Source organism: Allomuricauda sp. CAU 1633 (genome assembly GCF_017313225.1).
Classification (GTDB): domain Bacteria; phylum Bacteroidota; class Bacteroidia; order Flavobacteriales; family Flavobacteriaceae; genus Flagellimonas.
The window spans coordinates 115,344-173,014 of sequence record NZ_JAFLNE010000005.1; the positions used below are offsets into that span (position 1 = coordinate 115,344).

At 41.6% G+C, this 57,671-nt stretch carries 47 protein-coding genes (2 of these 47 cut by a window edge); 19 read left to right on the forward strand and 28 right to left on the reverse strand.

The window, feature by feature from the left end:
* Window positions 1-455, reverse strand: partial view of an MlaD family protein gene (locus J0X14_RS14820; RefSeq protein ID WP_207098591.1) — the beginning only. It extends 517 nt beyond the left edge of the window; 455 of the gene's 972 nt are visible here — the first part of the coding sequence; its start codon is at window positions 453-455; its stop codon lies off the left edge, out of view.
* 65 nt (window positions 456-520) lie between these two features.
* Complete coding sequence (locus J0X14_RS14825) at window positions 521-1,741, reverse strand: N-acetylmuramoyl-L-alanine amidase (protein ID WP_207098592.1); 1,221 nt, start codon at window positions 1,739-1,741, stop codon at window positions 521-523.
* Window positions 1,742-1,872: 131 nt separating this feature from the next.
* Here J0X14_RS14825 and J0X14_RS14830 point away from each other — a divergent pair, with 131 nt between their 5' ends.
* Complete coding sequence (locus J0X14_RS14830; protein WP_207098593.1) at window positions 1,873-4,569, forward strand: putative LPS assembly protein LptD; 2,697 nt, start codon at window positions 1,873-1,875, stop codon at window positions 4,567-4,569.
* A 39-nt stretch (window positions 4,570-4,608) separates the two neighbouring features.
* Window positions 4,609-4,989 carry a RidA family protein gene (locus J0X14_RS14835; RefSeq protein ID WP_207098594.1) on the forward strand — a complete coding sequence of 127 codons (381 nt, stop codon included), beginning with the start codon at window positions 4,609-4,611 and terminating at the stop codon, window positions 4,987-4,989.
* Here J0X14_RS14835 and J0X14_RS14840 read toward each other — a convergent pair.
* The 4 genes from J0X14_RS14840 to J0X14_RS14855 all read right to left on the reverse strand — a co-directional run bounded on the left by J0X14_RS14840 (window position 4,982) and on the right by J0X14_RS14855 (window position 12,454).
* On the reverse strand, window positions 4,982-5,833 hold the full coding sequence (locus J0X14_RS14840) for an N-acetylglucosamine kinase (RefSeq protein WP_207098595.1): 852 nt from the start codon (window positions 5,831-5,833) through the stop codon (window positions 4,982-4,984). The genes J0X14_RS14835 and J0X14_RS14840 overlap by 8 nt on opposite strands.
* Before the next feature lie 74 nt (window positions 5,834-5,907).
* Window positions 5,908-6,909: a type I glyceraldehyde-3-phosphate dehydrogenase gene (gap, locus tag J0X14_RS14845; RefSeq protein WP_207098596.1), complete on the reverse strand. Its 1,002-nt coding sequence runs from the start codon at window positions 6,907-6,909 to the stop codon at window positions 5,908-5,910.
* Between the two features lie 22 nt (window positions 6,910-6,931).
* The gene (gene pfkA / locus J0X14_RS14850) at window positions 6,932-7,918 is read right to left on the reverse strand and encodes a 6-phosphofructokinase (RefSeq protein WP_207098597.1); all 987 of its coding nucleotides are present in this window, start codon (window positions 7,916-7,918) and stop codon (window positions 6,932-6,934) included.
* A gap of 135 nt (window positions 7,919-8,053) precedes the next feature.
* Window positions 8,054-12,454 carry a translocation/assembly module TamB domain-containing protein gene (locus J0X14_RS14855; protein WP_207098661.1) on the reverse strand — a complete coding sequence of 1,467 codons (4,401 nt, stop codon included), beginning with the start codon at window positions 12,452-12,454 and terminating at the stop codon, window positions 8,054-8,056.
* Window positions 12,455-12,583: 129 nt separating this feature from the next.
* Here J0X14_RS14855 and tsaD point away from each other — a divergent pair, with 129 nt between their 5' ends.
* From tsaD to J0X14_RS14870, 3 genes are read left to right on the forward strand one after another with little or no spacing between them, the layout of a single operon-like run.
* Window positions 12,584-13,615: a tRNA (adenosine(37)-N6)-threonylcarbamoyltransferase complex transferase subunit TsaD gene (gene tsaD, locus J0X14_RS14860; RefSeq protein WP_207098598.1), complete on the forward strand. Its 1,032-nt coding sequence runs from the start codon at window positions 12,584-12,586 to the stop codon at window positions 13,613-13,615.
* Window positions 13,616-13,646: 31 nt separating this feature from the next.
* Window positions 13,647-13,973 carry a TfoX/Sxy family protein gene (locus tag J0X14_RS14865; protein ID WP_207098599.1) on the forward strand — a complete coding sequence of 109 codons (327 nt, stop codon included), beginning with the start codon at window positions 13,647-13,649 and terminating at the stop codon, window positions 13,971-13,973.
* Window positions 13,974-13,975: 2 nt separating this feature from the next.
* Window positions 13,976-14,680: a 16S rRNA (uracil(1498)-N(3))-methyltransferase gene (locus J0X14_RS14870; RefSeq protein ID WP_207098600.1), complete on the forward strand. Its 705-nt coding sequence runs from the start codon at window positions 13,976-13,978 to the stop codon at window positions 14,678-14,680.
* On the opposite strand, the gene J0X14_RS14875 is transcribed toward J0X14_RS14870, so the two are convergent.
* On the reverse strand, window positions 14,677-15,453 hold the full coding sequence (locus tag J0X14_RS14875; RefSeq protein WP_207098601.1) for a DUF1223 domain-containing protein: 777 nt from the start codon (window positions 15,451-15,453) through the stop codon (window positions 14,677-14,679). The genes J0X14_RS14870 and J0X14_RS14875 overlap by 4 nt on opposite strands.
* An 81-nt stretch (window positions 15,454-15,534) precedes the next feature.
* Between J0X14_RS14875 and J0X14_RS14880 the strand changes: the two genes are divergently transcribed.
* The 3 genes from J0X14_RS14880 (at window position 15,535) to J0X14_RS14890 (ending at window position 18,437) form a co-directional block, all read left to right on the forward strand.
* Entirely contained in the window at window positions 15,535-16,143 is a 609-nt protein-coding gene (locus J0X14_RS14880) for a DUF4159 domain-containing protein (RefSeq protein WP_242528048.1), read from the forward strand.
* Between the two features lie 4 nt (window positions 16,144-16,147).
* The gene (locus J0X14_RS14885; protein ID WP_207098662.1) at window positions 16,148-17,248 is read left to right on the forward strand and encodes an AI-2E family transporter; all 1,101 of its coding nucleotides are present in this window, start codon (window positions 16,148-16,150) and stop codon (window positions 17,246-17,248) included.
* Between the two features lie 73 nt (window positions 17,249-17,321).
* A complete protein-coding gene (locus tag J0X14_RS14890; RefSeq protein WP_317194454.1) occupies window positions 17,322-18,437 on the forward strand; it encodes a THUMP-like domain-containing protein in 1,116 nt (371 codons plus the stop codon).
* Window position 18,438: 1 nt separating this feature from the next.
* On the opposite strand, the gene J0X14_RS14895 is transcribed toward J0X14_RS14890, so the two are convergent.
* From J0X14_RS14895 to J0X14_RS14920, 6 genes are all read right to left on the reverse strand, one after another.
* The gene (locus J0X14_RS14895) at window positions 18,439-19,377 is read right to left on the reverse strand and encodes an alpha/beta hydrolase (RefSeq protein ID WP_317194455.1); all 939 of its coding nucleotides are present in this window, start codon (window positions 19,375-19,377) and stop codon (window positions 18,439-18,441) included.
* Between the two features lie 15 nt (window positions 19,378-19,392).
* Complete coding sequence (locus J0X14_RS14900) at window positions 19,393-20,100, reverse strand: M15 family metallopeptidase (RefSeq protein ID WP_207098604.1); 708 nt, start codon at window positions 20,098-20,100, stop codon at window positions 19,393-19,395.
* A gap of 5 nt (window positions 20,101-20,105) precedes the next feature.
* Window positions 20,106-20,834, reverse strand: coding sequence for a dienelactone hydrolase family protein (locus J0X14_RS14905; RefSeq protein WP_207098605.1), 729 nt, complete (start codon window positions 20,832-20,834; stop codon window positions 20,106-20,108).
* An 8-nt stretch (window positions 20,835-20,842) separates the two neighbouring features.
* Window positions 20,843-21,364, reverse strand: coding sequence for a 5' nucleotidase, NT5C type (locus tag J0X14_RS14910; protein ID WP_207098606.1), 522 nt, complete (start codon window positions 21,362-21,364; stop codon window positions 20,843-20,845).
* Between the two features lie 87 nt (window positions 21,365-21,451).
* A complete protein-coding gene (locus tag J0X14_RS14915; RefSeq protein WP_207098607.1) occupies window positions 21,452-21,670 on the reverse strand; it encodes a hypothetical protein in 219 nt (72 codons plus the stop codon).
* 11 nt (window positions 21,671-21,681) lie between these two features.
* Window positions 21,682-22,182, reverse strand: a complete 501-nt coding sequence (locus J0X14_RS14920; protein ID WP_207098608.1) for a DinB family protein — start codon at window positions 22,180-22,182, stop codon at window positions 21,682-21,684.
* Window positions 22,183-22,446: 264 nt separating this feature from the next.
* On the opposite strand from J0X14_RS14920, the gene J0X14_RS14925 reads away from it, so the two are divergent.
* The 6 genes from J0X14_RS14925 (at window position 22,447) to J0X14_RS14950 (ending at window position 30,100) form a co-directional block, all read left to right on the forward strand.
* On the forward strand, window positions 22,447-23,409 hold the full coding sequence (locus J0X14_RS14925) for a helix-turn-helix transcriptional regulator (protein ID WP_207098664.1): 963 nt from the start codon (window positions 22,447-22,449) through the stop codon (window positions 23,407-23,409).
* 193 nt (window positions 23,410-23,602) lie between these two features.
* Complete coding sequence (locus J0X14_RS14930; protein WP_207098609.1) at window positions 23,603-24,481, forward strand: aminotransferase class IV; 879 nt, start codon at window positions 23,603-23,605, stop codon at window positions 24,479-24,481.
* Entirely contained in the window at window positions 24,481-26,064 is a 1,584-nt protein-coding gene (locus J0X14_RS14935; RefSeq protein ID WP_207098610.1) for an N-acyl-D-amino-acid deacylase family protein, read from the forward strand. Before J0X14_RS14930 ends, J0X14_RS14935 begins: the two co-directional genes overlap by 1 nt.
* Before the next feature lie 11 nt (window positions 26,065-26,075).
* Window positions 26,076-27,374 (forward strand): M20/M25/M40 family metallo-hydrolase, encoded by a 1,299-nt coding sequence (locus tag J0X14_RS14940; RefSeq protein WP_207098611.1) that lies wholly within the window; start codon window positions 26,076-26,078, stop codon window positions 27,372-27,374.
* Window positions 27,375-27,378: 4 nt separating this feature from the next.
* On the forward strand, window positions 27,379-29,016 hold the full coding sequence (locus J0X14_RS14945; protein ID WP_207098612.1) for a serine hydrolase domain-containing protein: 1,638 nt from the start codon (window positions 27,379-27,381) through the stop codon (window positions 29,014-29,016).
* Between the two features lies 1 nt (window position 29,017).
* The gene (locus J0X14_RS14950; protein WP_207098613.1) at window positions 29,018-30,100 is read left to right on the forward strand and encodes a serine hydrolase domain-containing protein; all 1,083 of its coding nucleotides are present in this window, start codon (window positions 29,018-29,020) and stop codon (window positions 30,098-30,100) included.
* Window positions 30,101-30,141: 41 nt separating this feature from the next.
* Here the strand turns inward: J0X14_RS14950 and J0X14_RS14955 are convergent, their stop codons facing one another.
* The 5 genes from J0X14_RS14955 to J0X14_RS14975 form a co-directional block, all read right to left on the reverse strand.
* On the reverse strand, window positions 30,142-31,953 hold the full coding sequence (locus J0X14_RS14955; protein WP_207098614.1) for a sodium:solute symporter family protein: 1,812 nt from the start codon (window positions 31,951-31,953) through the stop codon (window positions 30,142-30,144).
* Between the two features lie 201 nt (window positions 31,954-32,154).
* On the reverse strand, window positions 32,155-33,843 hold the full coding sequence (locus J0X14_RS14960) for a SusD/RagB family nutrient-binding outer membrane lipoprotein (RefSeq protein WP_207098615.1): 1,689 nt from the start codon (window positions 33,841-33,843) through the stop codon (window positions 32,155-32,157).
* Window positions 33,844-33,855: 12 nt separating this feature from the next.
* Window positions 33,856-36,975, reverse strand: coding sequence for a SusC/RagA family TonB-linked outer membrane protein (locus tag J0X14_RS14965; protein ID WP_207098616.1), 3,120 nt, complete (start codon window positions 36,973-36,975; stop codon window positions 33,856-33,858).
* A 274-nt stretch (window positions 36,976-37,249) separates the two neighbouring features.
* The gene (locus tag J0X14_RS14970) at window positions 37,250-37,690 is read right to left on the reverse strand and encodes a hypothetical protein (RefSeq protein ID WP_207098617.1); all 441 of its coding nucleotides are present in this window, start codon (window positions 37,688-37,690) and stop codon (window positions 37,250-37,252) included.
* A gap of 9 nt (window positions 37,691-37,699) precedes the next feature.
* Window positions 37,700-38,761 (reverse strand): carbohydrate-binding family 9-like protein, encoded by a 1,062-nt coding sequence (locus J0X14_RS14975; protein ID WP_317194456.1) that lies wholly within the window; start codon window positions 38,759-38,761, stop codon window positions 37,700-37,702.
* 200 nt (window positions 38,762-38,961) lie between these two features.
* Between J0X14_RS14975 and J0X14_RS14980 the strand changes: the two genes are divergently transcribed.
* Window positions 38,962-40,044 (forward strand): sensor histidine kinase, encoded by a 1,083-nt coding sequence (locus J0X14_RS14980; RefSeq protein WP_207098619.1) that lies wholly within the window; start codon window positions 38,962-38,964, stop codon window positions 40,042-40,044.
* Window positions 40,041-40,769 (forward strand): LytR/AlgR family response regulator transcription factor, encoded by a 729-nt coding sequence (locus J0X14_RS14985; protein ID WP_207098620.1) that lies wholly within the window; start codon window positions 40,041-40,043, stop codon window positions 40,767-40,769. The genes J0X14_RS14980 and J0X14_RS14985 overlap by 4 nt, the downstream gene beginning before the upstream one ends.
* A 45-nt stretch (window positions 40,770-40,814) precedes the next feature.
* On the opposite strand, the gene J0X14_RS14990 is transcribed toward J0X14_RS14985, so the two are convergent.
* From J0X14_RS14990 to J0X14_RS15000, 3 genes are all read right to left on the reverse strand, one after another.
* Window positions 40,815-41,528, reverse strand: a complete 714-nt coding sequence (locus J0X14_RS14990; protein WP_207098621.1) for a gluconate 2-dehydrogenase subunit 3 family protein — start codon at window positions 41,526-41,528, stop codon at window positions 40,815-40,817.
* A 3-nt stretch (window positions 41,529-41,531) separates the two neighbouring features.
* Complete coding sequence (locus J0X14_RS14995) at window positions 41,532-43,250, reverse strand: GMC family oxidoreductase (RefSeq protein WP_207098622.1); 1,719 nt, start codon at window positions 43,248-43,250, stop codon at window positions 41,532-41,534.
* 416 nt (window positions 43,251-43,666) lie between these two features.
* Window positions 43,667-45,856 (reverse strand): PAS domain S-box protein, encoded by a 2,190-nt coding sequence (locus J0X14_RS15000; RefSeq protein WP_207098623.1) that lies wholly within the window; start codon window positions 45,854-45,856, stop codon window positions 43,667-43,669.
* 284 nt (window positions 45,857-46,140) lie between these two features.
* Here J0X14_RS15000 and J0X14_RS15005 point away from each other — a divergent pair, with 284 nt between their 5' ends.
* Window positions 46,141-48,012 (forward strand): fasciclin domain-containing protein, encoded by a 1,872-nt coding sequence (locus J0X14_RS15005; RefSeq protein ID WP_207098624.1) that lies wholly within the window; start codon window positions 46,141-46,143, stop codon window positions 48,010-48,012.
* Window positions 48,013-48,102: 90 nt separating this feature from the next.
* Here the strand turns inward: J0X14_RS15005 and J0X14_RS15010 are convergent, their stop codons facing one another.
* The 5 genes from J0X14_RS15010 to J0X14_RS15030 form a co-directional block, all read right to left on the reverse strand.
* A complete protein-coding gene (locus J0X14_RS15010; protein WP_207098625.1) occupies window positions 48,103-48,726 on the reverse strand; it encodes a flavin reductase family protein in 624 nt (207 codons plus the stop codon).
* Window positions 48,727-48,841: 115 nt separating this feature from the next.
* The gene (locus tag J0X14_RS15015; protein WP_207098626.1) at window positions 48,842-50,236 is read right to left on the reverse strand and encodes a TolC family protein; all 1,395 of its coding nucleotides are present in this window, start codon (window positions 50,234-50,236) and stop codon (window positions 48,842-48,844) included.
* Window position 50,237: 1 nt separating this feature from the next.
* Window positions 50,238-51,590, reverse strand: coding sequence for an HlyD family secretion protein (locus tag J0X14_RS15020; RefSeq protein WP_207098627.1), 1,353 nt, complete (start codon window positions 51,588-51,590; stop codon window positions 50,238-50,240).
* Window positions 51,591-51,593: 3 nt separating this feature from the next.
* On the reverse strand, window positions 51,594-53,261 hold the full coding sequence (locus J0X14_RS15025; protein ID WP_207098628.1) for a peptidase domain-containing ABC transporter: 1,668 nt from the start codon (window positions 53,259-53,261) through the stop codon (window positions 51,594-51,596).
* Complete coding sequence (locus J0X14_RS15030; protein WP_207098629.1) at window positions 53,254-53,940, reverse strand: TetR/AcrR family transcriptional regulator; 687 nt, start codon at window positions 53,938-53,940, stop codon at window positions 53,254-53,256. The genes J0X14_RS15025 and J0X14_RS15030 overlap by 8 nt, the downstream gene beginning before the upstream one ends.
* A gap of 314 nt (window positions 53,941-54,254) precedes the next feature.
* On the opposite strand from J0X14_RS15030, the gene J0X14_RS15035 reads away from it, so the two are divergent.
* Entirely contained in the window at window positions 54,255-55,313 is a 1,059-nt protein-coding gene (locus J0X14_RS15035) for a sensor histidine kinase (RefSeq protein WP_207098630.1), read from the forward strand.
* Window positions 55,314-55,326: 13 nt separating this feature from the next.
* Here J0X14_RS15035 and J0X14_RS15040 read toward each other — a convergent pair whose 3' ends face one another.
* Entirely contained in the window at window positions 55,327-56,091 is a 765-nt protein-coding gene (locus J0X14_RS15040) for an exodeoxyribonuclease III (protein WP_207098631.1), read from the reverse strand.
* A gap of 205 nt (window positions 56,092-56,296) precedes the next feature.
* Here J0X14_RS15040 and J0X14_RS15045 point away from each other — a divergent pair, with 205 nt between their 5' ends.
* Complete coding sequence (locus tag J0X14_RS15045; protein ID WP_207098632.1) at window positions 56,297-57,508, forward strand: MFS transporter; 1,212 nt, start codon at window positions 56,297-56,299, stop codon at window positions 57,506-57,508.
* A gap of 6 nt (window positions 57,509-57,514) precedes the next feature.
* Here the strand turns inward: J0X14_RS15045 and J0X14_RS15050 are convergent, their stop codons facing one another.
* Window positions 57,515-57,671, reverse strand: partial view of an ornithine cyclodeaminase family protein gene (locus tag J0X14_RS15050; RefSeq protein WP_207098633.1) — the final stretch only. 809 nt of this gene lie beyond the right edge of the window; only the last 157 of its 966 coding nucleotides appear in the window; its start codon lies off the right edge, out of view — the gene reads right to left on this strand; its stop codon occupies window positions 57,515-57,517.

Consider the following 57,671-nt stretch of genomic DNA (forward strand, 5'->3'; position numbering starts at 1 on the left):
GCTCCTTCCACTTTCATTTGCAAAGGAGTTAATTTTTGTTGCACCAATTCTGTAATCCCCGGTTTTATATTTGATTGAAGTGTGTCTCCAGATTTTGCATTGGGAGCTCCATCAAAAACAGGGACAATCTGAATACCTTTCCCGCCTATAATTCCTGTATCAAAAAGCTCTGCGGTGCTATTTTGGGAAAAATCAAATTCGTTGCTCACCGAAAAGGTCACCAACAGCTTTCCAGAACTGTCCTTAAATCCAATACTGGTAACATTGCCCACATTATACCCATTTATAGATACTTGCGTACCGGGTTGCAAACCGCCTACATTATCATAAACGGCATAAAACATTTTATTGTTTTCAAAAAGTGGGGAGGATTTTAAATAGCTCAGCCCAAAAACAAAGGCAAAAATTCCTACGAGTACAATAACCCCGGTCTTAACTTCCCTGGATAGCTTCAAAGGATTCGGTTTATGGTTTAAACAAAATTAGGAATATTTTTGACAAGGCTGTCAAAGATGTTCATCTAGTTGGTTGCTTGTGATATAGGCACTCGCTTACCATCTTTATAGGCCACTATATATGAGGTGGTGTAGCCTTTAGCGTCTGCATTGGCCTTTAATCTTTTGGCATCCTCCAACGTACTGGCATTGCCATACATATATCTGTAGAGGTTTTTGTAGGGCTCCCTGGACAATACATCCAATCCATTAAAATTTGCTCCTGTAAGGGGTATGCTCTTTGCGCTAGCCAAAAGCTGTACTTTAAAAACCACTCCTGTGTTGGTGGATACAACAGGCGGTGCCTTAGTTTCTTCTTTTGGTGTGGATGGAACGATTGTTTCTTCCTTTTTGGGAGTTTCCTCCTCCTTTTTTGGGGGTTCCGCTACACTTTCAGTTTCCTCTGGGATATTCACAGCAACTTCGGTGTCTTCTATTTCAGTGGAAATGGTGCTGATATCAACTCCAGTGTTAATCTCAGACTTGTATGCTAAAACAGCATCGGCAATGGCTTTGCCCATCTCTCGTTGACCATTTTTTGAGTTTAGATAGCTTCCTTCATTTTTGTTGGTCAAAAAACCGGTTTCCACCAATACACTGGGCATAAAGGTCTGGTGCAGTACAATAAAACCTGCTTGTTTAACCTTCCGGTCTTTTCTTTTCAACTTTACGGTGAAGTTATCCTGCAGTTTTTTGCCCAACAGAATACTTTGATCCAAGAATTCTTCTTGCATAATAGTCAAACCAATAATGGATTCTGGAGAATTGATGTCGTATTCTGCGTACCGCTGTGCATAATCGTCCTCTAAATAAATTACAGAGTTCTCCTTTTTGGCCACCTCAAAATTACGCTGATTGGCATGCAGCCCCAGTACAAAAGTCTCTGCGCCATTGGCATCGGAATTGTGGGCATTGCAATGCACGGACACAAAAAGGTCCGCATTGGCTTGATTGGCAATTTCCCCTCTTTTAAAGAGGTCAACAAAGGTGTCATCATCCCGGGTATAAAGGACTTTAATTGTGGGGTCCTTTTCCAATTCTTTACCGGCTTCGAGCACAACGTTTAATGCAATATCCTTCTCCAAATACCCATTTCCAATGTTACCGGGATCATGCCCGCCATGGCCGGCATCAAGAACAACAATGAACTTGTCATTGGGTGTTTTTTGTAAATTGGTAATGTTAAATGAAATCAGTGGTGGGGTTATGAATAATAAAACGAAAAATGTAATCCAACTTTTATTCATAAGAACTGTTTATTTATGGTCTCCCAATATTGGTTAAAAATATCGTAATCCCCAATAAGCGGAACAAAAAATATATGTAAGTTTGGGCACAAAAACTGAGCCAACCCAGCACAAAAATAGGATTTATCACGTTGCAATCAAACAAACATCTTTTAGTTTTCCTATTTGTTCTTCTTTGCGGTAAACTTACCTTAACAGCTCAGGAAGACCGTATTACCCCTTTGCCCATAAAAGCTGCACAGGATAGCATCACGGCTCCTTTACTGACTGCCGACATGCTCAACAAATCCAATTCTGTGGATTCTGTGGAGGTGGATTCCGTCTCCGGAAACCAGCCGCTGCTATTGGATAAAATCAATTATAAGGCCAAAGATTACGTTCGGTTGAGCCAAAAAGAAAATAAAATTTATTTGTACGATGAGGCCGAAATCTATTATCAAGATACCGAGCTCAAAGCAGGTGTTATTATAATGGATTATGTAAAAAATGAGGTGTATGCTGGGCGTATTAAGGATGAAAAGGGTGTTTATACCCAACTCCCCTACTTTAAGCAAGGTGAAAACGAGGTTCGGCCAGATTCCATTCGTTTTAATTTTGACACCCAAAAAGCCCTTATCTGGAACTCCCGGACTGAACAACAAGCAGGTGCGGGAGCATTGGGAAGCGATGCGATGAACGTCTATGCCAAAATCACAAAAAAAGAAAACGATTCTGTTTATTTTTTGAATGAAGGAAAATTGACCACCTCAAAAGACACTGTAGACCCAGATTATTACATCAGGGTACGCAAGGCCAAGTTTGTTCCCAAAAAGAAAATCATTGCTGGTTTTAGCAATATGTACATTGTGGATGTCCCTACACCCATTGCCCTGCCATTTGCCTATTTTCCATTGACCCAAGGACGTGTGGCAGGTCTGCTTTTCCCAACCTTTGGTAACGATCCGCAACGGGGCTATTTTTTACAAAATGGGGGATATTATCTACCCATAAGCGATTATGTAGATCTAAGTGTCACAGGTGATTATTATACCAATGGCAGTTATGGTTTCCAGGGGCAGACCATTTACACCAAACGATATAGGTTTAGAGGGAATGTCAATGTCAGCTACGAAAATCTTATCCGTAGCCAAAGAGGTTTTGATGATTATAGTCGAACGAGCAATTATAATATTCGAATATCACACACCCAAGATCCCAAGGCAAGTCCGTATTCGCGTTTTTCCGCTTCGGTGAACTTAGGAAGTAGTCAGTACTATACGAACTCCCTTAATCAGGTAAACCGGAACAATTCCCAGACCAATACGTTTGCCTCATCCATAAGTTATTCCAAAACGTTTCCTGAATACCCATCGGTGAACGCCAGTTTAACTTTGAGCCACACCCAAAACTCCAGGACGCAAACCATAAACATGTCGCTGCCTACCCTACAGGCCAGTATGGAACGTATTTTCCCTTTTGCTAAAAGGGATGGGATAAAAAAAGGAATTTTGCAAAATGTCAATTTTCAGTATGATGTAAACGCCCAAAACAGCATTACCACCACAGAAGAGGACTTTTTTACCAGCAAAATGTTCGAGGATGCCCGTATTGGTGCCCGGCACCGGATTCCCATTGGCACCAACTTTAAAGTGGCAAAATACCTCAGTGTGAGCTTAAACGGTAGCTATGAGGATGTTTGGACCTTGGAAACCCTACGCCGCAGATATGATACCGATTTGGAAGAGGTTGTTACCGATACCATTCCAGGTTTTGACAGGTTTAACCGATATAACTTAGGAGCAAGTCTGGGAACGGTTGTCTATGGTACCTTTAATTTTGGTGAGGATAAAAAAATTCAGGCCATACGCCATGTCATGCGGCCTTCCATTGGGTATAGTTACACCCCTTCCTTTGAGCAATTTTATGAAACGTACACCGATGAGGATGGTGAAGAGGTACAGTACACGCCTTTTGAAACAAGCATCTATGGTCGCCCATCCTTGACTCGGGGAAGCTCCCTTAGTTTTTCCTTACAGAACACACTCGAAGCGAAAGTGAGAGACAAGGATTCCACGGCAACGGAACCAAAAAAGGTGAGCATATTAAGCAACCTTACCTTCTCCACAAGCTATAATTTTGAAGCGGATTCCCTCAAACTAAGCCCCATCAATATGAGTGGGGCCACAGAGATCATTAAAAATGTTCCCATAAACTTTTCCGCCACTTTTGACCCCTATGCCATAGACAACAACGGTAGGCGCATCAATACGCTCAATGTAAAAAATGGAGGTAGTTTGTTACGACTTACTTCTGCTCGATTGAACACAGGATTCTCTATCAATAGCGATATGTTCAAAAAAGGGGGGGGCAAAAAGCAACAGGAAGGGCAGACAGGGCAAGACCCCGATTATGGTGCCAACCCTTTTGAACTGAAAGGTGCTGAAGATGGTCGGTCCAATTTTCAGCAAGAAAAGCAAGGCGGTGGTGAACAAGAAAACCCCATTTACGGCACCCAAGTTCCTTGGGATATGCGTTTAACCTATGTGGCTACATATAGCAATAGGAACCGGGAAAAAGAAATCACCAACCACTCCTTGATGTTTACCGGAAACGTTCAACTTTCTCCCAAATGGGAAATTGGCTTTAATTCGGGATATGACTTTAAAAACAAGGGATTTGCAGATACCCGATTCAACTTTAAGCGCGATTTAAGCAGTTTTAGGCTCAGTTTTGATTGGACGCCCTTCGGACGTTTTGAACGATGGTACTTTTTTATTGGGATAAAGAGTTCCATACTTAGTGACCTTAAATGGGAAAATAGAAGCCAACCATTTAGTGGTCGTCGATAATTTTGAATAATTTCATACCCTCAAGTTAAAAAGAAGACCATGAAAAAAATAGTCAATACCCCAAATGCTCCAGACCCCATCGGCCCATATAACCAAGCGGTACTCATTAAGGACACTTTATATATTTCTGGCCAAATTGCACTAGATCCATCAACAGGAGAGCTGGTAAAAGGCGATGTAAAAACGGAGACAAAGCAATCCTTGGAAAACCTAAAAGCTATTTTGGAAGCCGCCGATATGACGTTTGAAAATGTGGTAAAGACCTCCATTTTTATCAAGGATATGAATCAATTTTCCCGAATTAATGAGGTATACGGTACTTATTTTGACGCAGAGACTGCTCCAGCACGAGAAACAGTAGAAGTTGCGAACCTTCCGAAGTTCGTCAATGTTGAAATCTCAATGATTGCCGTTAAATAGTTTCTTTGTGGAATTCAACGAGTCCTTCAATGGGTCTTCTGCGAATCACACCCAAAATCAAATCATTTCTTTCCAAACAAGCCGTAAGTTCGTCTTGTAAAAAATGGGCTATACTACCCACAAAGCTAATTGGGACTTTTGTGGCCAACTCAAATTGCATGATGTAGTTGTTCACAAATTGCTGGAATCCTTTTTCAATGACACCTTTGCAGTAGGGGTGTTCCTTATTTTCAATGATAAAGCGGGCAAATGTGGCCAAATAGGTGTTCGGATTGGGTTGCTTGTACAGGTTTTCCTTTATCACATCCGCGTCCAGATTGTATTCCTTGGCGAACTTTATGCCCAAATCTTGTGGCATCTTATGGAAATAATAATCCCGTAACAATTTTCTTCCGAAGAAATTACCACTACCATCATCCATTAAAATATACCCCAAGGAGGTCACCTTTTGAAACAATTGATGGCCATCGTAATAGCTACAGTTGGACCCCGTTCCCAAAATACAAACAATACCCTGACGACCAATCTTGGTTGTGGAGTAGATGGCAGCATAGGTGTCTTCACGAACCTCGGCCTTGGCATTTGGGAAAAAATCCTTAAAGATTTCTTTCAAGAAATTCTTCATTCTATCGGTACCGCATCCGGCACCATAGAAATACAACTGACGTACATCTGCTTTGTTTTTGGAAAGCTCAAAATTGTTGGCCAAACGATCCTCGATTACCTCACGGGTAAGAACCTCTGGACTAAGTCCCAAGGTTTGGGTAAGGAACAATTGGTTTCCTTTATCGTCTAGGGCAATCCAATCGGATTTGGTTGCGCCACTATCCACGATTAATATCATACGTCAGTGTTTAGTTAGTGAATCCTGAAAGGAGCTGAGCCCCTTTCAGGAATATAGTGTGGTAAGATAATAAATTATAGGCTGGCAGCGTGTTCTGCCAAGTCGACCAATTTGTTGGAATATCCGGTCTCATTGTCGTACCATGAAACCACTTTGAAAAACTTGGAATTTAGCTCAATTCCAGCATCAGCATCAAAGATGGAGGTTCTTACATCTCCAACAAAATCTTGGGAAACCACCAATTCATCGGTATACCCCAAAATACCTGCCAATTCGCCTTCAGAAGCTTTCTTCATAGCTGCCTTAATTCCTTCGTAAGAGGTTTCTTTTTGAAGTTTAACGGTCAAATCCACTACAGAAACATCAGCAGTAGGAACTCGAAAGGCCATCCCTGTCAATTTTCCTTCCAAGGAAGGAATAACCTTGGTCACCGCTTTAGCAGCACCCGTAGCAGCAGGAATGATGTTTAGTAAGGCACTTCTACCCCCTCTGTAATCTTTTCTAGAGGGACCATCCACGGTTAATTGGGTGGCTGTGGTAGCGTGAACGGTTGTCATCAAACCTTCTTCAATACCGAACTCATCGTTCAATACCTTGGCCAAAGGCGCAAGACAATTTGTGGTACAAGAGGCATTGGAAATAATGGTATCCGATGCTTTTACATCTTTATGGTTCACTCCCATAACAAACATCGGAGCATCTTTGGATGGCGCAGAGATAACTACTTTCTTGGCACCACCGTCAATATGATACTGAGCAGTTTCCAAGGTGGTGAAGATACCGGTACATTCAGCAACGATATCAGCGCCCACTGCATCCCATTTCAAGTTTTTAGGGTCACGCTCGGCAGTAATTCTGATGGTTTTTCCGTTTACGACCAAGTTACCGTCTTTCACTTCAATGGTTCCATCGAACTTTCCATGTACAGAGTCATACTCCAACAAATAAGCAAGATGTTCAACATCCAACAAGTCGTTGATTGCAACAACATCCACATTGTCTCTTTTTACGGTTGCGCGAAATACCAACCTTCCAATTCTACCGAATCCGTTGATTCCTATTTTTAAATTTGACATGTTCTCTTTTTTAGTTTTTACATTAAGTTGTCATTATATCGGAAACTCTAATGAGTTCTTCGTCAATTTCTGTGTGTGCCTTGATGGCCTCTGCTATGGGTGTCAATACCAATTTGGTATCACGGATTCCCACCATATAGTTCGATTTACCTTCGAGCAAGCTCTCAACGGCCTTCACGCCCATTCTACTGGCCAAAACCCTGTCAAAACAGCTTGGATTACCTCCACGTTGCATGTGTCCCAAAACGGATACCCTAACGTCGTATATGGGTAGGTGCTCTTCAACATATTCTTTTAACTCGAACACATTTTTACCGGTTTTATCCCCTTCGGCCACAATAACAATACTGGATGATTTTCCAGATTTTTTACTGCGCTTTAAGGAATCCAACAAACGTTCAAGCCCTAAATTCTGTTCTGGTATCAATATTTCCTCCGCACCAGCACCAACTCCTGCGTTCAATGCAATATGGCCAACATCGCGACCCATAACTTCCACAAAAAACAAACGATTGTGTGAGCTCGCGGTATCACGAATCTTATCAATGGCATCCACCACCGTATTAATGGCAGTATCAAAACCTATGGTATATGAGGAACCTAAAATATCGTTGTCAATGGTACCAGGAATTCCCATGATCGGAAAATCATATTCTTCATTGAAGATCATGGCACCTGCAAAACTTCCATTACCCCCAATGACCACAAAGGCATCAATACCTTCTTTCCTCAATTGGTCGTAAGCTTTCTTCCTTCCTTCCTTTGTTCGAAATTCTTGGCAACGTGCAGATTTGAGGATCGTTCCCCCTTTATTGATGATGTTATTTACACTACGGGCATCCAAAGTCTTAAAATCGCCTTCAATCATCCCTTGATACCCCCTGTAAATCCCTACGCATTCAATTTTCAGATATGCGCATGTACGAACAACAGAGCGAATTGCCGCATTCATCCCCGGAGAGTCTCCACCGGAGGTAAAAACTCCTATTTTCTTTATTTCTGAGGCCATTCAAAATTTTAAAGGGTCAAAACTAGGAAACTTTATTTAAAATACGAATGCCTTGATAATTTATTTGTTTTCCCAGAAATCCTCAAACGTTTTCGTAAGAATTTTAATGAAAACAGTGAAAAAATTCATCTGCTTCTAAGGCCGTTTTAAAGGTGATTCCTTTTTGGGCAAAAAAAGTATCAAACTATCTTGCCCCATGGTTTCCACAGGTTGTTCAAATTCCTCCTCTTCCGGAGAATCTGCTACTTTCTCTTTTTTATTGAAAACTTTTTGCATCAACTCCTTAAAGCTATTGAAATCTACCTGATACGAGAGACCCACACCTTGAGTGTAGCCTTGCCGTTCGGCCAAAAATTGTTGAATCTGATTTTCCCTATTGAAAATCTTGGCGCTAAGGGTTCCCTGCTCGTTCAGCAATACTTGGACCTCAACATCACCGGCCACCACAGTCTCCGAAACGCCCCCAACCGGAACTCCTACCCTACCATTCACAAGAATGCGGTCCGATATCTGCGTGGAAACCGTAACCCCTATCCGGTTCTCGGTTTGGATATCGGCATTCGGATCTAAAAGACCTTGTTCGTACGACAATCCCAAATTGAACTTGTCATTGCTTCCTCCCAAAATTTGATTGAGCAATCCCGATGCCGTTTGAATGAGATTTCCCGTAACGGCTTGTTGGTTGATACCGGTCTGGGGATTTACAAAGGTTCCTTGTGCCAATAGGAAAAATGCATTACGCTCTTTTACAGTAGGGTCCTGAAGTCTGTACTCCAATTCGGATTGCACCACAGAGTTGGTCCCAGGAAAATCAATATCAAAATTGATGTTTGGACTTTCCAATTCCCCATCCAACCGAACCACCACTTCTGTGGGGATTCTTCCCGTGTATCCGGGATTGTCCAGCAAGGGTGCCGGATTTGCATTTAAGGAGTACACCGCTTCCAAATTTAACTGTGCTGCCAAAGGATCCCGCTCCCAGAGAATAGTCCCTCCAGGCCGCACTTTGAATTTTTTATCGATTACACCACCATACTTAAAATTGTATTCTCCGGTTACCGCAACAAATTCGCCATACATATTGAATTTTCCGTTGGTATTGATTTCTATCAACAAAATCCCCTCCCCTGTTCCTTTAAGGGAACTTCCCGAGCTCCTATCCACTACAATTTCCACCTCGGCCTCTGGGGTCACGGCAAGGTCAAATGCCATCTCCAGACCTTGATAGTCCTGTAAAACCCGTTCTTCTGTAAAGGATTCAGATTCTCCTTTTTCAATAAAATTGATAAAGGAATAGTCCCCCACGCTGGTAACATCGCTCAAAGGAATTTTTAGGGATGTGCCTCTGGCCGTGGTGGCATCCACCGAAATGGTAAGTGCATCAGTAGAGCCATAAATGCTACCCGTTCCATTGATAAAGCCTGTTCCGTAATAGAGCGACTCCTCATCAAATTCTGTGTTCAAGATCATAAACCGATTGTTCTTAGTGTCCACATCGAGCCCCAAATACCAATCCTCGAAGCCTGTATGGCTAATGGTGCCGTCCAAGGTTGCCGTAGTACCTTCCGCAACATCTGAAAGGCCCACATTTTCAAAATAAAAGGTTTGATCAAATAGACGGACACGGGAGTATTGCGCAAAATTATAATCCACATTGAGGTATGGAATCCCAATGCCTGCATCCACCAGACTCAACGAACCATTAATGGATGGATTATTGACACTACCCGTGATCTTGGCACTTCCAATAATGCTCCCCCTTATATTGGATATGACATCTTCTCCCAGAGGTGCAAAGGGTTCTAAGCTAAAGTCCGTAAAATTTGCCGACAGATCTAGTTCTTGCTTGTTGTTGATATTGGTGACCTTTCCATTAATACTCATCTTCTCCTTTCCATTATCATTGAGCCATGTGCTCACTCCAAACTGGGTAAGGTCATTGTTTCCAAATATACCTACTTCCAAATCTCCGAGCCGAATATCATTGACACTAAAGTTGCTAATGTTTAGGCTGGAGGTGGGCAGATATTTACCGTCTTTTTGAAGAATATTCAGGAAGCCATCCACAGCGCCATTCAATTTTAGGCTATCTATGGCAGGGGTAATCTTGCTCAGGGAAACAATTTTAAACTGAAGATCCAAATCCTTGTAGGTGGAATCAGCAAATTCTCCCCTTAGGCGAATCTGCTCCCTATTGTTATTGTCCATCACCACATCCTCTATGCGGATACTGTCCAACGTTCTGTTGATGATAACTTTGTTCTGGCTGTTACCATCCTTGTTCAACACCCAGGTGTTCCCTTTAAAACTAACATCGGATTTCTTAAGTCCAATAACGGATTTATTGTTTTCATTGAAGGTATGATAGAAATTGAGGTTGTAACTGTCGTTGTACTCGCTTCCTCCCTTGAACTCTGTTCTAAAAAATAGGGTGTCCTTTAAGGTGGTGTTTATCAAGCTAAAATCCTTGACATCATAATAATTTGTGGACAAGTCCTCAACAGACACGAAGGTGTTAAAAAGAGGGTTCTTGTTGTCGATTTTTAATTCGATGTTATCAAATTTGTTCCCAAAGGCCTCAATGCTGGGCGATTTAAAAGTGAGCTTAAAATCTCCTTCATCCGAAACAATGTTTCCCCTTATAAACGTATTGGGGTCAAAGGCCACATCTGGGAAAAAGACGTCCACAATCTTATTGTAAATCTTAAAATTAAAATCCAAATGTTGCCCTTCCGAAATTTCATACGGCCTATAATTGGTATAGATACTACCGATGGAGTTTTGTACCAATTTTCCAATTTCATTGACTTTGAACTTTCCTCTTACATAACCCGTAATGATATCGGGTGAATTGATTTCCACTGTTCTTATGGTGTCTTGATCAAAAGAGGAATACACGGAAAAATCTTCAAAGTAGTATGTAGAATTTTGGTTTTGATAGGTAGTGTTTGAAAAACGCATCTGCCCTGCCATATCGTCCAACGTACGACCTTCAATGTCCATATTCACATGGCCCTTGAAAATGGAAATACTATCATCAATGAAATTCAACTCCTTCAAATCGGCATAGTCCACCGCTGCAATAAAATTGAACTTGTTCTCCCTTCCACCAAAGTCCGCCAATCCTTTAAAGTCAAAACGAAAGTTTTCATCATTGCAGAGCAAGGAACCATCAAACAACTGGTCTTTTAGTATCCCTGATATTTTTATATTGTTGTATTCGTAATCATTGAACTGGATTTTATAGACCTCTCCAATAACCTCGGTATTTAAGTTTTCGGCTGCAAAGCCTTTGCCCTCCACGTTCACATCCATGGAAGTAAGGCCCAGCTCATCATCATTCGTGAATTCCCCTAGGTCAAAATCGATAAGTGAGATAAATCCAATATAAGAAGCATCATTCTTGGTTTGGATGTTGGTCATCTGAACATCTAAATAACTACTTCCCACTGCGGTATTGAGATTGGCTTTTACATCGAGTGAAGTCTCGGTCACCTCTGCATCACCTCGAACCGTAAATTGTCCCAATTTCTGCACGGTTTCCGGTATGTTCCTACCTAAAATATTGGGTAAAAGCGCTCGCAATTGGTAATAGCTGGTAGTCAGGTTATCAATATCGCCACGAATAACAAATGGAGCCTGGTCTGTAAACATGTTGTCCAGCTCAAAATCGCCGCGCAAGCCCGTATTGTCTGTATATAGAAATAGGTTGTCTACTTCTAATTTATTGAGCACTCCTCCAAAATCTCCAGTGAGGGTAACCGTTCGGTCCTGCCCAAATTCATCGTAAAATGCATTCACCTCATTTAGGGCCACAGTAGATTCCGTGAAATTGGCATCAATTTGTACGCGATCTACAAATTCCGCAAAATCCTCACGATTGTAATTGAAGACTAGATTTCCCTTGAGCTCCGATTGCTCGGTATCAATGAGCAGGGAATCAAACCGCATTTGTTCTTTGGTATAAGTAAAATCAGTGGCCAGTTTTTTAACTCGAAGCCCACGTTTGGCCTCTAGGGAAAGATCCTCAATTTTCAAAGTGACCTGGGGTCCCAAGATTTGAAAGTCATTGGCCAATATTTTTAAATCTGTAAAATTCAAGACTTCCGCAGATTCAAGGTTTTCATCGCTGAGCATAAATCTTCCGTCATTGATTTCTATCTCATCAGAAGACATAAAAAAGGGTGGGGTTCCGGGTGCTCTGGGCTGACCATCGTCCAACTTGGCCACAAAAACATCCAAATTGGTATCGGATTCCCCTTCGTAAGTCTTTAGACTAAAATAAAGACCATCAATCTCAATATCACCAAACTCCATTTTGCCATTGGCCATATTTCTGAGGTGCAACACCGAAGTGGTCAATTTGTCAATATAGGCCAAGGTATCTTTTTTGTAATCTTGAACATAGATGCCCTTGATCCCTGCATTGAGATTGAAAAGAGAAAGGCTTACCCGGTCTATCTGGATATTGGTCCCAAACTCGTTGTTGATGGTTTCCATGGCATATTTTGCCATTTTGGTCTGTACTGCAGGCATGGACAAAATCAAAGAGCCCAATACCATGATCAGCAAAATAGCCAATAGGAAACGAAGCAGTATTTTCCGAAGTTTTTTGATAGGGGTTTTATGTTTTACCTTTGATGTCCAAATTTTGTTCCAAAGCCAGTGACAAATTCAAAAAATTACATTCTTGCCATTGAATCATCGTGTGATGATACGTCCGCCGCAATTCTCTGCAATACAAAAGTACTGAGCAATGTGGTGGCCACACAAGAAATCCACAAGCAATATGGAGGTGTTGTCCCAGAGTTGGCATCGCGGGCCCATCAACAAAATATTGTCCCCGTGGTACACCAAGCCTTGGCCAAGGCAAATATCGACAAAAAACAGCTATCTGCCATAGCCTTCACACGCGGCCCGGGACTCATGGGTTCCCTGCTCGTGGGCACCTCATTTGCCAAATCCTTGGCGCTCGGCCTAAACATTCCATTGATCGAAGTAAACCATATGGAAGCCCATATTTTGGCTCACTTTATTGACGATGAAAAACAGACTGCTCCCAAATTCCCGTTTTTAGCCATGACCATAAGTGGTGGACATACCCAAATTGTGAAGGTCACCGATTATTTTACCATGGAGGTTTTGGGTGAAACCTTGGATGATGCCGTAGGCGAAGCCTTTGACAAAAGTGCCAAGTTAATGGGGCTACCCTATCCCGGAGGACCACTGGTGGACAAATATGCACAGCAAGGGAACCCACTGGCCTTTGATTTTCCAAAACCCAAGGTGGATGGCCTCAACTTCAGTTTTAGTGGTTTAAAGACCAGCATTCTGTATTTTCTGCAAAGGGAAACCCAAAAGAATCCCGAGTTTGTTTCGGAAAACATCAATGATATCTGTGCCTCTGTACAATATACCATTTTGGAAATCTTGATGGAAAAACTGAAGATCGCTGTTGAACAAACGGGAATAACCCAGGTAGCCATTGGCGGTGGGGTTGCGGCCAACTCGGGTATTAGAAAGAGGCTAAAAGAAGCTGAGGAAACCCTTGGTTGGAAAACCTATATACCCAAATTTGAATATTGCACGGACAACGCCGCCATGATCGGTATTGTGGGGTATCTTAAATTTATGAAGGGAAATTTTTCAAACCAGAGTGTAGCTGCTAAGGCGCGTTACGCGATTGGGAGCAATTAATTCCCTAACTTATCATTCTAGATTTTGAAGTTTGGCCTATAACGAAGAAATAGCGAAAAGAATTCAGCAAGCACTCCTGTTAATCCCAGAAGATTTCACCGAAAAGAAAATGTTTGGGGGCATAGCCTTCCTATACCACGGTAAAATGACCGTTGGTGTGGTAAAGGATGAATTAATGGTGCGCGTGATGGGAAATAAAATGGAATCTGTTTTACAACAAGAGTATGCTCGACCCATGGACTTTACCGGCAAACCCATGAAGGAATTTGTCTTTGTTTCACCCCAGGGTTTTAGAAGCGAAGAACAATTACAGCGCTGGATAGAACTGGGCCTGGAACACGCAAAAACTAAATTATAACTATGCAGCTCTTTTATAACCCATCCCTTGATCACAGTGCCACACAATTCGTCTTTTCGCCGGAGGAAAGTAAACATATTGTTCGGGTATTGCGTAAAAAAGAGGGAGACATACTGCACATCACCAACGGAAAGGGATATACGTTTGAGGCAGAAATCATGGTTGCGGACCAAAAAAAATGCAAAGCCCGAATTGTTTCCTCACAAAAATCCATTCCCAAAAGATACAAGTTGCATCTTGCCGTAGCCCCTACCAAAATGAACGACCGGTACGAGTGGTTCCTAGAAAAGGCCACAGAAATTGGGGTGGATGAAATCACTCCGGTTATTTGTGACAACTCAGAACGGAAGACCTTAAAACTGGAGCGTATGGAACGGGTGTTGCAATCGGCCATGAAACAATCCCTACAAACCGTTTTGCCAAAACTCAATCCGGTAACACAGCTGAAGACTTTTCTGGAACAAGAACACACGGGATTAAAATTTATCGGTCATTGCGATGATGGCGAAAAAATGGAACTAAAAAGAAGGGTAATTGCTGATATGGATAGTACCATTCTTATTGGTCCTGAAGGCGACTTCTCCAAAGAAGAAATTGATTTGGCCAAGGAAAAAGGTTTCATTCCCATTTCACTGGGAAATACCCGTTTACGAACAGAAACTGCTGCCGTGGTAGCCTGTACTACCGTAGCCATTATCAATAGCTAGTTGCTTACCGGGGTTTTTGCAGCCGCGGTGATATCCAAATTTTCAGATTCCATCAATAAGACCAAGGTTAAATCATCAGTTGGAGTTACCAAAGCTGGAATTGTAATAGAAGAACTTCCCGTTTGACTTTCCAAGTCAATATAACTTTCATTGACCACAATATTACTGTTGTGCAAGGTCCTATTCCTGTTCTCCCCTCTCTTTACTTCGGTAGTGCGCTCATCAATTACCAAGACGGCCCGAAGAAGTTTATGGTCTAAATCTCCTGTTGTGGAATATTCAAAATTGATTTTGTCACCAGAGGATTGAACGCCTTCAACAGTAATCTCATTAGTAGTCTTTTTTGCAGCGTACCCCCTTATTTTTGCATAGGCCGTTGTCCGATCAGACCCTACAAAATGTTCCTGGCCATTAACCACAATTTCTGGAGTGTAGTTGTTCGGATACCCAAACTTCCTATTATATGAACTCTGCTTTTTTGTATGTCTTGCTTTGGCAAAAGGGTCTCTCCAACCAATATAATCCCAATAATCCACATGGTACGATAAGGCAAAAACCGTTTCTGGAAACTCCTTTTGCACCTTTTCCAAGAGTTGATCCGCAGGAGGGCAACTGGAACATCCCTGAGAGGTAAAAAGTTCCAATACCACAAAAGAACTTTCAGAACCACTATCAATAATGGCCATTTGATCATTCTCAACTTTAACGGTGTATAGCGCCATAAGTGACATCGCAAAAAAGGCAAATGAGAGAAATATGATCTTTTTAAACATGAATACTGTACTTTTGATTAGTTGGTTAATCGGTTTTTCATGAGACAACTTACCCTATTCTGTTGCTTTTTAACTTTTTTTATGATGAGCAAGGTACCCGCACAGGAAATCGCCATCCTTAAATATGGCGGTGGAGGTGATTGGTATTCCAATCCAACAGCTTTACCTAATCTCATTCAATTTTGCAATGCCAATTTGGGCACCAGAATTACTGCCGAGCCAGAAACCGTGGAAACGGGAAGTGTTACCATTTTTAAGTACCCATTTCTGCACATGACAGGGCATGGCAATGTCTTTTTTACCGATGAAGAAGCGCAAAATCTCAGAACTTATTTACTATCCGGTGGGTTTTTACATATTGATGACAATTACGGCATGGCTCCTTATCTAGAAAGGGAATTAAAAAAAGTATTTCCTAAAAAGCAATTGGAGGAATTGGGAGCTGACCATCCTATTTTTAATCAGAAGTTTAAATTTCCCGATGGACTTCCCAAAATCCATGAGCATGATGGCAAAAGACCTCAGGCCATGGGTATTTTTGATAAAGGTCGATTGATTTTGTTATTTACTTTTGAATCTGACCTTGGTGATGGTTGGGAAGATCCCTCGGTACATAACGATCCTGAAGATGTGCACATAAGAGCACTGCAAATGGGTGCCAATATTGTGGAATACGCCTTTAAAAGTTAATATGATGAGCTCAAAAACGATAGCCAATGGAATTTTAAGGGCGGTGGCCATATTGGTCGGTGTGGTGCTGTTGGCCTATTTTCTGTACAAAATACAATCAGTTCTAGCCTACTTGGCCATCGCGGCGGTCATTGCTTTGTTGGGCAGACCAATTGTTTTGTTCCTAAGACGAAAATTAAAGTTCCCCAATACTTTGGCCGTGGTGTCTACAATGCTGTTTATGTTGGCCATTTTTTTGGGAATATTGGCACTGTTCATTCCCTTGATAACGGAACAAAGCAAGAACCTATCCCTTTTGGATATTGAAGCGTTAAAAGGCGACATTAACACCTTATACATCCAAATCTTGGAATATTTTGGAGCCACTTCAGGAAATGTGGAAGACTTGATCAAGGAATCCCATCTTGAAGAAAGTATGCTCAAAGACCTAAACTTTGGTTTTATCCCCAACTTCCTCAATTCATTTGTCAATACCCTGAGTAATTTTAGCATCGGTTTTTTCTCGGTACTTTTCATCTCGTTTTTCTTTTTGAAAGACAGCACACTTTTCCAAAACGGGATACTCACTTTTGTGCCCGACAACAAGGAAAGTAATCTGGTAAAATCCATCGACAAAATAAACGGATTGCTCTCTAGATATTTTGCAGGAATCTTGTTGCAGTTATTTATTCTTTTCGTAATCTACACCATTTCACTTTTGATTGTTGGGGTGGAAAATGCCATCGTAATAGCGTTCCTTTGTGCCCTTTTCAACATCATTCCATACATAGGGCCAATCATTGGAGGAGTCATCATGATCACCCTCACCATGACCAGCTATTTGGGTGCCGATTTTAGCACCGTAATTTTACCAAAAGCCTTCTATGTTTTCATCGGTTTGGTGATAGGCCAGCTCATTGATAATTTCTTTTCGCAGCCTTTTATTTTTTCGACAAGTGTAAAATCCCACCCATTGGAAATCTTCTTGGTCATCATCATTGCCGGATTGCTTTTTGGAGTGGTAGGAATGGTCGTGGCCGTACCCGGATATACCGCCATAAAGGTAATTTTAAAAGAGTTTTTGGCTGAATATTCCTTTGTGAAAAAGTTGACCAAAAACTTATAGTATTAATTTGAATAAATTACTATTAAATACTGGTGTACAAGATTTTATAAAAAATAATTGGAATGCTGACACTGTGTCAGTTCTACTTAAAAAACCGCTTTTTGAAGGTGTTTCCCAGAAAGAGTTGGTTGAACAGTTGGAAGCCAAAAAAAAATGCAAGGACAAGCTCCCTACTTGGTTCAATACACCCAACATTTATTATCCCAATAAGCTCAATATTGAGCAAACCAGTTCCGAGGAAACCGCGCGCTACAAAGCTGATCTCGTAGACGGAAAAACACTCCTGGACCTTACTGGAGGGTTGGGGGTGGACAGCTACTTTTTTTCCAAAAAAATTGACACTGTTTTTCATTGTGAAATCAATGAAGAACTGAGTGAAATTGCCCAATATAATTTTGAAGTTTTAGACCAAAAAAATATTGTTTGCATCCCGGAAGAAGGGATTGGTTTTTTGCAAAAGACCGATGAAAAATTGGATTGGATTTTTGTGGATCCATCTCGACGAAATAACAAAATTGGAAAGGTGTTTTTGTTCAAAGATTGCCTTCCCGATCTTCCCGAACATCTCCCCCTCTTATTCAAAAAAGCCAAAAACATTTTAGTAAAAGCCTCTCCGCTTTTAGACATAAAACAGGGAATTGAAGAGCTTAATTTCGTAAAAGAGATTCATGTGGTCGCTATCAACAATGAAGTAAAGGAAGTTCTTTTTGTTTTGGAAAAAGATTATCAGAATTCCGTTGTGATTAAAACTATCAATAAAACCCAGAATCAGGAAATGGTATTTAGTTTTAACCTAGAAGATGAAAAGGATGTTGCAATTGAATTTGATGAACCAAAAACCTATCTCTATGAACCGAATGCAGCCATTCTAAAATCGGGAGGATTTAAGTCCGTGGCAGCCTTATATGGTTTAAAAAAATTACATCAACATTCGCACTTGTACACCTCTGATAGGGATTTAGATTTTCCGGGAAGACGGTTTTCTATACTAAAGGCTCTGACCTACTCCAAAAGCACTTTAAAACAATTCGCACATAAAAAGGCCAATATCACCACCAGGAATTTCCCAATGCCCGTTTCGGAACTCCGAAAAAAACACAACATAAAGGATGGCGGTGACACCTACCTTTTTTTTACCAAAACGGCCAAGGAAGCCTTGATGGTTTTGGAATGCAAAAAAATGGAGTGAATTACTCCAAAGTATCCAACCAATCGTACAAAAGGGTAATCCAATTTTTTAGACGCTCATCTTTTAAGGCCAAAGAAAATCCATGTCCCCCTTTAGGATAAATATGCATGGTAGTAGGTATTTCCTCATTTTTAAGTGCGCTGAACATTAAAATGCTATTTTCAACAGGGACGCCGCCATCATCTTGGGCATGAAGCAAAAAAGTTGGTGGGGTGTCCTTGGTGACATTCTTGTTGGCAGAAAATTGGCTTTCCAAATCATCCGAAGGGTTTTCACCCAATAAGGCTCCTCTTGACCCTGAATGGGTAGTCTTTTTATCCATGGAAATTACAGGGTAAATCAAGGCCATAAAATCGGGGCGAGCACTTAAGTCATCAGCTTCATCCTGTTTTTCATAAACTCCATCGGTATAATGGGTACCGAGTGTTGAGGCCAAGTGACCTCCTGCCGAAAAGCCCATAATGCCAATTTTTCCTTCAACAATATTCCATTCAGCAGCTTTACTTCTTACCAAGCGCACGGCTCGTTGGGCATCTTGTAGCGGAACCACTTCCTTTTCTTTGGTAATAGATTTGGAAAGGGGCAAACGATATTTTACCACAATTCCAGCCACCCCTCTGGAATTTAAGGCCTTTGCTACGTCAACCCCTTCCCAATTATAGGCCAACCCATGGTATCCCCCTCCAGGAAAAATCACAAGAGCTTGACCCGTAGCTATTTTCTTGGTAGGCAAATATACCTCGATGGTAGGATTTTGAACATTGGTTATCCAACGAACACCATCCTCCCTTACTACCGCACTTTCCCGCTCATTTGTTGCTGCAGCTTGATTTGGAACTTTGTTGGGCCACAAGGGCATAATGGTGTCTTGTGCGGATAGACTCATGGTCAATAAACCAAAGAGGATTACAAGAGTTGTTTTGTGTTTCGGATGTTTCACTTTATTTGCTTTTAGTTAATCGTTACAATCCCATCTAAAGTTGGCTACCTTATCATTTGAGGCCGCCGATAAATTATAGTGCCACCACTCGGTCCGGATGGACCAAAACCCGTGGGCTTCCATAGTTTCCTTCAACAATTTACGGTTGTCCAAAATTTCTTGTGGAAGGTCTAAATTATCATGGTAAGCCTTCTTTCCGAAGAAATCAAAATCAGTGCCCATGTCCAGTTCATTACCATCCATATCCACCAAGGTGATATCTACTGCGCCCCCTTTATTGTGGATTGAACCTTTTACGGGATCAGCCACATATTGGGGGTTGGGCACTATCTCCCACATTTTGTACTGTACTGAATTGGGACGATAACAGTCAAAAAACTTGATTTTGGCTCCCTTATCCATAAAATCCTTGTTGGCCTCAATCAGTGCCTTGGCTGTTTTTACCCTCGTGTAGCATTCGGCACAATCGTAGACCTTAGCCTTTAAAAAATTGTTTTCCGTGGCATAGCGCATATCGTATGCAAAATCATCACTGAAATCTGCCAAACGAACAAAGGTAGTATCGGCTAGCCCATCAAAAGATTTTAACTTCTTTTCAGGCTCAATAACGGTATCTACAACCTTTACAACCGTTGGTTCTTTTACTTCAATTTTCTTTTTGTCCAGCTTTTCCCGACAATTAAAAAAGAGCAGCGTTATCAAAATAAACACCAAATATCTCATTGCTATCAGTTTATACGTTTTTGTTTGGCCATCCATGTGTATAGGGAATCGGTGGTATAGGCGTTGTCCCATGCATTGTGTCCAACATTTTCGTATCGGGTATAAATGACATCATAGTTCATTTCTTTGAGCTTCTCCACCATTTTATCCGATTCCTCTACACTAATGGTTTCATCTTTATCCCCATGAAAAACCCAAATGGGCATATTCTTGTCAATCCAATGTGCATAAGGCACTGGCGCCATCCCACAAACCACTGCCATAGCAGCGAATTTGGTTGGATATTGGGTGGCCATTTCCCAAGCGGCACTTCCACCTCTACTTAGTCCAGTTAAATAGATTCTTTTTTTGTCCACTCGGTTAGTATCAACGATGGAATCCAACAATTGATTAACTGCCTGGGTGTTCCACCATTTTTTTTGATGTGGATTCTGCGGGGCTAAAATCAGAAAAGGAAATTGTTTGCCTTCTGCCAACAATTTTGGCGGGCCATTTTTCTTTACATGAAGCAGTTCACGTCCAGATTCACCTCCTCCATGCAAAAAAAGTAATAAACCGAAGTCTTCATCTGGTTTTTCAAAATACTCCTCAGGATAATATAAATAATAGCGAAGGTTTTCTTTGGTCACGGTCTGGGCTTCATCTTCCACCAATTGGGATTGGGCGGAGCAAGCTTCAAGAAACAACAGGACGCCCAAAAGAACAATCTTGGAAATGACTTGGCGAATTAGCATGCCCCAAGTTACAAAAGTTTATCGGCGATTTCCTTCCAATTGTTGGCGCGTTCAAAATCTGTGGTGTTAGTGTTGTGCGGAGAGGTAAATAGAATACTTCGCCCCTCAAAATTTTTGAGGTTTTTGCTACGATCATCAATCAGCACATCGCCTTTTAAAATGAATTTGTCACCACATAGAATTCGTTTCTTCCATGGAATAAATGGGAAGAATTCATCCAACCAGTCTGATTTTTCCTTGAGGGAATTGGGAAATTCCATGGCCGCAGAAGCAATATAGACCTCGTATTTTTTGCTCAATTCAAAAAGTACTTCCTGACTATCAGGAATCACCTTAAGGTCTCTAAAATATCCTATTCGCCAATTGTGTCCCCTAACGGACTCTTGGTGCTCCTTGGGTACACATTGCCAAGCTTCCTTTCCATAGCAATCCTCCAAAGTGAGTTGGGCGTTGAACTCTTTATTATATATATCAAGGTGTGCCCCATACGCATCGGCCATCACCTCATCCATATCCACAAAAATGGTCATTTTACTAGTTTTTGTGAAGTACGGAAAAACGTAGCAAAAGGTCAAAAAAAGTTATTCAACCCATTGCATACCATCAACCCTGAACCCTCATTGGAGCTCCTCACAATTAAATCCACTTTTTTGCAAAAGCGATGCGATAATCGGCGCACTCAGGCTTTGGGTTTCCACCCGGAGGATGTTGTCGCAATCCTCCAGGTCGAAATTCCAGTACCCGTTTTGGTTCACCAATCGGTTTAGCAAAGGCTGAAGTTTTTTCACCTCATCTTTACCCGTAACCGATGTTTTAAATACCAATACGTTTTTCATTTCAAAATAAATTAGCTTCGATCGTAAAAAAATGGAGGCTCAATGCTTAAAGAACGTAGATACACATACCCTTGTGCACGGTGGTGAATCTCATTGTCGATGAAATAAAAAACCTGTGAGTGCAAAGTGCCTTCATACTGCCCAAACAATTTTAAGACCTCTTGAAATTTTTCGGCTGGGATTTTTGCCCAAAGTACATTGATCTCCTCCGAGGCCTCATCCCACCATTGCAACAGTTTTGCCTTACTGTTACCATGATCAAAATGTTCCTGAAGTTCAGTGGTTTCCCCGGTAACAACTTCTTTAAGACCCGGTACCGCTATGCCCAGAAGTTCCATGACCATATCGGCAAATGGACGCATTCCTCCAATGGAGTGGGTAAAGAATTCTTTTTCTGGGAATGCCTCTATGACCCGACGGGTTACCCTTCGATGTCCTTGCCAATGCTCCAAAAGTTGGGAAGGTGTAATCACTTGTGCTGTGCTGTTTTGTTGTTCTACTGTGTTTTCCATGGTTCATTGTTTTTATTTATTGATTCTGGAACCAAAGGTAAATGGGGGTTGTGACAACCCCGTGTCAGTAGAAAAAAGTGAAGGTTAAATTTTTTATTGTTGACAAAAGGCTGTCAGTGCTCACCCGTAATTTTGAAGCCTAAAACCATCTCGCATATCCCCCAAAGCTGGATTTTGTGATGGTAAAAAACGGAAATAATGAACAAAAATAGACCTGTCTACCTTGGATTGAAATCCTATCTTTGGGAGATAGGCCGCTCAATTATGGGAATGGATACCGCTAAACGTTTTGATAGGATTGTGGCTATTTTGATTCAACTACAATCCAAACGCATTGTAAAAGCACAGGAACTGGCTGATCGTTTCGATGTAAGTCTCAGAACCATCTATCGTGATATACGCACCTTGGAAGCCTCTGGGGTTCCCATTGTGAGTGAAGCAGGTGTCGGTTATTCCATAATGGAGGGGTATCGACTCCCCCCTGTTATGTTTACCCGTGAAGAAGCTGGAAGTTTTGTGGCGGCAGAAAAATTAATGCAAAAATTCACAGATAAATCGTTGGGAACCTATTATGAATCTGCCATGTTTAAGCTGAAATCGGTTCTGCGCGGCAAGGAGAAGGATTGGGTGGAAGCCTTGGAATCCCAAGTATCCATTTTTCCTGGACAAGAGCTATTTAATGCTCATATTCCCAATGCACTTGAAATTCTTTTTGAAAGTATCGCCGAAAAGACACAAGTCTTTCTAAAATATGAATCGCTCCGAGAAGACGACCCATCAGAACGGAATATTGAACCCGTTGGGGTTTTTCATGAGAACAACTTTTGGTACATTCTCGGTTACTGTCATCTTAGAAAGGATTACAGGCACTTTAGAACAGATAGGATACTTCAAATTAAACGCACTTCGCAAAATTTTGTCCTTCAGCATGGCACCATTGATGAACACCGGAGCAAGTACGATGAAGTTCAAAAAACAAAAGTGACTATCTTGGTAAACAAAACGGTGGCCAAATACATCCAAGGCAGTAAAAAGCACTACGGGTTTGTATCGCAAAAGCCAAAAAATGGTCAAGTGGAAATGAACTTTATGACCACAGATTTGGAAAATGGCTTTGCACGATGGTACCTCATGTTTGGGGACTATGCCAAAATCTTGGAACCTGAAAGTTTAAAAAAGAGGATAGCGGAATTATTGCAAAAAAATCAGGATATGCTCTCCGCATAATTGTGTAAATCACCTGTTCGTTTTTGTTTATATTTCAAATTTTATTCCTATAAAATCCCATGTTTTCAACAACTGAAAAATACCTCTAGGAAATCTGGCTTGCGGTTTTAATTTAGAAAAATATCCTTTACCTTCACAGACAGCCCATAAAGGTCAAACTTGACGTTTTGTGATTTAAACCAACCCCGAAACTATGCTGCCAAAAGGTACTTTTCCTGATACGATTTTTTTAAACGGTGAACTCATTTCAAGTAACGAAGCCACCATATCGGTTTTTGACCGTGGTTTTCTTTTTGGAGATGGAATTTATGAGGTGATGGTACAGTTGGAGAACGGGCTTTTCTACAAGGATGCCCATTTGGAACGGCTTCAACAGAATCTGGAAAAAATCGGAATCAAATATGATGTGGCCGAAATGGAGTCGCAACTGAATCCACTGTTGATGGCCAACAATCTCACCAACAAGTCTTGCCTTATCTATATGCAGGTAACCCGAGGTGTGGCACCAAGAAAACATGCTTATCCAAAGGACGTAGCACCAACGGTACTAATGTATGCTCTGCCCTATTCCCTTCCACATATCAACACAAAAAGCACATATGCCATTTTGCGTTCAGACAATCGATGGCTGCGATGTGATATAAAATCTACCTCCCTTTTGGGCAATGTGATGGCCAATGAAAGAGCCATGGAAGAAAATGCAGATGAAGCTGTTTTGGTCCGGGATGGTTTTATTACCGAAGGGTCGCACACCAACATCTTCTTTGTAAAATCTGGAAAGGTCTATACCCATCCGGCCAATCAGCTTATCTTGGATGGTATCACCCGAAAAATTGTTTTGAAACTTTGTGAAGAGTTGGACATTCCCCTAATGGAAAAAGCCATCGGAGTGGATGAGATTGATGGCATGGACGAGGCTTTTCTCACTGGTACCACCACACAAATTGCTTCCATCGCCCAACTCGGTGAACATAGCTACCATGCCCCAGATGCGATTGGAAAAACCACCCAAAAATTACAGCAAGCCTTTGCCAATCTCAAAAAACTGGAACCCTCAAAATTAGTATTGTAATGAAAATAAAAGCCAATATCCTGATCAAACTGTTTTTGAGCTTTTCGTTCATTGTCCTTTTTTCGTGCGATGGTCCACAATATGACATATTGATATTGAACGGAACCGTTTATGATGGTTCGGGAAATGCTCCTATTGAAACCGATATTGCCATTAAAGACTCCATGATTGTGGCCATGGGCGACTTGCATGATTCCAAAGCTGTTCGGGTTATTGAAGCGGAAGGACGGGCTGTTTCCCCGGGATTCATTGATATGCATACCCATTTAGAGCCCATAATGGAATTGTCTTCCTGCGAAAGTCATGTTCAGCAAGGGGTAACTACTGCCTTGGGCGGACCCGACGGAAATTCGCCCTGGCCCTTGAAATCCTACATGGATAGTCTCCAAGAAAAGGGTGTGGGGATGAACGTAGCCTATCTCATTGGCCATAATACAGTCCGAGAAAACATTATGGGGTTGGAAAATCGTGCTCCCACCGAACAAGAGCTGCAAGCAATGCTAGCACAGATTGATTCGGCCATGCAAGATGGTGCTTATGGAATTTCAACAGGACTCAAATACCTCCCTGGAGCTTTCTCAAAAGTAGATGAGGTCATTGCTCTGTCCAAAGTAGCATCAAAATATGATGGAATTTATACATCCCACCTTAGGGAAGAAGGCCTGGGTTTGTTCGATGCCGTTGAGGAGGCCATCCAAATTTCAGCAGAAGCCGATATTCCGGTCGTATTGACCCACCACAAAGCCATTGGTAAACCTATGTGGGGAAAAAGTGTACGCACTTTGGCCATGGTAGACTCCGCTCGGGCAAAAGGATTGGATATTAAAATGGACCAATATCCCTATACCGCAAGCTATACTGGGATTTCTGTACTCATCCCCAGTTGGTCCAAAGCAGGTGGTGATGAAGCCTTTGATGAAAGGGTAACCAACCCGATACTCAGGGATAGTATTAAAAATGGAATTATTTTCAACATACTTAATGATCGTGGTGGTTCTGATTTAGACCGAATTCAATTCGCCAAAGTGGATTGGCAACCTGAACTGGAGGGAAAAACCTTAAAATATTGGGCCGAACAAAAAGGTTTGGAACCTACCGTTGAAAATGGTGCCGATTTGGTCATTGAGGCCCAACTGAATGGTGGTGCCTCTTGCGTATTCCATGCCATGGCAGAAGAAGATGTGACCCGTATCATGCAACATCCTCAGACTATGATTGGTTCCGACGGTCGATTGGTGGAACCCGGAATGGGTCACCCGCACCCCCGCTGGTACGGAACATTTCCAAGGGTGTTGGGGCATTATGTCCGAGAGAAAAAGGCTTTGGAACTCACGGAGGCTATTCGCAAAATGACACTATTACCGGCCCAGAGTTTAAAACTGACCGATAGAGGTATGCTCAAAGAAGGAATGCGAGCTGACATTACCATTTTTAATCCTGAAACCATACTGGACAAAGCCACTTTTGAAAAACCACACCAATATCCAGAAGGCGTTGATTTTGTAATTGTAAACGGTTTTTTTGCGGTGGACAATGGAGAATTTCATGATGTAAGGTCTGGAATGATAGTACGAAAAAAATAGACATAATAGATATGAAGCAAATTGTTACAAGCCTACTATTGGCCATTTTCCTCATGCCGGTTATCATCATGGCTCAAGGAAATCCTGAAATTGAGAAAAAGTACACCAAAGAAATCGATAAGTTGGCCAAGGCCAAAAAGGTACAAACTGCGTTTAGCCTAATCACTGAACAGGAAGAGCAAACCATAAAGGATTTGGTGACCTTGACTGAGGTATTGGCACCACCCTTCGGAGAAGATAAAAGAGGTAAGGTCTTTGCCCAAATGTTGGTGGAGGCAGGCGTAGATAGCATTTGGACGGATAAAGTGGGGAATGTAATCGGCTTGCGAAAAGGTACTTCGGGTGAATCGGGTTACGTGGGTGTTGACGCACACATGGATGTGGTTTTTCCTGAAGGAACTGATGTAACCGTCAGAAAAGTTGGTGATACCTTAAAAGCACCTGGAATTGGGGACGATACCCGAGGACTGACCATGCTCATCAGTATGCTAAAAGCCATGAATAGGTCAGAAATCAAGACTGAAAAAGATTTACTTATTGTGGGAACGGTTGGTGAGGAAGGCCTTGGTGATCTCCGCGGTATGAAATACATGTTCAACGAATCCGGTTTGAACATCGATTCTTGGATTGCCATTGATGGCGGTAGCATTGGTCGCATTAGCAATGCTGGTTTGGGTTCAAAACGCTATAAATTGATCGTAAATGGTAAGGGAGGCCATTCTTGGGGTGATTTTGAGTTGGCCAACCCTCATCACGCCCTTGGGAAGGTTATCGATGTTTTTTCCAAGGATGCTTGGGTCTTTACTTCGGGGGATATTTCCAAAACAAGCTTTAATGTGGGCCGAATCGGTGGTGGCACCTCGGTGAATTCTATTCCGTTTGAATCTTGGATGGAAGTAGATATGCGGGCCATTGAACCAAAAAACCTAAATGAGATTGAAGCTATTTTTAAAAAATCGGTGGAAAAAGCGATTGCCGAATACAATGCCAGCGGCATAAAAGGAGAGGTAACTTTCGAATTGGAACAAATCGGAGACCGACCCTCTGGTGAATTACCCGCTTCCCTCCCATTGATTCAAAGAGCGATGGCGGCCACGCAGTATTTCGGTGTGGAACCATCATTGGGAAGAGGTTCAACCAACATCAACATTCCTGTTTCCAAAGGAATCCCATCCGTCTGTATCGGTCGAGGTGGAAAAGGTGGCGGGGCACACTCCCTTCACGAATGGTATATGAATGATGAGACCGGGGCTGAATCCATTCAATTGGCCCTTATAATAACGTTGGCTCAAGCAGGGCTTGAAAAATAAAACCATGACACGGATTTTTGCCAAACTACTCTTCTGCACTGCATTTTTATGGGTGGGACTGGTTTCGGCCCAGCTCGAGAACAAAATTGCCCAGATTGATAGTTTGTTCTTGGATTGGAACCAACCCAATCATCCTGGGGGTGCCGTAGCCATAATGCAGGGGGATAAAATCCTATTTTCCAAAGCTTACGGATTGGCAAGTATGGAGTATTTAGTACCCAATACCACTGGAACCCGGTTCAATGTGGCCTCCGTCTCCAAGCAATTTAGTGCTCTGGGAATTGTATTACTTCATCTTCAGGGAAAACTCTCTGTGGATGATACCATAGATACCTATATGGATGGGCTACCCAATTTTGGCCAAAAAATCACTATTCGGCAGATGCTGCACCATACTAGTGGACTGCGTAGTCTTCATGCCTTGTTTGGTTTGGCAGGATGGCGGGACGATGATGTGCGTACCAACGCTGATTTGGACAGAATCATTGCCCAACAAAACGAACTCAATTTTGAACCCGGCTCCGAATACATGTATTGCAATACAGGATATATGTTTTTGGTCAATATTATTGAAAAAGTGACTGGGAAATCTTTTGTGGAGTATATGAAAGATGAGGTTTTTGAGCCGCTTGGTATGTACGACTCCTATGCAGAACCGGATTATAACCGGATTATGCCCAACAATGCTACATCATATAATGCTGCCAATGACAGTTTTGTTAGAGCTGTAGAGTATTGGGCTTATATAGGTTCAGGCAATGTCCACACGACTATCGCTGATCTTTCCAAGTATCTAAAGAATTATTACCAACCCACTCCAGGATGGGAAAAGGCTTTTAAAATGATGCAGACCGTGGATACGCTTAACGATGGAAGTGCCAACCCATATGCTTTTGGGGTCATTGTGGATGACCTTCATGGAGTAAAGCGAATCAGCCATGGAGGTTCCATTGGTGGATTTCGTTCCCATGTTTCCGTTTTTCCCGAAGAAAAAACCAGTATTGTGGTGCTCACCAATTTTTCTTCCTCATATCCGGCACCAAAGTCAACAGCTGCTGCAAGAATCCTTTTTGATAAGACGAATGGCTCCAAAAATTTGAAAACAATCAAAGTTCCAGAACAAAAACTGCAATCGTATGTGGGACTATATTGGGATGATGTGACCTATCAGGAACGGGAAATTTTAAGTGATGGAGATAAACTTTTTCTTGGCAATGGAAATTCCGAAACCACATATGTTCCCATTGAAAAGGAAAAATTTGTCGCTTTGGATGCTGAAGATGAATCCCATATTGAATTTAAGGATGGTACGATGTTATTTCACCCAGAGGGTGCAAAACCCTTGGTTTTTGAAAAACTCCTCAAGGAAAAACTGACTCCTCAACTCGCCGAGGAATATATCGGAACGTATTTCAGTCCCGAAATAGAAACGGCTTATACCATCCATTATCAAAACGATTCGCTTTATGCCCATCACATCCGGCATGGGAAATTATCGCTTCAGCAGAAAAGAAAAGACCTTTTGGAAGGGTCCTATCCTTTGAACTTCCTAAAGTTCAAACGTAACGCTGAGGGGGAAATCGAGGGGGTATTCATATCAAACGGCAGGGTAAGAAACCTTTGGTTCAAAAAAACAGACTAATATGAAATCAATTCCTCAACATTTATCCATATTTCTTTCGCTATTATTTTTTCTTTGCTTTAGTGGAGCAAAAGCACAGGTCTTTCCAGACCGGGTGTGGCAACATGCTTCCGAAAATGAGGCCAAAGGATGGAATAACCCCAAAATGGAAGCTTTCCATGAGTATTTGGTGGACAGTACAAAAATTACGGGGCTGATGATCGTCCATAAGGGTAAGGTAGTATTTGATTATGGTGACCTTGAGGAACTCAGTTATATTGCTTCCATCCGAAAAAGTGTGCTTTCCATGCTTTACGGTCAATATGTTGAGGATGGCACCATTCGACTCAACAAAACCATTCAAGAATTGGGTATAGATGATGTGGAAGGAATTCTTCCTATTGAGCAGTCGGCCACCATTCAAGATATTATTTCTGCGAGGTCGGGAGTGTACCACCCAGAAGGGTATGCTGGGGGAATGCAGGAATACGCCCCGGAACGTGGTTCGGTAAAACCGGGAAGCCATTGGTTGTACAGCAACTGGGATTTTAATGTAGCAGGGTACGTTTTTGAGCAAGAAACTGGGAAAAATATCTATGACGAGGTGGAACGACAATTGGCCAATCCCCTACACATGCAGGATTGGGACCGTTCCATTCAACATAAACAAGGCAACACCTCAATCTCAAAATATTTGGCGTATCCCATGTGGTTTTCAACGCGTGATATGGCTCGTCTAGGGCTTCTCATGTTGAACAAAGGAAAATGGAAAGACACCCAAGTAATTAGCGAATCTTGGGTGGATGAAATGCTGAAACAACGTACATCCCATGAAGAACTTAACAAAAATGTCCCTGTTTTTCGTGGTACAGGGGTCAATTATGGCTATGGGTATATGTGGTGGTTGTGGCAAAATGTGAGCGACCCTCGTTTTGAAGGTGCCTACTCAGCCAAGGGAGCCATGGGACAAAATATCACAGTGTATCCCGCCATTGAAACGGTATTGGTATTTAAGACCAAAGCGGCTTATGAGCGTGTAAATTCTTCAGCTGTCCGCATAAAAGTGGCCCAAAAGGCTGCAAAAATCTTCACTATGGAAGACTAACCGCCTTTTGGGCCATTCTAACTTTCAGCGCTATTTTGTTTCTAGGTAATGGTAGCTTTGATTTGCCTCCATTTCAAAATCAAGACCGTACCGGAAATCAAGGCAACAACGGTTAATATTGTTGCACCTGTCCATCTTCCATAGATCCAGTAACCCGTGGCGAACAAAAGGCTATAAATTAAAACCGTACCAAACAACATGGCTTGAATGCCATTGGGCACACTCCATTTTTCACCATTATCCAGTTCGTTGCCCTCTGCCCTAGCCTGTTGTACAATCTTTTTCCAACCGGGACCTCCTGGATTTATTTTTTTGTAAAAACTGTTCAATACTTCTGTGCTTTCTGGGGAAGTGCTGTAGGTTGCAGTCAACCAAGCTGCCGTGGTAATCAAGACCACGGTTGGATACTCCATCCAATCGGGTAAAAGTCCCGTTTCCGGAGCGAACAAATAGTCTCCCAATGGAGTCAGTTTGAATAGCAAGGATAATATTCCGGAAACAAACATGGCGGTAATCTCGCTCCATGCGTTGATGCGCCACCAAAACCATCTCAAGATAAAAATCAATCCGGTGCCCGCTCCAAATACCAATAATACTTCAAAAAGTTGAAGGGCATTTTGCAGTAATAGCGCCAAAAGTGCACTCAACACCATTAAACCAACCGTAGAAAGTCGCCCTACAGCTACCAATCGCTTTTCGGACGCTTCTGGGTTGATACGTTGTTTATAAAAGTCATACACAATATAGGAAGAACCCCAATTGAGCTGTGTGGATATGGTGGACATGTAAGCAGCCACCAAAGAAGCCAACACCAATCCCAATAATCCAGATGGGAGTTTGGTCAACATGGCGGAATAGGCTAAATCATGTCCCAATTTATCATCGGCTACAATAGGAAAGGCTTGTTGTAGACTCTCCAAATCGGGAAATACGACCAAAGAGGCCAGTGCGACCAAAATCCAAGGCCAAGGGCGCATGGCATAGTGCATAATGTTGAAGAAAAAAGTAGCTCCAATAGCGTGTTTTTCATTTTTTGCAGATAACATTCGTTGGGCAATATAGCCCCCACCGCCCGGCTCTGACCCGGGATACCAAGAACTCCACCATTGTACAGCCAAAGGAATAATCAACAAGGTAATCAAGGTGTGGGTATTGCTCGTATCCGGTAAAATGTCCAGCTTATCTTTTACATTTTCATTGGACAACAAGGCTTCCAAACCTCCAACTTCCGGAATATTGACCAAATAATAGGCTGCACCGATAGCACCGCCCATGGCTACAAAAAATAAGAGAAAATCAGTATAAACGACTCCTTTAAATCCTCCAACGGCACTGAATATTACCGTAATGAGGCCGGCGCTCACAACCGTTTGCCAAGGCTCCAGCCCCAGCATGATGCCACCAATCTTAATTGCTGCCAAGGTTACTGCGGACATGGTAATGACATTGAAAATTACACCAAGATAAATGGCCCTGAACCCTCTTAAAAAACGGGCGGGTTTGCCACCATATCGCAATTCATAAAATTCCAGGTCTGTATTTACGTTGGATTTCCGCCATAGCCGTGCATAAATAAAAACAGTAAGAAGTCCTGTCAACAAAAAGGCCCACCAAACCCAGTTTCCGGAAACCCCATTGGTTCGAACAATATCGGTCACCAAATTGGGTGTATCGGTAGAAAATGTAGTGGCCACCATGGATATCCCGAGCAACCACCATGGCATGGATTTCCCGGAGAGAAAAAACTCGGAACTGTTCTTTCCCGAACTTTTAGACACATAGATTCCAATGCCCAGAGTTATGGCAAAAAATCCGAAGATGATGAGTACATCCAAAGTATTCAGTGATATCATAATATCTAGTATTAAAATCGGATTACAATTAGAAAAGTAAAGTACAACAAAAATGACATATCAAAATAGAACGATAGCCAACCTGTGTACCTGTTAAAAAAGTAAAGGAAGAGCAGCTCTTCCTTTACCTTACTTAACTCAAAATTAAACTAACTCAAATTATGAAGTAATCGCATGGATTGTTTTCATAAGATCTCCGGCTTATTGTGCAAACCAAAGCGTAGTTCCTTGCATATCTGGTCCTTGTGCAGGTGCAACTGCAGAAAAGTTGGGGTTGTCCTGAGCTCCAGACCCGTAACGTAAACGTTGTGGGTAAGCTCCGTTCAAGGTACCTAAAGCAAAGATGGTCTGGTCTGACACCCCTGCAGCTAATTCTGCTGGGTAGCCTGTGTCACGTACCACAGCCCAAGCTTCAAATCCATCTGTGTAGCTCATCAACCATCTTTGATGTGCTATCTTTTCCAATTTTTCATCCAAGGTTCCTACACTGATATCAGCAGCTGCCTCAGTAGCAATATATGTATCGGCATCGCCATCTGGTACATCCCAAAGTCTCATAGCTTCCTTAATACCCAAGGCAAACAACTCTTGTGGATCACCAGTCGCACCCTCCAATCCTCTTAACACAGCTTCAGCTTGTAAAAAATACGCTTCGGCACTGGTTAAAATGATTTCTGGATATGCATCAACCTGAGCTCCTTTCGCTTGAATTACCTGCTCACTTGGCGTGCTGAAAAGTTCATAACGCACATATGGGTACGTATCTCCATTAATTCTGGATGGTTGTCCCACATATTGCCCTGCTGGCATTTCAATTGTGGTTTCACCACCTGCAGTTGTGAGCGTGTACTCTGCCCCTGCTCCATCAAGAGCGGCTACAATAAAGTCCAGTCTTTCTTGATAGTTTGGGTCAGGGGTATCTGGGTTATTTGAAAAAGTGAAAACCCCTCCTTTGGCTGGTTGCACATAAGCACCCAATCTAGGATCGTTGTTATCCTGCAACATATTTACCAAAGCACTACTCACGGTCCAATCTGAACCTGTTCCAAAGTTATACCAAACGTCTCCATAGGCAGCGGCTGCCCACTGGCTGATTACAAAATCCTTGTTCATAACTACGCTCCCTGTGGTATCATCCAAAAGTGGAGCGCCAAGGGCTTGGCTAATTGCAGATGCTGCAAAATCATCTCCGGGTGCCCCCAAAGCTCTCATTCCAATACGTAGTTTAAGGGTATTGGCCAAACGCTTCCATTTTTGCAAATCGCCTCCGCAATACACATCATTCTCAGCTGCATCATTTACACCTACACCTGTGCGTTCAGCTGATCCAATAATGGTCATAGCTTCATCCAACTCGGCAATCACACCTTTATACACTGTTTGTTGGGTGTCATAACTTGGGGTTAAAATACCCTCAACACCAGCTTCGGTATAAGGTACCATACCAAAAGTCTCCGTATACATCTGATAATACAGACCCTTTATAATAAGTGCCATGGCATACATGTACTCATTCTCAAGTTCTCCACCTTCTTTTACAAAATCTGTGAATCCCTTGATATTTCCCAAGTATCCGGCAAGCCAGCCGTAGGCTGCATCTGTATATCCAGCATTATAGGTATAGCCCAAATCATCAGCCCACCAGCAACCGCTAAATCCAAAGGTAAAATGCCCGGCAAATCTATCGGCATGGATCAAATGTGCCCTCCAATATGGAAAACGATCTGGAGAGTACAATTTGTACTGGGTATCCGTCAAAAAGAACTTGGCGCTCACCTCAGAGGCGAGGAATCCATTTTGATCGGTATTGATCTCATCAAAGTTTTTTGTACATGAAAGTATCGTGACCATACAGAGAAGGCCAAATACTAAAAATTTCATTTTTTTCATCGTAGCAAGTTTTTAAAAGTTTACGTTTAGAGTAAGTCCAAAACTTCTTGTTGTGGGTAGTGCGTAAAAAAGTACCCCTTGACTGAAGTTTGACGTGGAGTAACTTGACTCAGGGTCGAAATTATCAACCTTTTTATATAAAAATAACAAGTTTCTTCCAACTGCGCTCAATGATGCTCCCGTTAAAAAGGTCTTATCCAATAGCTTCTTTGGGAAGTTATAGGTAAGGCTAATCTCTCGCAATCTAACATTGGTTTGATCGTACACATATTCCGATCCTATATTACTTACAGCTCCCCAATAGTCTTGAGCGCTTATTGTAGTGGCATTGGGTGAGAAAGTGCCATCGCCATTGTCCACAACTCCTTCAACCAAAACCCCACCTTCACGGAACTCCAATGATCTAGTTGAAACCCCAGAAGCATCCAAACCTGCATCGGTACCAGAATATACTTCCCCGCCAATCCTGAAATCAATCAAAGAGTTTAGGGTAAAGTTCTTGTAACGGAAAGTATTGGTGAAACCTCCAACGGCATCAGGCTGGTAATTCCCAACCTTTACACGCTCTGAAGTGGCCTGTGGTCTACCCTCAGCGGTAACGATCAATTCTCCTGCATCATTTCGCATCCATGTAGTGGCCTCAATATCTCCAAATCCTTCACCTACTCTAGCCACTGTGGAAACAATTCCTGAGTTACTGCTACTAAATTCGAAAAAGTCTTGCCCATCAATCAAGCTTTCCAACTTGTTTTTGTTTCGTGAAACGTTTGCAGATACATCCCATGAGAAATTCTCTGTTTTAATAGGTGTACCTCCCACCAATATTTCAAAACCTTTATTGGTAATTTCCCCTACGTTGGTCCTGAAATTATCAAAACCGGAACCGGGATCCAATGGTACATCAAAGATCAAATCCTTTGAGCTAATGTCATAGTAGGAAATATCAGTGTAAAACCTATTATTGAAGGCTCTTAGCTCCAAACCAAATTCGGTTGACTTAACATCTTCTGGACGTAAACTTTCACTGAAGAGTGTACTTTCACGGCTTACGGTTACATTATCCAAAAATCCATTGGCTGCAATCCTAAATAGATTCACCAACTGTTGCGGGTCTGTATCGTTACCAACACTGGCAACACTTCCTCTTAATTTCAATAAATCAATATTGTTGCCCAAATCAAATGCTTCGTTCAATAACAAACTTAAACTGGCTGAGCTATAGAAATAGGAACGGTTCTCTGCCGCCAAGGCGGAAGACCAATCGTTTCTTCCTGTAAAATCCAAATAGATCATATTGTCATAGGCCAGTGATACTGCCCCGTACAAAGAATTTACACTTTTCTTGATCAAAGCGCTCTGCTCTGCAAACAGTTCCTCTGTATTGTCCAAGAATGGTCTTCCTGGAATTTTTATGTTTTCTCCTCTGGTACTGGAGCTAATGGTTGAAAAACGCAATGCATTTCCACCAACGTTGGCATTAAGGTTGAATTTATCGCTCAAATCCTTATTGAACATCAATAAGAAATCATAGTTGGTCTCTGATCGTTTGTTCTGGCCATAGCTCACCCTTCCCGAAGGGAAAAAATGGTGTCCTGTTCTTGTGATTGCCTCCGTATCCTGTGTAATGGCATCCGTACCAACTCGAACAAAGGCGGATAACCAATCGTTGAATTCGTATTGCAATTTTGCAAAACCTGAAACTCTAGTTCTCCTATCTGTATTGGAATCATGATTTAGAATCCAGTATGGGTTACCCCCGGCTGAGGAGGGCGCAATTACACGATATGGGTTGGCAGGGTCTATCGGGTTTTCAACATCTTGAAAAACCATTAAATCCTGGATACTCACGTTTCTTTCCAGGGGCCACAGATAGGCCATGACACCCTCAGTACCTTGCGTAGGTCTGTTTTTTGCCTTTTGAAGGAAGTAGGTCACCCTGGTATCCAAGCTCAACTTATCGGATAGATTGGAAAAAGCTCTAAGGTTAAAGTTATCCCTATCTACACTGGAATTTGGTAAAATCGCATCCAAATCAGAGTTGGTATACGAAAACCGTACTGAAGAATTCTCATTTCCTGAACTTAATGCCAATGTATTGATAAAGCTTGTTCCAGTTTCAAAGAAATCCTTTACGTTATCCGGTTGCGCAGAGTAGGCTCTTTGCTGTCCATTAAACTCCAATCGTTGGGTTCCATCAAAACGGGGTCCCCATGAGTTGGTACTTGTTACTGTATTTACTTGGGTCGCCAACGGATCATTTGCATTGACCTGTGGAAAAATTCCATCAGTACCCCTACCATATTCATTTTGGTACTCTGGCAAAACAAATGGATTCTCAAAAGTAGCACTTGAGGTAAACGAAACCCCGAGTCCTTTCTTCACGGATCCTCTTTTTGTGGTAATGATTACAACACCATTACTCGCTCTAGACCCATACAATGCTGCTGCGTTTGGACCTTTCAATACAGAAATGGATGCGATGTCATCTGGGTTAATATCGGAGATACCAGTACCTAAATCGGGAATACTAAATTCCCCTGCTCCATCGGGAGCACTAAGAGCACTGTTGTCAATTGGCACACCATCCACCACATAAAGTGGTTGGTTGTTTCCACTAATAGAGTTGTTACCCCTAATAACCACACGGGTACCACCAGCGGGTCCCGATGTAGTTCTGGAAACCACAACCCCGGCCACTTTACCGGCAAGGGAGTTTACTACGTTGGGTTCCTTCACCAAGGATACTTCATCACCTTGCACCTCTGTTACGGCATACCCCAGTGATTTCTTCTCTCGACTGATTCCCAATGCGGTAACCACTACCTCGTCAAGAAGCTCGGTATCTTCCTGCAAGGTTAAATCAATCGTTGTCCGTCCCGAAACTGCAATTTCAATAGTTTGGTATCCCAAATAGGAAAATACCAAGGTAGCATTGCTGTCAGAAACAGTAATGCCATAGTTGCCATCAAAATCGGAAGTGACCCCATTGTTGGTTCCCTTTTCAACAATGTTGACCCCGGGCAACGGCACACCAGCTTCGTCAGAAACCGTTCCGGTAATTGTTTGCGCCATGGCCCCTTGGATAGACACCAAAACCGCAAAAACAAATACATACTTAAGTTTTTGAATCATGTTAGTTTATTTGAATCGTTAGTAATTAAGAAATACGTTAATTTAAAGTTAACATACGTAGTGAAAATCCCTATTTGTTAAGGATTTCAGAAAAAATTTCGACCAACAACAAACGTGAAAAGCCGAAGGGAGTTTTCGTTTTACTAAAGTATATCCAACACATAACCAAAAAAGAAATAGATAAAATAAAGCAGTTTTTGTTGTAAGGTTTTAAACCGATTCCGAGTTTGGGAAAGAAAAATGCAATACAGATCCGATTTTAAACTTAAAAACCCTACTCCGTTTTAGATGCCTTGATAATTTTGAACTGTTCTTGGGTCAACGTGGCCTCATCAAAGAAGAATACTCTTTTGGTTCCATTTTTTTTGGCCTGTTCAATAGCTTTCGTCAATTCGTCTGAATTCATTGAAGGGATTCCAAGTGCCGTATGTACCTCCAAGCCCTCACTCTCGGCCAGTTCCACTAAATGATCTATAAAAATGGAATCTTTGCCGGTGTTTACCAGAATAACGTTTAAGTCGTTGGACCTATACTTTTTAAATTCATTCAAATAAAAAGTATCATCTTTTGTGGCATCAGCAGTAACACATACCCAAAAGGCAAGGTTCTGGTTGCCCCTTGACACAATATTGGCATTGGGTTTCATACCGATATTGTCCATGCAAGAAAATAGGGACATGGATAGAAGCAATATGATGATGTGGTGTATTCTCATTTGTACTTCTTATTTGATTTGTTGGTATTTTCCATCCTGCGTAATGGCATACCTATGCCCTGTAAATGGGCTCTTCGCTTGAATACTCCACCCCATTCGGTGCAATTCCAAATCAAGTTGCACTTGTGAACCACCTACCAAAATGGGCTCCAATCCTAATTCTTCCAAGCTAGTGGCCCATGAACCATTTTCAGAACGATACTTTTTTTGCTCTCGATAATAGTGGTAGAGCATCCAGCGAATCTGTTCATCTTGGGGAATTTGAAAACTGTCTTCGTTTCCAGCAACATTTGGTGAAAAATAAGCGTACCCCCAATGTTCGGGTTCGTGCATGTTGATAACCCCTTGTGGGGACCATACCCAATTGTGTTCTGGGAGAAAGTTTCCGTTTGCATCCTTTTTACGGGCATATTTCCCATCAACTAAATCAAAATCCCAGTTTACCCTTGAAAAATTGATACGCCAAAATCCCCCTTCTGGGATAGCATTGCTGCCACTAGCCTCTTTTAATACCTCCCAAGGCATGGCCACCTCAACACTCCATCCGTTATCCGTATCCGAGGAATCATTTAAAGTGCCATTTACGTGCACCGCCGATTTCAATCCCAAAATTTCCCAGCTGTCCACAATGGGAGCACTTTCTCGGTATGGTTTTGCAATGAACAAATCCCAAACGGTGTTAAGGGCGTTCATTTCAAATTCATAATAATTATGGGTATCACCATCAGGGTCAATGAAAATTTCAAAATCGTTATTGTAGAAAATAACTGTGTCCCGTTGTTTTAAAGTGGCCCACACGTGTGGCTCCTCAAGCTCGGCAAAGAAATAGAGGTAGGTTTCGTCCCACAACATACGCACATTGGTTTTGTACGTTGGCTGTTTTCCCCCTTCAATGTCAATAAAATCATTGGAAATTTCGGCTTTGTTCCAAGACGTTTCGTTGGCCAAACCATCAACCAGAATGGGCTCGTTGGTCTTGTACACAATGATGGATTGTGGCTCCTCCGCACTTTGTCCAGTACAGGAAACTGTACCTATAAAGGCTAAGCACAACACTATCTTTTGGAACATTTTTGACATTTAACGAAATCTATTCTAAAGATTCATAACCTTTGCTTTAGTTACATTTGACACCCGACAAAGCGGTTATAAATCCATTCAATATTTAGTTATTTGTAAAAATTCCTAATTTCATCCGGATTTATGCGCTTTATTAGACCAATGACAGCTGAGGGAAGCCAAATGTTCAAAAAAATGTAATTCACTGCCAGATGCAACTACAAAAGCAAGTCAAGAATAGGTTTTTGGTAAATACGGACAGACAGTTCAAGATCACTGCCTTGCACCATGTGATTTTCTGGTTGATCTATTTTACCTTTAATTTTTTGAGATGGGGCAGTTACTTTAACGATTATGTGTACTCTCTTAAGTCCAATCTTTTGGGGTTTCCCATCCATATTTTCCTCACCTATTTTACTATCTATTATCTGATTCCACGCTTTATCTTCAAGCGGAAAATCATACTTTTTGTAGTCATTTTGTTCTCCTCCATTTTTATAATGGTGGTCATTAAATACCTTCTCACCTATTTTTTAATACGGGAAGATGTTTGGCCAGAAGGCCCTGAAACCCATAGTCTTACACTTAACTACACTGTGGTAATGATGTTGGGTGAGCTGTATGTGATCACCTTTGTGGCTTCCATTAAACTGACCATAGATTGGCTTCGAGAAACAGGACGGGCTGCGAGATTGGAAAAAGAACAACTGGAGACAGAACTCCGGTTTTTAAGGGCACAGATCTCTCCCCATTTTTTCTTCAATACCTTGAACAACATTTATTCCCTAAGTTTGGAGAAATCCGACAAGACCCCAGATACCATCATTAAATTATCGGATTTGATGCGTTATGTGCTTTATGAAACCAAGGACAAGAACCAAAGTCTACGGAAAGAACTCATCTTTATTAAAAACTATCTGGATCTTGAAAAGATACGGTACAACGAAAATCTTCAACTTGAATTTGAAGTAACAGGAGACCCCAAAGGAAAAAAAATAGCTCCCATGCTATTGGTCCAGTTTATTGAAAATGCCTTTAAACATGGGGCCAACCAAAATATTAGGAAAGTACGTATCAGTATAAAAGTTCTGATTGAAGAAAAGTTTCTTTACTTTGAAATCAGTAACACCAAACCCAAAAACCACTTGCATCACAAAGAAAAATATGCTGGGGGAATAGGGCTTTTGAATGTCGAAAAAAGGTTGAAACTACGGTATGGCGAAGATGAGTACAAACTTGACATACATGAAGAATCGGATGAATATATTGTGAAACTAAAGCTCAAACTCAGATGACTATAAAATGCGTGATTATAGATGATGAACCCTTGGCGGTAAAGGTCATTCAAAATTATATGGAACAGATTAAGGAATTACAGGAAATGGCCGTTTTTAACAATGCCATAGACAGTCTTGCCTTTTTACGCGAAAACAAGCCCGACCTGCTTTTTTTGGATGTAAATATGCCAATCCTTGATGGATTCAGTTTTCTTGATAGTTTGGATGAAAAACCCATGGTAATTATTACCTCCGCTCATGCAGAGCATGCCGCAAAAGGTTTTGACCAAGAGGTGCTGGACTATTTGGTAAAGCCCATATCCCTTCCAAGATTCATAAAAGCAGTGAACAAGGCCATAGCAAAGTTCAAAGACCATCCCAAATTGGATGCTCATGAGCATATTTTTGTGAAAGTGGACAAGAAAAAAATGAAAAAAATCTATTTGGATGAAATCATCCTGGTAGAAAGCTTAAAGGATTACATCAAGATAATTACCACAAAAGGCAACCACATTGTACACAAAACATTGAGTGCTTTTACAGAGGAACTTTCCAGTGACAAATTCATAAGAATTCACCGATCACACACGGTTTCCATGGACAAGATAGATGCTCTGGAAGGCAATAGCGTTGAGATAGCAGGAAAACGATATGTTATAGGAAGAAGTTATCTGGAAGCTGTTAAAAGCCATATTTTGGAACGCTCCATTTCCACTACGGGAAACAAAAACAACCCAGAATAAAAAAGCTTGCCATTAGGCAAGCTTTACTTTTTAATGTTCAGGGGCTTAGGTGATTAAATTTCCATTTTCATCCCACTCTGCAATATCGTTACGTTTGCTTTGATCCACACATTTGGCAATCCATTCTGAATCATAGGATACTCCATGTTTTTTGAGCACATGATCTGGCACTCCATCCCATACATTTGGTGAATTACCTGAATAACCCAACTCTTCAATCCCAATTTTGGTGGTATAAAACCCCGTCATGGTGAGATTACGGACCAAAGAGAAGAAATTGACCTCAAAGGGGCGTTCATCTTCTGGAATATTGGCATCATAATAAGCAATTTCGTCCAAAATGCTCTTTTGCTGATCTTCGGTGGCGGATTTAAACTCCACATTAAATTCGGTATTGCTCTTGCGGTCCAACCACATGAGACCACCTCTAAGGTCGGTCTGCATTTCAGGTAAGTCTTTGACCATAAACTCCATAAAGGGCACCACTTCGGCATCGGAGGCGCTCTTGTATTGTTCGCTTCCAGGCAGAATCAAATCGCTCAACACTGTAAGCGTTGCCAATTCATGCGCATTGAAAAAAGTTTCTGCATGGAGTTCGGCCACCAATTCATTTTCTTTATCGGTACGCCATTTTACCGAAGGTGCAAGTTCTTGGGCAACTTCTTCTGTTTCCTCTGCTGATGGTTTGCAACCATTCAGGGCCAATCCTCCTGCTACAGACCCCAGAACAATCGATTTTAAACTTTTTCTTCTATCCATTGCCTATAAGTTTTGTTTTTTCAATTGATCCACAATATAATCCGATGCCCTCCACGAAAGTGCCAAAATGGTCCACGTACAGTTTTTATCAGCCTGAGAGGTAAACACTCCTGCATCCACAACAAAGACATTGTCAACATCGTGCAGTTGCTGAAACTTGTTGGTCACCGAAGTTTTAGAATCGTCTCCCATTCTTGTTGTTCCCACCTCGTGGATGATTCTACCCGGTACATGAAGTCCATAATCGGCCTCCGCTCCTGGTTTTTCACCGATGAGTTCTCCACCCATATTGGTCAATATCTCTTCAAAGGTATCATGCATGTGCTTGGCTTGCTTGCGCTCCAAGTCTGACCATTTATATCGGAAACGCAACACCGGAATACCCCATTCATCTACTGTATTCGGGTCAATTTCACAATAATTCTCCTTGCGGGCAACGGATTCTCCCCTACCGCTCATTCCTACAACGGCACCATAATATTTCTTCAAATCGGTTCGGAGTATATCTCCATAACCCCCTGCCTTGGTGCCAAAGAACTTATTAAAATCGTTTACGTTGAACCCGGTACCATAGCTGGGCATTCCGCCACCGCCCCATGGCTCAATATGATACCCTCTTGGAAAATCACTTCCTTTGGAATCCCACCATGGCGAATAAACATGGATACCACCTACCCCGTCTTCATTGTAGGATAGGTCACGGTTCATCAAATCTGGAATGAAGGCCATTCGGTCTGCCCCGGTTGAATCGTGCAAATATTTTCCAACATGATCACTGCTGTTCCCCAATCCGTTGGGATGCTGTGCGCTTTTGGAGTTCATCAAGATACGTGCGGTACTGCATGCCGAAGCTCCCAATATCACTACTTTGCCTTTAAGCTTGTATTCCTTTCTATCCTCTTTGTTGATGTATGACACCCCGGTAGCCTTACCTTCATCATCCACAGTGACTTCACGCACCATAGAATTGACAAAGAGATCTACTTGCCCCCTGCTTTTCTGGGCGGGGAAAATTAAGCAGGTACCTGCTGAAAAGTCGGCATATACCTGACAGGCTCTTGAACATTGCCCGCAATAGAAGCAAACTCCCCTTTCGTTATTGATCCTTTTGGTGAGCATGGACATTCTTGCCGGATAAACGGGCACACCAGATTTTCTTGCTCCTTTTATATAGAACAATTCATGCAATCTTGGTTTCGGTGGCGGAAGGAAAAAACCGTCTGGATCATTGCGCAAACCTTCATTGGTTCCAAATACCCCGATTAGTTTGTCCACTTGATCATAGTAGGGTTTAATATCGTCGTAACCAATAGGCCAATCATCCCCATAACCATCAATACTTTTGTGTTTAAAATCATCAGGGCCAAACCTTAGGGAAATACGACCCCAGTGATTGGTTCTACCGCCCAACATATGGGAACGGAACCAATCAAACTTAGTACCTTCCACATGAGTATAAGGCTCACCTTCTATCTCCCAGCCTCCGTAGGCTGCATCAAAATCACCAAAGGGTCTTACTGTACCCGCTCCTCTTCGAGGTGACTCATATGGCCACCTTAATTGGGTCCGCTGTTCTGGGTCTGCTGGGTCAAAGAATGGGCCCGCCTCTACCACGGCCACCTTCAGACCTGCATCGGCCAAGACCTTTGTGGCCATACCTCCTCCTGCTCCCGATCCGACGATTATGGCATCGTAGACCGTTGAATCTTCAATTATCTGCATTGTGCTTTAAAACTACTTATTAACACTGATTAAATATTATTGTACCATCACCAAAAAGAAAAAAATCAAAAATCTACATTTTATCTTTAGCCTGTACCTATTTTGGGTGGATGGTTAATATTCATAATTTTCATTTTGGAATCCGTACTTTTTAGACCAACGACCCGCTCAAGCGGCTTAATAACAACAAAAAAAGCTCAAGGGCATTAAAACCCTCAAAGCTTGCTTTTCTTATGATTTTGGTGAATCATCTGGTCATTACCATCCAACACATTGATACAAAAAAAGATGCTCGTTGCTTCCTTCCTGAGCCATTCCAATACCCAGAAATTTTTCTATGCAGATAAATATCGTTAAAATTTAAAAACTACAGACCTTACCATGGATATTTATGGCATATAGAGAGAAATGGGGGCCTAACCCTTTAAAAATTTAATGATAAATTTTGTTCCGACACCTATTTGGCTTTCCACCTTTATGGTACCACCCATGGACTCTATCTGATTCTTTGTGATGAATAGTCCAATCCCCCTCGCATCCTTATTGCCATGGAAGGTTTTATACATTCCGAAGAGTTTTTGGCCGTACTTGTCCAAGTCTATGCCCCTACCGTTATCCTCAACTGAAAAAACATAGTTTTGTCCAAGCTCAGATGCTTCAATTTTAAGGTGGCATTTCTTTTCGGGATTGCGGTACTTGATTCCATTGGTTACCAAATTGAGCACAATACTTTCTAAATATGCTGGCACGCCCTTTATCTTTATGTGCTTTGGAACAGCAATATCAATCCCTACATCATTCTCATTGATCAGGGCATTTATATCCTGCAATACCTTATCTATGGTTTTTCTAAGGAAAATCCCATTGAGTTCTTTTTCGGTGCCAAGTTTTACTTGGACCACTTCGTTAAGGTGAGAGATGGTCTCATTGAGCCCTCCGGAAGCTCTACCCAACATGTTCAGGGTATCTTTGCGTTCTTCCCCTACCAGTGTTTCATCCAAAAGAAATCCACTAATCATGGTTAAGTTAGCGGCATGTGAGCGCAGATTGTGCGTAACGATATGCGCAAAATTTAAAAGGCTACCATTCTGATTGGTGGTCAATTGCAGCAAACTTTTTAATTTCTTTTCTGCCTTTATCCGGGATGAAATATCGACTATCTGTGAGATGAAATGGGAGATTTCCCCGTCAATTTTTCGTACTGCAGTAACCGTTAGGAGTACGTAAACCAATTGGCCTTCTTTATCAAAATATCTTTTTTCAATCTGATAGGTAGACCGTTTGCCATCTACAAGTTCTCCAAGAAATGCCAGATCTATTTCCAGATCGTCAGGGTGAGTAATGTCCTGAAATGTCAAGTTCAATAATTCATCCGAACTGTATCCCAAACTCTTACAAAGACTTTTATTTACCTGAATAAATGTTCCATCCAAGGCAACAAGAGCCATTCCTATCGATGAATTTTCAAAAGCGCCTTGAAGCGATTCTTCACTCTTAACGAGTTGCATCTGGGTGGTCATTAATTCAGTGATGTCCTCGTTGGCCCCTATCATTCTCAAAGCTTTTCCCTCTTCATTCCGAATTACCGCGGCCTCTGCTTTGATCCAACGTGTTTCTCCGTTCGGCCATTGCACTCTAAAAGTGGTATTAAAATCCTTCGTTCCTTCAATGGCATCATTTACTTCTTGGGCTGTTCTTTCCTTGTCTTCCGGAATAACACAAGCTTCCCATGCTTCATACACCCCATCAAAATCAGATTCCTTGATTCCATAGAGTTCATACATGTTATGGTCCCATACTACTTGATTACCCTGAATAACATACTCCCATATTCCTATACCTGCAGCTCTGGTTGCCAGGGCATGTCTCTCGCTCACATTCACATAATCAATCTCTGCTTTTTTTCGCTTGTCAATATCTTGAAAAGTTCCAGTGATCCTAACGCATTTTCCATTTACCATCTCGGGTTCTCCAATGGCCCTCACCCAAATCTCTCTCCTTTTGTCAGTAACAAGTTGTAACTCTGCATCCCAAGGTTTTCCTTCTTCAATAGCTTTTGCCACCAGTTTTGATATGGTTTCCCTACTATATCCTTCTTTATAGAATGAAATGCCATCCTCTAAATTGGGAATATACCCTTCAGCTACTTCATGAATTTCCCTGGTAATATTGGACCAGTAAATTTTGTTCTTTACCAAATCGACTTCCCAGCCTCCTATTCTAGCAACTTTTTGGGCCTTTTTTAGAAGGGTCTCCTCAAGCTTTCCATCGGTTACATTTTCAAGAACAAGTATGATTCCATTAACAGCATCATCGCTATCTTTTGTAGTATTTATTTTCCAATCATACCAGACTGCATCGCCATTTTCAAAAATCAGCCTTCCGGCACCCAATCTTTCCTTGGCATCTTCGAGACACTTGTTTAGGTCCAACCTCAACGCTTCCGGAAGTTGGGACATAATTTCGAAGAATGGCTCTCCTTTAATATCTCTTGATAAACCAAATTGTTCCAACCATGCATCAGAGAAATCCACAAAAGTCAATCTTGAGCCCAAAAGTGCAATGGGCACTGGTACTTTTTGATAAAGAGATTGATCAATCGTCATTTAGTTCAATTATTGTGCAATAGGTTAAACTCGCCAACCAAATGTAGTTGGCATCATTATAACATAAAAAAAGGAAAATTATTTTGAAAGTGACATGAGCTCACTTCCCCTCATTACATATTGAATGCCAATTCTTCATACAGCAGTATTATTTCAGCTTTTAAAATAGTGGATTTAGACCATATTGATTTCATTTTTGTTAAACTTTTAAAAAATAACATTAAACAAAAAATATATTGTTTAACTTTAATTCATAATTGTTAAACATTTTAAACAACAATCCCATGAAAGCACTTTTAAGAATAACCAAACTAACTTCGGTGGCCTTCTTTTTCATTTTGGCATCCTGTTCAGATGATGACAATGGAATGGTGGATCCACCTGAAACAACTACAAACATTGTTGAGGCAGCCCAAGCTACCTCAGATTTAAGCAGCTTGGTAGCTGCTCTTCAAAAAGCAGATGAAAGCGCCAACAACGATTTAATTACCGCACTAAGCGGTGATGGACCATTCACGGTCTTTGCCCCCACCAATCAGGCCTTTGCAGATTTGTTGGTTCAATTGGATGGATTTGATTCGTTAGATGACTTCAACTCACAAGAGCTTCAAGATTTGTTGGCTGTCATTTTAACTTATCACGTAGTACCCGGTGCTGCAGCTTTGTCCACCGATTTAAGTAATGGTCAAACACTAACCACACTCCAAGGATCAACGCTGGAAGTAAGCACCAGTGGTGGTGTTTTCATAGGCGATGCAACCGATATGGATGCCCAAGTGACCACAGCAGATGTGGAAGCCTCCAATGGTGTGGTGCATATCATTGATAAAGTTCTTCTTCCTCAGGCCATTATTGATGAACTTGGAGATATTATTCTAAAACCCATTACCGATTTAGCCATCGGCAATGAAAACTTGGAAAGTTTGGTCGCTGCCTTGATTGCTGCGGATGGAGATTTGCCCACTGTTCTTAGAGGCAACGGCCCTTTTACTGTACTTGCCCCAACAGATGAGGCTTTTGACGCCTTTTTGGATGGTGCTGCCCTTGGTGACATTCCAACAGATGTTTTGACCCAAGTTCTATTGAACCACGTCATAGCGGGTGAAGTATACAGCACTGATTTAGTAAGTCTTGGTTCTGGATATACCTCAACCCTGGCCACTGGAGTACAAGATGAAAACATAAGTATCTTCTTTGACACTTCGGATGGAGTCACCTTCAACGGGGTCTCTTCTGTAGTGACAGCCGATGTAAAGGCACTTAATGGAGTAGTCCACGTAGTGGATGCCGTAATTGATTTACCCAACATTGTGGACCATGCGGTGGCCAACCCCAATTTGTCCTCCCTAGTTGCTGCTTTGACCAATGGTGGTAATACCACTTTCACCGACCTTCTTTCCAATGAAGAAGAGGAGTTTACTGTTTTTGCACCGCTTAATGACGCCTTTAGCGCCTTCACTAATCCCAATTCCAATGACTTGAATGCGATTTTATCCAACCATGTTGTGGTGGGAGCATCTGCATTCTCTTCTGGATTGATGAATTCATATGTGAGTACTGCAGCGGAATTCGATACAGACGAAAATCTTAGTCTTTATATTAATACAGATGATGGCGTTACGCTAAATGGAGTGAGCACTGTTGTAGCCGCTGATATCGTTGCTACAAACGGAGTGATTCATGCCGTAGATGCCGTAATTGATCTACCCACCGTTGTAACATTTGCCGTAGCAGATCCCAACTTCACCACTTTGGTTCAGGCATTGACCGAACTTACGCCAAGCGTTGATTTTGTGAGTGTCCTCTCTGCGCAAGATGGCAACGGAGATGATCCATTTACTGTCTTTGCACCTACCAATGCTGCATTTGAAGCTCTTCCAGCTATTCCAGGTGAAACAGACTTAATTCCAATTTTACAGCATCACGTTGTGGCCGGCGCTAATGTTCGTTCAGGTGATTTATCCGATGGAATCATGGCCACCACGCTAGAAGGTGATGCCATTACCATCAACTTACCTGGAACCGGTGACAACATTGCAGATGTAACCGATGGTGCTGGAAATACAGGAATTGGAATTAATGCAGTTGATGTTCAAGCCATCAATGGTGTGATCCATGTATTGGATGGTGTATTAATTCCTGATACTACTAATTAAGAATCGTATGTTTTAAGTATTGTTTAGTTAAGTTAATGTAGAAAGCCCTCAAGAAATTAATCTTGGGGGCTTTTTAATGACGCACCTCTACTATCTTTTTGATTTGGGAAACTGGTAGGGATATCTATTGTCCAATTTTGTACGGGCGTAACCGTCCGGCCCGTTTACAGTCATTACATTTCCTTTGGAGAGATCAATAAATCCATCTTCTTGCAATAGACCATCTTCCAGATAAACAGCGATAATCTCACCAACCATCAAAATGGTGTCGTTGGGTTTTATGGAGTATTCCTCCAGATATTTCATGGCAATTTTAACCGGAGACTGCATCACAAAGGGAGCTTTAAAATCATTAAGATATTCTGATTTTAAGTTGGTCATTTCAAATTCTGAAACATCTTTTTCATACGTTGCTGATGTATGATGACCATCTTCCATAATTTTTTTTGAAAGATGATTTATGGTATAAAATCCAGTTTGTTTTATATTTTCATAGGTGTTGCCCCCCATTTTTATCGGCCTATGGATAAATCCCAAGATTGGAGGGTCTGATGCCAAATGAATCACAGAACTGAAAATCGCCACATTTTCATTGCCATCCCAATCAATGGTTCCTATTAAATTGGCGGATTTAAACCCAGAGAGCCCATTGATCAAGTTCATTCGATATAAACCTTCCAAAGCATTTAAATCCGATTGTGCAAAACACTTCATTACAACGTCTTATAAATATTGATTTTTGACTTGGTGGGTCACCATTATTTTACTTTGCAAAGATATTAAATGTTTAATATTTTGAATTTATAATTAAACATCATGCAAGGTCAGCTCACAAATTTTCTGGATTAATGGCCAGGCTTTTAAACAGTTTCGCTTTGGTGTGAAAAAACTTGTTCTGCATTTCGTTTCGTTTTAGATAGGCATCAATCAACTTGCTTTCCCTAGAATTTATCAAAAACAATGAGCTTTCCCCAAAACTAAACTTACGCTCCTCTGCATCCAGCATGGTAGTGTAGTCCTTTACAATATCCGCAATCAATTGGTTTTGGACAATATACGAATCCAATTCCCTATAAATGGCAATTACCTTATTCTGAATCTCCACTTGGGCATTATCCCGCTCAAACTCTGCATCCATCAGTTTGAATTTGGCCAGTTTAAGGTCTCCTCGCTCCTTTCGTAAAAACAAAGGCAATTGAAATGAAAGTCCTGCTTTGTAATTTTCTGTCACAAAAGAATTTATTCTATCAGGTGATTCTGTTAGAAAATTGTATTCCACATCCAACTTTGGCAAGAGCTTGTTGGCCTTGAGTCGTTTATCAACCTTAAGGCCGTCTATTTTGTATTCCAGTGATCGTAACTTGGGGTGACTCTCTAAACTAAAACTATCCAGCGGTTTCCCCAAGATTTCCAAGGTCACATCAATCTCGTTTTCGGTGTCTAAATCTGGAGTTACGTCCGGCTGCAATTCAACCGGCACATCCTCAATCCACAAAAAATTGGAAACTTCAAGTGACTTTTTCATCAATTCCACTTTGGCCTGCTCGTATCCCAGCTCACGGTTCCGTACTGCGATACCTGCCTCCACAGTATCAATCATGGCTATGTCACCTGCCAATGCGCTTTGCCGAATGCCTTGGAATCTGGTCTCTGCATTATCTAAAAAGTCTTTAAAAACTTCAGCGTCCCTAAAAGCTTTCATCCAATCAAAATAGGCTATGGATGCCTTGTACAGCACCTCGTTGACCATAATATCCTGATCTGCCTTGGACTGTTCCCTAAAAAATTTGGCCTTACGCAAAGTGGCCATTCGTTCATTGGCCCAAAGACCATCCAACAAGGACATGGACACACCTGCAGAATATAGCCCATCTTCCGGTAGGATCTCATCTGGGTTTATGTAAGTCCCTTCATTTTGTTGATAGTTTCCTTTTAGTTCAATCCCAAACCATGTAGGAATTTTAAAGGTGGTATTGAGGCGGTTCCAATATTCAGTCCCCTTGAATTCCTTGCGGTCATAATCCACTTCTACCTTGGGATCAAATCCGCCTCTGGCCTTCATAAGATTGGCCTGTCCCGTGGCAATCGTCAATTGAGCCTGTTTGGCAATGGGGTGGTATTTTTTCACATACCCCAAATACTCCTTAAAACCCAAAACTAGACTATCTTGTTGCGCTTGGGAAGCCAAGACGGTCAAGAAAAAAGTCCACAAGAAAACTCTCATCCTACTGCTTTTTGGCATCGGCGGTTGAATTTTGAGGTTGATAATAATTGGGTGGGAATCCATTGAGTTGTCTCCACAGCTCAAACCAAATGGGAACATCTTCCAACAAAGCCATGGTACCCGCCCCAGAACCTACTCTTATATCCTTTGGCCATTCTTGATCTTCCTCATCTGGAGCCAAGAGCACCCTATATTTTCCATTTGGACTGATAAAGGTCTCTATGGCAACAATCTTTCCCCCAAAGGTTCCGTAGGAAACATTGGGCCAACCGCTAAAAACAATAGCAGGCCAACCGTCAAACTGGATTCTCACCTTCTCTCCAACATGAATCAGTGGCAAATCAATTGGGTCTACGTAAGTTTCCACAGCCATATCATATTTGTCTGGCATAATTCCAACGAGTCGGTCTCCTTCCTTGAACGTTTCTCCCAACCCCGACTGTAGTGCCTTGTTAATATAACCGCTCTGTGGTGCGCGAATAAATTGTAGACTATTCCGCATTTCGTAGTTGGTGTATGCGTTTTCCAGTTTGGTCACTTCAGCCTCAGAATCGAACTGATTGGATTGGGCCGTGTACAAATCACTACGAGCTTTGGAAATTTTGTCCGTGTATTCCGCTTGCACCCTATTGATTTCCATTTGGGCATTGATGACGTCATTTTTACTGGCCAGTAACTTGTTCTCTTGTGAAATGATCTTTGCTTGGGCTTCTTGGAGCTTTAACCGCTTTTCCTCCAAATCGGTTACGGCTTTTAAACCTTCTTTTTCCAATTGCACCACCCGGTCGTATTGCCGTTGGGCAATGGCGATATTGGTCTTGGCCGCCTCCAAGTCAATACTATCACTCTTTACCTTGAGTTTGGACTGCGTCCATTTATTTTTGGCCTGTTCCAGTTTTAGTTGACGCTCTTGGGACAAAGCCTGAATTTGTGTTCCCAATGCCCCTACTTTTTCTTGATATGAGCTTACCGACATGGTTTTAGCCTTGATTTGCTGTCCGGTACGTTCTACCAATTTGGGGTCAAAATATTCGCTTTTCACTTCAGAGATCTGAAGAATGGTATCTCCCTTTTCCACATAATCCCCTTCTCTCACAAACCATTTTTCAATTCGTCCTGGAATTGGGGATTGAATGGTCTGTGGGCGTTGATCTGGTGTTAAGGTGGTTAAATAGCCACGCCCGGATATGGTCTGGGTCCACGGTAAAAATAGCACCACGAATGCGATAATAAAAAATGCCGCCAAAAAACGATTGAACTGTTTGTAGTGACGCTTGTGGAACACCTTTAATCCTGCCCTGTAGACAGTGATGTCTACTTTTTGGTTCAGTTTGTTATGGGATATATTCAGCATGACTTAACTTTCTTTAATCAATTTTCCGTTCTCAATAGCGATGGTTTTGTTGCACAGGCTTACCCATTTTGGATTTTCGCTGACAACAACCAAAGCCCATCCGTTTGAAGCGTCTGCCAGAAACTCCATAATCTGATCAGCTTCCTTTTCAGAAAATTGGTCCAAGGGGTCTTTAAGAATCAATAGTTTTGGACGATGCACTATACTTCGGGCCAAAACAATCTTTTTTGAAATGGTATAGGGGATTTTCTTTCCTTCAGGATAGAGTATGGTCTGAAGTCCTTGAGGCTGTTCCTTTACAAACTGGGTAAGTCCGGTTTTTTCAATGGCCCAATACACATCTTCCATTGGAATGTTTTTGTCACCGAACGTAATATTGTCCAACATGGTCCCTTCAAATGGATACTCTTCTGTAAGGGATTGACCCAAATACGATCGATATTCGTTCAGGTAAATTCCTTTAAGGTCAACATTATTCACATAGATTTTTCCTTCAGCGGGTTCCAAGATTCCAGCAATCAATCGGAGCAAGGTAGATCGTCCAGAACCACTAGGGCCTTTCAGAAGAATTGAACACTGGGGCGTAATGGTAAAGGATATGTTGTCCAAAATCTTCTTTTCCCTTCCCGGCACTTTATAGGTTACTTCGTTGAGTTCAATGGTGAGCCCATCCCATCCCTGGAAAGGGGTTTCTCCTTCTTGGGGCTCCAATTCTTTATCCACCACTTGTCCCATTTTTTCGAGTGATGTCAATAAATCATAAAAAGTTTCCAGACCCAAAATCAGTTTTTCAACAGAATTGATCACTAAGAGAATAATGATTTCCGCAGCCACAAACTGACCTATGTTCATTTGCTGGTCCAGTACCAATAGCCCTCCTATCAACAATAAACCAGCTGTGACCAAGACTTTGAATCCAATCATTTGGATAAATTGTATGACAATTATCCTAAAGTGACTTTCCCGAGCATCCAGATATTTGGTCACAAGAGCATCGTTCTTGTCCATGGCATGTGAGGTTTTACCCGAAAGCTTAAAACTGATGATAGATCGAGCAATTTCCTGTATCCAATGGGCTACTTTGTACTTGTTCTTGGATTCTTCCAAACTGGTCTCCAAACCTTTTTGCGCTGTGAACTTGAAGACCACATAAATCAACAATACCAACAACAATCCGTAAATAATAAAGAAGGGATGGTAAAAGGAGAGCAGCAAAAGTCCAAAAATGATCTGCAGTAAGGCCGCTGGAAAATCAATTAATATTTTTGAAAGTGCTTTTTGAATGGTCAGTGTATCAAAAAAGCGATTGGCCAGTTCTGGCGGATAATAACTGCTCAGTTGGCTCATGCGTATTTTTGGAAAACGATAGGCAAATTCAAAAGATGAACGAGTAAAAATTTTCTGTTGAACGTTCTCAATAATCCTGATTTGCATCAGCTGAAGTGCACCAGCAAATGCCACTCCCAGAGTGACCAAAACCACCAAAACCACCCATGATGTGCTTATCTGGGCACCTTGTATCAAGTTGATGATGGCCTGGATTCCCAAAGGGAGCGAGAGGTTTACCAATCCAGCAAAAATGGCGTAATAAAACACTTGGAAAACATCTTTTTTGTCCAAGGTGAGCATGCCCATTAGTCGTTGCCATGCTGTTAGTATGTCTTTAGTCATTGGATTTTACATTTAGGGTTCGGTCAATCAAATCCGTAAAAAAATCAAACGGAGTAACCGATTCATTACAGTTGGTCAGGGCCGGAAAATGTTCCTTCAAAAAATATTGATGCAGCGATCCCTCAAAAATGGTACTGGCCAGACTCATAGGGTAAGGATATTCGCAATCCACAGCCATTATCATTTGAGTAAGCCTGTTCACCAATCTTTTATAGACCAAAAAATAGCCTTCCTTATTCTCTTTGTCCACTTCCTTGGTGAGATAGGATTTGGAAAATTCATTGATGACTATTTTATTCAGTACCACTTCATTAATATGGGTGAATGCATTGTCCTGCTCAACATTCTGGGTAAGAATTTCAACTGCTTTTTTTAGCTTTTTAAGGGCATCTGGTATACCGTGTGTTGCAAACACCATTTTGTATTCCATCCAACCCCAATACCAGGAGGCAAGGTAGAGCAAGAGTTTGTGTTTGTTCTCAAAATAGCGGTATATGGAGCTTTCGTTGGAATTGATTGCCACACCCAACTTTTTAAAGGTGAAGCTTTCAAAGCCCATCTCATTAACCATCAAAATGCTTTGTTCAACAATTTTTTTACCAAGGTCTGATGACTCAGGATCCTTTAGGTAAAGTTTTTCATTTATTCCCATACGAAGCGATTGCATTAACTGTTCCATTTATGTGCATTTTGAAATAGTTATTCGCAAATATAAAAGTATTACTATTAATATTCGATGGTTTAACTTTCAATTAACGCTTCTTTTGTTAGTCGACCCAATAAGCCCAAAGTGGTTTGTTTGTAGGATAAGCTTTTGATGTAAACCGTCCATGGGTCCAAAAGCAGTTTTACGAAAGTAAAATCTAAAAGTGTAGTTAATAAGTGCTTATTTTTATACGTTAGTGCTGGTATTAAAAAAGAAAATGCTCATATTGGCATAGAGGTAGACCCGTGTCACACAAACTTTAAAATAAGGACTAGGAACTTAACTGAATGAACATCCAATTAGAACCTTTTTTTGACCAATCCGTGGATTGTCTTTGTATTGCGAATTATGAGGGGTATTTTGTGAAAATCAATCCTGCTTTTGTGGCACTCTTGGGCTATTCTGAAGAAGAGTTGCATTCAAAAAAAATTTCAGAATTTATTTATCACGAAGACAAGGAACGTACTGCGGCACACAGGGAAGAACTAAAAAACAACGTTCCCTTGGTTAATTTTGAGAACAGATATGTGTGTAAATCTGGAGAACTTGTTTGGCTGCACTGGACTTCGATTCCTTTAGAAAATGAGCGATTGATCTATGCCATTGCCAAAGATATCACCCACAATAAAAAACTTGAGAACGAGCGTATATCCCATTTAAGCCAACTTCACAAAGTAAATGAAAAGCTTAAGCAGCAAAACTATACCACCTCACATGACCTTAGGTCTCCTTTGAACAATTTAATGTCCCTGACCAATTTCATCGACCTTTCCAAAATTGATGATGCTGATACCAGGGAAATAGTCAGTCTTATACGGCTCTCTGCGGAAGGATTAAAAACTTCACTAAATGCGTTCATAGACGCCCATGTGAAGCATGATACCATAAATAATGTGCTAAAAGAGGTTTTTTTTAGTGATGTACTCCAAAAAGTGCAAAGTTCCATTAGTGCCTTAATTCAAAAGGCAGGTGCCAAATTCCAAGTAGATTTCTCAGGAATGGAGAGCGTGCCCTTTAAGGAAAATTTTATGGAAAGTATTTTTTTGAATTTGGTGACCAATTCCATCAAGTACGCAAAACCGGGCGTACCGCCCATTATCTCCATAAAATCTAATCAACAGAATGGGAAACGGTGTTTAATGTATTCAGACAATGGGCTTGGTATGGATATGGAAAACGTTGGGCACCTCATTTTTAAATTGAATGAAAGGTTTCACGGCAATGAGGATAGCAAAGGGGTGGGCCTATATTTGGTGCATAACCATGTGACTAGCTTGGGGGGCACCATAGCTGTGGAGAGTGAAGTTGGTAAGGGAACCACTTACACCATAAAATTTAAACGCTAAAGACAACAGGGTATCACAAATTGATATGTAATCCTATTGGGCAATGGTCAGAGCCCAACACATCTGAAAAAATGGTCACCGATTCAACTTTGTCCATTAACTTGGGGCTGACCAGGAAATAATCGATACGCCAACCCGTATTTCGCTCGCGGGCCTGAAAGCGGTAACTCCAGTAGGTATAAGCTACCACATCCGGGTGTAATTTCCGAAAGGAATCCACAAACCCAGCATCCAAAAAATTATCCATTCCATCTATCTCCACTTGGGTATACCCAGCGGTCTTGTTGTAATTGGACTTATCATTCTTAAGGTCGATGGCCCTGTGGGCCACATTAAAATCTCCGCAAACTATCACGGGCTTCTTCGCTTCCAAGTTCTTGAGATACTTCAAAAAATCTGCATCCCAAGTTTTACGATATTCCAAACGGTCCAATTTTTGCCCAGAATTGGGAACATAAACATTCACCAGAAAAAAATCGTTGTATTCCGCACATTGAATCCTTCCTTCGGAATCATGTTCTGGGACGCCCATATCATTTTTTACCGAGACAGGCTCTTCTTTGCTCAAAAGTGCGGTACTGGAATAGCCTTTTTTCTCGGCTGAATTGGAAAAAACCGCATACTCGGGTAACTTTGAGAGCTCTTTTTCAGTTTCATGCTCTTGGGCCTTGGTTTCCTGTATACAAAGGACATCAGGGTTCAGGTTTTCAATGTTCTCCAAGAACCCTTTTTTGGTGATGGCCCTAATGCCGTTTACGTTCCACGAAAGAATTAACATATACTTGTTTTAGTTGGTATAGTTTTCCTAAAGATACGGCTTATAGCGGATTGTACTGGAAATATTCTACGGTTTTCAAACTTCATTTTAAATCTTCTCCAAAGGATAAATCAATACAGAATTAGGTAAAAATGCTTGTAACCCAGTCAAGTATTATCATGTACCTTTGTAGTTTCATTTTTATTTGTAACCTAACCCTACGGACTTGAGCCAACCTTCACATTCAACAAATACAAAAGCATTGCTGTCCCTAGCCGTTGGTGGCTTTGGGATTGGTCTAACCGAATTTGTGATTATGGGTATTTTGCCCAATATTGCCGATTCCATGGACATTTCCATATCCAAAGCCGGTCATTTTATTGCCATTTATGCTTTAGGTGTGGTAATCGGTGCTCCCCTTATGGCCAAGGTCATCGGAAAACTGACTCCAAAGAAATCATTATTGTTTTTGATGGTCTGGTTTACGGTTTTCAATACCCTATCGGCATTTTCAGGAAACTATTGGGTCATGATGTTATTCCGATTTTTGTCTGGAATGCCCCACGGCGCTTTTTTTGGCATCGGTGCCGTAGTCTCTGGCTATTTGGCCAAACCAGGTAAAGCCGCACAAGCTATGGCCATTATGTTCTCTGGACTTACAGTTGCCAATGTGGTAGGTGTTCCCCTTGGGACGTACATCGGTCAAGAGTGGCATTGGAGCTTTTCTTTTATGCTTGTTGGGATTGCGGGTATTGCCACACTGGCCAGCCTATACTACTGGATGCCCAAGCAATCTCTGGGAGAAGAAGAACTTGAGGAAGGTCAAACGGCCGCTTCGGGCATAAGAAGTAAAAAACTTTGGGCCTTGATTGCTTTAACCACCATTGGAACAGGTGGATTTTTTTCTTGGTACAGCTATATTGCCCCTCTGGTTATCACCGTAACCCATTTGCCAGAGGCTTATGTAGGCTATGTTATGATCGTTGCAGGTGTTGGTATGTTCATTGGCAATTTTTTAGGAGCTCGAATGGTGGAAGTTTTTTCAGCTGGAAAATCTGTAATCATCAGCTTACTGAGCATGACCGCCATTCTTATAGTGAATTCACTTTTGGCCAGCAGTAGCATCGCCATTTTTGTCCTGAGTTTTATTGTTGGGGTTATTACCTTTTCGCTAGCCGCACCCATTCAAATATCCATTATCAAAGCTGCAAAAGGAGCTGAAAAATTGGGGTCCTCAATGAATCAAAGTGCCTTTAACATGGCCAATGCATCCGGTGCGTATTTGGGCGGTCTTCCCATGGTTTTTGGACTACCCGTGAACTATGCAAGTGTGGTTGGGGGCCTATTGGCTTTTGCTGGAGCATGTATTGGAATAGCCATTCTGTATGTTCAAAAAACGGAGGAAAAGAAAAAGAGAAAAGAATCTCTTTGTATGTAGCAAACCTTACTGCTTTTTGTTTTTGAACAAATTAAAATAATAGGTGGCCGCTGTTAAATCCTCCAAGGCATGTCCTACGGATTTAAAAAAAGTGATTTGTTCATTGTTTTCCCTTCCGAAGTGCTTTTTACCAGCCATTGCAAAGAGATCGGCCTTTATATCT

Bases quoted from the DNA above. Each gene is read 5' to 3' on its own strand.
- J0X14_RS14825 (WP_207098592.1), bottom strand. From the start codon at position 1,741: ATGAATAAAAGTTGGATTACATTTTTCGTTTTATTATTCATAACCCCA.
- J0X14_RS14835 (WP_207098594.1), top strand. From the start codon at position 4,609: ATGAAAAAAATAGTCAATACCCCAAATGCTCCAGACCCCATCGGCCCA.
- J0X14_RS14840 (WP_207098595.1), bottom strand. From the start codon at position 5,833: ATGATATTAATCGTGGATAGTGGCGCAACCAAATCCGATTGGATTGCC.
- gap (WP_207098596.1), bottom strand. From the start codon at position 6,909: ATGTCAAATTTAAAAATAGGAATCAACGGATTCGGTAGAATTGGAAGG.
- pfkA (WP_207098597.1), bottom strand. From the start codon at position 7,918: ATGGCCTCAGAAATAAAGAAAATAGGAGTTTTTACCTCCGGTGGAGAC.
- J0X14_RS14855 (WP_207098661.1), bottom strand. From the start codon at position 12,454: ATGCCTGCAGTACAGACCAAAATGGCAAAATATGCCATGGAAACCATC.
- J0X14_RS14870 (WP_207098600.1), top strand. From the start codon at position 13,976: ATGCAGCTCTTTTATAACCCATCCCTTGATCACAGTGCCACACAATTC.
- J0X14_RS14875 (WP_207098601.1), bottom strand. From the start codon at position 15,453: ATGTTTAAAAAGATCATATTTCTCTCATTTGCCTTTTTTGCGATGTCA.
- J0X14_RS14880 (WP_242528048.1), top strand. From the start codon at position 15,535: ATGATGAGCAAGGTACCCGCACAGGAAATCGCCATCCTTAAATATGGC.
- J0X14_RS14885 (WP_207098662.1), top strand. From the start codon at position 16,148: ATGAGCTCAAAAACGATAGCCAATGGAATTTTAAGGGCGGTGGCCATA.
- J0X14_RS14900 (WP_207098604.1), bottom strand. From the start codon at position 20,100: ATGAGATATTTGGTGTTTATTTTGATAACGCTGCTCTTTTTTAATTGT.
- J0X14_RS14905 (WP_207098605.1), bottom strand. From the start codon at position 20,834: ATGCTAATTCGCCAAGTCATTTCCAAGATTGTTCTTTTGGGCGTCCTG.
- J0X14_RS14910 (WP_207098606.1), bottom strand. From the start codon at position 21,364: ATGACCATTTTTGTGGATATGGATGAGGTGATGGCCGATGCGTATGGG.
- J0X14_RS14915 (WP_207098607.1), bottom strand. From the start codon at position 21,670: ATGAAAAACGTATTGGTATTTAAAACATCGGTTACGGGTAAAGATGAG.
- J0X14_RS14920 (WP_207098608.1), bottom strand. From the start codon at position 22,182: ATGGAAAACACAGTAGAACAACAAAACAGCACAGCACAAGTGATTACA.
- J0X14_RS14925 (WP_207098664.1), top strand. From the start codon at position 22,447: ATGGGAATGGATACCGCTAAACGTTTTGATAGGATTGTGGCTATTTTG.
- J0X14_RS14930 (WP_207098609.1), top strand. From the start codon at position 23,603: ATGCTGCCAAAAGGTACTTTTCCTGATACGATTTTTTTAAACGGTGAA.
- J0X14_RS14935 (WP_207098610.1), top strand. From the start codon at position 24,481: ATGAAAATAAAAGCCAATATCCTGATCAAACTGTTTTTGAGCTTTTCG.
- J0X14_RS14940 (WP_207098611.1), top strand. From the start codon at position 26,076: ATGAAGCAAATTGTTACAAGCCTACTATTGGCCATTTTCCTCATGCCG.
- J0X14_RS14945 (WP_207098612.1), top strand. From the start codon at position 27,379: ATGACACGGATTTTTGCCAAACTACTCTTCTGCACTGCATTTTTATGG.
- J0X14_RS14950 (WP_207098613.1), top strand. From the start codon at position 29,018: ATGAAATCAATTCCTCAACATTTATCCATATTTCTTTCGCTATTATTT.
- J0X14_RS14955 (WP_207098614.1), bottom strand. From the start codon at position 31,953: ATGATATCACTGAATACTTTGGATGTACTCATCATCTTCGGATTTTTT.
- J0X14_RS14960 (WP_207098615.1), bottom strand. From the start codon at position 33,843: ATGAAAAAAATGAAATTTTTAGTATTTGGCCTTCTCTGTATGGTCACG.
- J0X14_RS14965 (WP_207098616.1), bottom strand. From the start codon at position 36,975: ATGATTCAAAAACTTAAGTATGTATTTGTTTTTGCGGTTTTGGTGTCT.
- J0X14_RS14970 (WP_207098617.1), bottom strand. From the start codon at position 37,690: ATGAGAATACACCACATCATCATATTGCTTCTATCCATGTCCCTATTT.
- J0X14_RS14975 (WP_317194456.1), bottom strand. From the start codon at position 38,761: ATGTTCCAAAAGATAGTGTTGTGCTTAGCCTTTATAGGTACAGTTTCC.
- J0X14_RS14980 (WP_207098619.1), top strand. From the start codon at position 38,962: ATGCAACTACAAAAGCAAGTCAAGAATAGGTTTTTGGTAAATACGGAC.
- J0X14_RS14985 (WP_207098620.1), top strand. From the start codon at position 40,041: ATGACTATAAAATGCGTGATTATAGATGATGAACCCTTGGCGGTAAAG.
- J0X14_RS14990 (WP_207098621.1), bottom strand. From the start codon at position 41,528: ATGGATAGAAGAAAAAGTTTAAAATCGATTGTTCTGGGGTCTGTAGCA.
- J0X14_RS14995 (WP_207098622.1), bottom strand. From the start codon at position 43,250: ATGCAGATAATTGAAGATTCAACGGTCTACGATGCCATAATCGTCGGA.
- J0X14_RS15000 (WP_207098623.1), bottom strand. From the start codon at position 45,856: ATGACGATTGATCAATCTCTTTATCAAAAAGTACCAGTGCCCATTGCA.
- J0X14_RS15005 (WP_207098624.1), top strand. From the start codon at position 46,141: ATGAAAGCACTTTTAAGAATAACCAAACTAACTTCGGTGGCCTTCTTT.
- J0X14_RS15010 (WP_207098625.1), bottom strand. From the start codon at position 48,726: ATGAAGTGTTTTGCACAATCGGATTTAAATGCTTTGGAAGGTTTATAT.
- J0X14_RS15015 (WP_207098626.1), bottom strand. From the start codon at position 50,236: ATGAGAGTTTTCTTGTGGACTTTTTTCTTGACCGTCTTGGCTTCCCAA.
- J0X14_RS15020 (WP_207098627.1), bottom strand. From the start codon at position 51,590: ATGCTGAATATATCCCATAACAAACTGAACCAAAAAGTAGACATCACT.
- J0X14_RS15025 (WP_207098628.1), bottom strand. From the start codon at position 53,261: ATGACTAAAGACATACTAACAGCATGGCAACGACTAATGGGCATGCTC.
- J0X14_RS15030 (WP_207098629.1), bottom strand. From the start codon at position 53,940: ATGGAACAGTTAATGCAATCGCTTCGTATGGGAATAAATGAAAAACTT.
- J0X14_RS15035 (WP_207098630.1), top strand. From the start codon at position 54,255: ATGAACATCCAATTAGAACCTTTTTTTGACCAATCCGTGGATTGTCTT.
- J0X14_RS15040 (WP_207098631.1), bottom strand. From the start codon at position 56,091: ATGTTAATTCTTTCGTGGAACGTAAACGGCATTAGGGCCATCACCAAA.